Below are 57,450 nucleotides of genomic sequence, written 5' to 3'. Positions count from 1 at the left end.
CTACCGGTCCTCGTCGGACCAGACCAAGGAGTTCTTCCGCGGCATGGAGGGCAAGCAGAGCGGCGATCCGGCGAAGCTCGCCCGGACGCTCCTCGCCCTGACCGAGATGTCCGCACCACCGGTGCGCCTCGTCGCCGGTGCGGACAGCGTCGAGGGGGTCGTGCGGAAGGCGCAGCAGCTCATCGAGCAGGCGCGGGCGTTCCCGGAACTGACCACTTCGCTCGACCTGGACGACCAGTCGAGCTGAGGCGGCCGACCGGGTAGCACCCGGGACACAGCGCGCCGATCCGGCTCCGGCGTGCAGCACGCGGCAGCGAGACTGGGTCGGTGCGCTCTCGTCTCGTCATCGGACTCCTCGTCGCCCTCGCCTGCACCGTGCCGCTCACGGCGTGCTCGGCAGCCGAGGGACTGGCACGCGACGCCTTGCGGCCCGGTGGATCGGGCGGCTCCGAGACGGCGGCGTGTCCGAGTGATGAAGCGCCGGCACCGGCGGCAGCGAACCCGAACCCGACACCGGACCCGACCCCGGCGCCGACGCTCGACCCCGCCGTCGCGAGCCAGGTGCGCACCGCCCTCCGACAGGTCCGTGCGCTCCCGGCCGTCGCCGAGGCGACGCAGACGACCACGAACACCCCCAGTTCCGCCCCGGACCCGACCTGCTCGACCCGGTGGGTCACGTCGAACCACTTCGCATCGCGGTTCACGGTCACGATGGACCCCGACGCGACCCCGGCTCAGGCCGGAGCCGTCCCGACGACGATGGCCACCGAACTGGCGTGGACCGGCGTCTCCCTGACGCTGACCGTGCCGGCGGACGAGGGGCACATCGCCAGCACCGTCCACTACGACGGCACGTTCGACCAGCAGATCCCGCTCTCGACGTCCACTGCGGTGGCGCAGGGACTGGCGACCCTCGCCACGACCCCGCACGTGACCGGGCTCGAGGCCTCGATCCCGTACACGATGCGCGTCGACTACGGCTCGCTCGTCATCGGCGTGGACTCGGAGGACCAGGGCATCCTCGACCGCGTCCGCGCCGTGATCCACACGACGGCCTTCGCGGACACGACGCTGCACGGCGCGTTCGGTAACGGCGCGAAACCGTGACCCGCGGCGGCGGAGCGCGCCGGTAGCGTCGAACGGTGATCTCCACACCTCGCCCCGGTGTCCGCCCGTCCGTGTCCGACGACGGGCCACAGCGTCAGCTCACTGACCGCGCGACCCCGGAGCGGTGGGGACGACTCGTCGCGGACGCACTGGCACTACCGGACGTGGTCGAGGGGCACAGTCAGGTCTCGCCGGCGTCGTCGCGCGCACTGTTCCTCCGCGACCGTGCCGACCACGTCGTGCCGTGGACGTCGCTCGCTCCCGATGGGCGCCTCGAACCCGTGCACCTGCACGGTGTCGATGACACCTCGGTGCACCTGTGCCTGCCGGCGGCGCGCGGCGTCGAGCTCACCGCTCTCGGGTGGGCGACCCCGCACCAGTACGAGGACCACGGCACCGAGTTCCTCGTCTACGGGCCGCGCGACGACCACGAGGTGGACATCGTGCTCTCGATCATCGCGGAGAGCCTCGCCTTCGCCCGCGATCCCGGCGACGAACAGCCCGGACACGGCCCGGCCTGAAGCCCGCCGCCCGCCATACTGAACCGATGACCCGCGCGCTGCTCCTCGTCGACATCCAGCTGGACTACTTCCCGGGCGGGGCCTTCCCCCTCGTCGAACCCGAGGCCGCTGCCACCGCGGCCCGCACCGTGCTCGACTCCTTCCGCGCCGCCGGCGACCTCGTGGTGCACGTCTTCCACGTGTCCACCGACCCCGACGCCACGTTCTTCGTGCCGGGCACGCCGGGCCTCGACTTCCACCCGTCGGTCGCGCCCCTCGACGGCGAGCCGGTCCTCGAGAAGCACGAGCCGAACAGCTTCATCGGCACCGGACTCCAGGAACTGCTGACCGACGCCGGAGTCGACGAGGTCACCATCGTCGGGATGATGAGCAGCATGTGCATCGACTCGACGACTCGAGCCGCGCACGAACTCGGCTTCACCGCGACGGTCGTCGCCGACGCGTGCGCGGCGCCGGACCTGACCTCCGGGGGAGTCACCGTCCCGGGTGCGAGCGTCCACGCCGCCTTCATGGCGGCGCTCGACGGCAGCTTCGCGACCGTCACGACGAGCGACGCGCTGAGCCGCTGACGTCCGCAGGGCGCGTTCGGGGCACTGAGACCAGGGCGAAGCGGACGGGAGGCCCGTGGCGGCCCCGCCCCGCGCCTCCCGTCCGCCAGCCGGCTCAGTTGATGATCTCGCCGCGCTCGTCCGCGCGCAGTGCGGCCAGGCGGTCGTGCCAGAGGCGCAGCGCGTCGGGCGTGAGTCGGGGCCAGTCGGTGACCTCGCGGACGATCCGCACCGGTTCGGTGCTGCGGTAGGACCGGGTCGGGTTGCCGGGGAACTTCTTGTCGGTGACGTTGGGGTCGTCCTCGTACGGACCGGTCGGCGCGACCTCGTAGACCCGCGGTTCGGCGTCACCGGCGGCGAGCTCGGCCGCGAGCCCGGCGCCGTCGGAGACCGCCGTGAAGTAGACGTGGTTCATGACCACCTCGGGGCGGTAGTTCGACCGGAAGCCTGCGGTGAGCACGTCGCCCGGCTCGAGGTCGGCCTTGGTGCCGTGGAAGAACGGTCCGTCGTCCTGTGCCTGCTTCACGGCGACAGGCTACGCCGAGCGGGTCCGCCCCCAGGCACCTGACACATCCCCCTTCCGACGGACGCGCCGCCGGACACCGCTGCAATAGCGTGGCCGCCGTGATCGAAGTCAGCCACCTCACCAAACAGTACGGTCCGAAGACCGCCGTGGACGACGTCTCGTTCGTCGTCCGACCCGGCAGTGTGACCGGCTTCCTGGGGCCGAACGGCGCCGGGAAGTCCACCACGATGCGCATGATCATGGGCCTCGACCGGCCCACCGCGGGGAGCGCGACGGTGAACGGCCAGCCGTACACGACGTTCCGCGACCCGCTCCGACAGGTCGGTGCGTTGCTCGAGGCGAAGGCGGTCCACTCGGGCCGCAGCGCCTACAACCACCTGCTCTCGCTCGCGGCGACCCACGGCATCCCGAAGGCCCGTGTGCACGAGGTCATCGACATGACCGGCCTCGAGTCGGTCGCGAAGAAGCGCGTCGGTGGGTTCTCGCTCGGCATGGGGCAGCGCCTGGGAATCGCTGCCGCACTGCTCGGCGACCCGAAGACCCTGATCCTCGACGAGCCCGTCAACGGTCTCGACCCCGACGGCGTCCTGTGGGTCAGGCAGCTCGCCCGACGCATGGCCGCCGACGGTCGCACCGTGTTCCTGTCCAGCCACCTGATGAGCGAGATGGCGCAGACCGCCGACCGCGTGGTCGTGCTCGGCCGCGGCAAGGTCCTGGCCGACGCCCCGATCGCCGAGTTCGTCGCCGGTGGGGGAGTCGCACCGGGCGCCGCCGGTGGTGGCAGCCGGGTCATCGTCCGGACGCCGTCGCCCGACCAGCTGTTCCAGGCCATCGGCCCGAACGCGACCGTCACCCCGCGCGAGGACGGCACCTTCCTGGTCGTCGGTCCCGACGCACCGACGGTCGGCAACATCGCCGCCCAGGCCGGGGTCGCACTGCACGAACTCACCCCGACCGGCGCGAGCCTGGAGGAGGCCTACATGGCCCTCACCCGCGACGACGTCGAGTACCGATCGGAGGGCACCCGATGAGCGCCACCACCCCGCCCACCACGCCGTCGACCCGCATGCACGGCGCGACCCGTCTGTCGTTCCCGCACCTGGTGCGGAGCGAGTGGATCAAGCTGCGCAGCATCCGGTCCACGTTCTGGTGCTACGCGATCCTGGTGCTCGTGACGATCGGCATGGCCGCACTCGTCGGTGCGAACACCAACAGTGGTGGCGACCAGATGCCGACGGACATCGCCAACGGCACGCTCGTGAACGTCAACACCGTGGGCGTCCTGCTCTCGTCGCTCGTCGTGGGCGTGCTCGGCGTGCTCATCATCACCGGCGAGTACGGCACCGGTCAGGTCCGCTCGACGTTCACGGCCGACCCCCGGCGCACCGGTGTGATCCTCGCGAAGGCCGTTGTGCTGGCGGTCACGACGTTCGTCGTCAGTGCCGTCGCGACCTGGATCGGTGTGCTCATCTCGCTGCCGTTGCTGGCCGGCAACGGGGTGGAGCCGGAGATCGGCAACCCGTCGGTGTTCCTGCCGATCCTCGGGTCGTCCGTCTACCTGACGCTGCTCGCGCTGCTCGCGTACGGGATCGGCCTGCTGGTCCGGTCGAGCGCCGGCGGCATCGCGATCACGCTCGGGATCCTGCTGGTGCTGCCGGTGGTCCTGTCGCTGATGGCGGGGCTGATGAACCTCGAGTGGCCGGTCAACATCATGAAGTTCCTGCCCGACCAGGCCGGCAGCCAGCTCTTCGCGTACTCCTACGACGGACAGGACGCCAGCCAGGACGACATCGTCCTGAACGGCTGGGGCGGCTTCGGTGTCCTGTTGGGCGAGGTGCTCGTCGTGGGTGCACTCGCGCTGACGGTCGCACGTCGACGCGACGTCTGACCCGACGCACTTCGCACGCGTTCTGCGACGTCCCACCTGTCGATCGACGGGTGGGACGTCGCTCGTTGCACACGCATCGACTGACCCAGGCGTAGCTAAGCTCGCACCGTGCGACACCTCCCCGCCCTGGTCCTGCCGGCGCTCGCCGTCGTGGCCCTGCTCGCCGGCTGCACCTCGGCGCCGCCCGTCGACGAGCAAGCGCTCGCCAAGTGGAAGACGCAGCAGGAGGCGAGGACCGAGACCGAGGACGCGGTCCTCGGCGTGCTGAGCGCCGACACGACCCCCGGCGACGAGGACCCCGCCCATCTCGAGCCCGGCGTCCGCGTGCAGTTCCCGGACTCCCGGACGATCGACCACCTCGAGTTCTCCTGCTACGGCAACGGGCACATGCGTGGCATCGTGCGGACGGTGCTGCCGGGCGGATCGCAGAGCATCGAACTCGATCCGATGGACTGCCGCGACAGCCCGCACCAGATCGAACTGTCATCGAGCAAGGACGTCGACAGCGTCGCGTTCAACGACTTCGACAGTGACCGGCCGAGTGCCTGGCGGCTCGTCATCTTCGGTCCGGGCCCCTCGGGGGAGTGACTACCGCAGCACCTGGTAGCGGTGCAGCGTGACACCGTTGTGGTACTCCCGCTGCTCGAGCAGGTCCAGCAGCACCGGCGGTCGCACGCCCGTCGCCGGCGGGTCGAACAGCGGCCGACCGGCGCCGAGCACCGCGGGGTGCGTGTAGAGCAACAGCTCGTCGAGCAGCCCCGCGTCGAGCAACTGCGTCGCGAGGTTCGGGCCGCCGACACCGATGTCGCCCTCGGACTCCTCGCGCAGCACGGCGAGCTGCGCGATCGCGTCGTCGCCCCCGATGACCCGGGTGTTGTGGTCGGCGCTGGTCCGGGTGCGCGAGACCAGGACCTTCGGCTGGTCGGTCCAGACCTCGCCGTACTCGCGCATGAACGCCGGCATCGACTCGTCGGTGCGGGCGTCCGGCCAGAACGGGTCCATCATGTCGCGGACGACCCGCCCCTCGACGGACAGGGTCATCGCCGCGGCGCGGGCGTTGAACTCACGGTGCAGCGGCTCGTCGATCCGCATCCACTCGGGCCCCTCGACGTCGCCGAGTTCGCCCTCGTCACGCTCGACGAAGCCGTCGATCGACACGTTCATCCAGTACACGAACCTCGCGGGCATCGCTGACTCCTTCGTCGCGCGGAACCGGACGGAACCGGTCCGGTCCGCTGCCCGCGAGCGTACGCTCGCGCACGCAGCCCTTCCTCGACGATGAGAGCAGGACCCCGTGCGCCGAACAGTCGCAACCATCCTCGCCGTCGCGACGCTCACGGCGGTCGCGGCCACGGGCCTCCCGGTCGGCCCCGCCGCGGCGTCCACGCCCGTGGCGGACCGGACCACCGGACACAGCGGCTCGGGACACGCAGCGGCGGCGCCGACCCACCGGAACCCGGTCGCGCTCAGCCTGCCCGACGGCGAGACGGCGGCGAGCTGCGCCGACCCGACCGCGATCCGCGGCGTCGGGCGCGACCGCAACTGGTACCTGTACTGCACGACCGACGCGTTGACGGCGACGGAGCAGAACGCCGACGGGTCGCTCGTGCAGCACGGTGTGCCGACCTACCGGTCGACCGACCTGACGCACTGGACGTACGTGAACGACGCGTTCCCGACGCGACCGGCCTGGGTGGGGTCCGCCAACGGGATCTGGGCGCCGGACGTCGTGTACCGGGCCGGCGACCGCGGTCGTGCGGGCACCTGGTACCTGTACTACGCCGCGTCGGACACGCCCTCGGCATCGGCACCGACCGGCGGGGGATCCGCGGTCGGCGTCGCGACGAGCTCGAGCCCGACCGGTCCGTGGAAGGACTCCGGCGGCCCGGTCGTGGCACCGCAGACCGCCGCGAACGGCACCGGGGCGCGCTGGGCGTTCGACCCCGAGGTCATCACCGACAAGGGCACCACGTACCTGTACTTCGGCAGCTACTTCGGCGGCGTCAACGTCCGCACGCTCAGCGCCGACGGACTCCGCTCCGACCCCGCGAGCGAGCGGCAGATCGCGATCGACAACCGGTACGAGGGCGCGTACCTGATGCGCCACGACGGCTGGTGGTACTTCACGGGCTCCGCCACGAACTGCTGCAACGGCGCCCTGACCGGGTACAGCGTCTTCGTCGCCCGGTCGCGCAGCCCCCTCGGGCCCTTCACCGACAAGGACGGGGTGGCGATCACGAGCACCCGGGTCGGCGGGACACCCCTCCTCGCGCAGAACGGCAACCGCTGGGTCGGCACCGGGCACAACACCGTGGTCACCGACCTCGCCGGCCAGGACTGGATCATCTACCACGCGGTCGACCGCGGCGACCCGTACTACGCAGGGCAGCCGACGTACACGAAGCGGCCGGCGCTCATCGACCCGCTCGACTGGCGGCACGGCTGGCCCGTCGTGCGGGGCGGGGCGGGACCGTCCGACACGGTGCAGCCGGGGCCGGTCGCACAGCCGGGACAGCGTGCGACCTACCGGGCGACCACCGCACCCGTCGACGTGCCCGGACGCACCATCCGCGCGCTGTCGACGTCGTTCGACGGGACCACGCTCCCCACGGCGCTCCGCTGGACCCGCGAACCCGACCGCTCGACCTGGACCGTCGGCGGCGGCACGTTCCGCTGGCAGACGCAGGACGCCGACATCCACCCACCGGCGACGCCGCTCGCCTCGGTCCTGTCCGAACCGGCGCCGCGAGGCGACTACGTGCTGCAGACCACCGTCGCCGTGGACACCCCCGCCACCGGCGACGGGGTGAACTACGTGCAGGGAGGACTGATCGTGTGGGGCGACGACGGGAACTACGTCCGGCTGACGTCGAACTCGATCTTCAACACCCGGCAGACGGAGTTCGGCAAGCAGGTGTCCGGGCAACCGGCTGGGGCGCCGAGCTACGGCAACACGGTCGTCGGACCGGTCGGGGACACCACCACGCTCCGGATCGTGCACCGGGTGGTCGGCGGAGAGCACCGGTACACGGCGTCCACGAGCGTCGACGGGCGGCACTTCGTCCGAGGTGGGACCTGGACGGCGGACCTCGGGAGCGCGCCGAGGATCGGGCTCATCTCGCTCGGCGGTGCCGGGTTCACGAGCACGTTCGAGGACCTGCGGGTGAGCACGGTGGCGACGCACCGGCGGTGACGGTCTGACGTGCCGCGCACGCCGGCGCCGTCCATCCGGAGAACGCCGCGGGCCCCCACGATCCCCGTCGGGATGGGAGGATGCACCGACGCCTGCCCGCACCGAGAACGAGGTTCGATGAGTCCGACCGAGGACCCCCAGTCCGCGGCCCCACTGCTCGACGGGCGCTACCGACTCGAACACGCCATCGGCCAGGGCGGCATGTCCGTCGTGTACCGCGGCATCGACGAGGGCCTGCACCGCCCCGTCGCCGTCAAGGTGTTCCACGCCGGCACGGTCGACATCGCCCGGCAGGAGGCCGAACTCGGCGTGCTCGCCTCGCTCGAACACCACAACCTGGTCAGCCTGCTCGACACCGGCGTCGTCACCGGCCACGACGGCACCCACCAGCGGTACCTCGTGATGGCGCTGGTCGTCGGCCAGGACCTCGAGGAACGCCTCGCCGTCGGCCCGCTCGCCTCCCGCCACATCGCCGAGATCGGCTACGACATGGCCGAGGCGCTGCACTACATCCACAGCCACGGCGTCGTGCACCGCGACATCAAGCCGTCGAACATCCTGCTCGTCGACTACGGCCACGACTCCGACCGTGCCCGCGCGCGGCTCACCGACTTCGGCATCGCGCTCGCCGCGGGGGTCGAACGCATGACCGCCGACGGCGTCACCACCGGCACGGCCGCCTACCTGAGCCCCGAGCAGGCCCGCGGCGGCGACGTCGGGAGCCCGAGTGACGTCTACTCGCTCGGCCTCGTGCTGCTGCAGTGCTTCACCCGCCGCCGCGAGTTCCCCGGCTCGCTCGTCGAGTCGGCGGTCGCCCGGCTGTCCCGCGACCCGGTCGTGCCCGAGCCACTGCCCGAGCACTGGAAGCAGCTGCTCCGTGCGATGACCGCGCAGGACCCGGCCGCGCGCCCCGCCGGCGCCGAGCTGGTCACGATGCTGCGCGACGTCGTCATGACCGAGACCGTCGGCACCGACCACGTCGTGGACACCACGGCCGCGGCTCCGACCGCCGCTGCCGGTGCGCCGCGAGCCGACGCCGACACGGCCCGTCCGGCGACGCTCGACACCCTGCCCGACGAGGCCCTGCACCGCACCACCGCGATGGCCGCCCGGCTGTTCGACGCGCCCATCGCCCTGGTCGAGGTGCTCGACGAGGACCGCGCCTGGTCGCAGTCGTACATCGCCGAGGGCGTCGACGAAGCAGCGCGCAACATCAACTTCGGCAACGGCTTCGCGCCCGTCGCGGTCCCCGTCGTCATCCCGGACGGGTCGATCCACCCCGACATGCAGCACAGCCCGCTCGTCACCGGCGCGCTCGGCATCCGGTTCTACGTGAGCGTGCCGCTGGTGCGGCACGACGGTGTTCCGATCGGGACCCTCGCGGTGCTCGACACGAAGCCGCGGCAGGCGACCGAGGCCGACCTCGCCAACCTGCACGACCTGGCCGCGCTCGCCGTGACGCAGCTCGAGATCCGGCAGGAGTCGCTCCGCACGACGAGCGACTCGCTGCCGGTCGCGCAGGCGGTCCCGCAGGAGGGCGCGCGGCCCTAGACGGTCGCCGCTGACGGACGGGAGGCCCGATGCGGGCCCGCCCCGCGCCTCCCGTCCGCCCGGCGGTCACGCCTCGTGCGTCGGTCCCGCCCGCGGGCGGCTGCCTGCCCGCCCGCTCGCGCTGGCCTGCTCGCTCGCCCGGTCGGCGCGCGCTGGACGCCGAGCGGGCGAAATACCAGGGTTGCGCGCCCCGCGACCCGGGCATTTCGCCCGCTCGCGGTCGCATGCCGCAACTCGCATGCATCCGGTGGAATACGAGTGCCCGTTCGCGCGAGCGGGCGAAATGCCGGGGTGAGGAGCCCGCCGGCCGGGGTATTTCGCCCGTTCGCGGGTTCGGGGGCATTGCGGGTGCGGGAACGGTGGCGCGGTGACACCTGGACGGGAGGTGGCGTGGGCGGCGGCGTCGGCCCTACTGTCGGTTCGTTGCGCGGCAGCGGCCGCCACGGAGGGATCGCACTGTGTTCATGGACCTGTCCGAGTCGCACGTGTTCGTGCTCCTGCTGATGCTGGCCTTCGAGGTCCTCGCGCTCGTGCAGGTCTGGCGTGACCGTCGGCGCACGCTCGTGGTCAAGGTCCTCTGGACGCTCGTGATCCTCGCACTGCCGGTCATCGGCGTGCTGGGCTGGGCCGTCAACTGGCTGCTCGGCAAGGCTGCAGAAGCGCTGCAGCGACGGAACGCCTGACCGCCGATCCCGGCTGATCGGGCACTGCCCCTATCGGTCCAGGCCGCGCAGGCGCATGCTGTGCGAGGTAACGGAACCCGAATCCGCAAGTGGTCGAAGCACGATCGGCCCGTGGGGAGGGAGCGCCTCTCTGGGCCTCAGTCGAGCGTCGACGCTTCCGTCCTGTCCTGCCCCGCAGCTCGTCCCGCCGCGATTCGGGTGTCGCGACCGGACGGGAGGGACGTTCGCGTCCCCGCGAGCCGGGCAATCACCGTCGCCCGGCTCGTGCAGTTCACTCAGTGAGGGCAGCGGCGTAGGCGCGGACCGAGCGGTGGTAGCGGGGGAGTGTCGGTTCGACGGCCTCGATCGCGACACGGAGCGCCTCGTCGTGACGGCCCGCGCTGTGCAGGGCGAGCGCGAGGAACACCTTCGGCGCGGCACCGGTGGACGGGTGTTCCGGGGCGTCGCGGAGCATCGCGATGGCCTCGTCGACACGGTCGAGGTTCCGCAGGGTCGAGGCGTGCTGCACGACCATCTGCGCTGCACGGGCGGGATCGACGTCGGCGAGTCCCGCGGCGGTGGCGGCTGCGTAGTGGACGTCGGCCTCGGCCTCGTGGCCGCCGGAGTCGTTCGCGCCGCCGAGTTCGAACGCGCCGAGGGCCGGGTGCGGCGCAGCGTCGGCGAGTTCGCGCATGCGGTCGATGCGCTGCTGGTCGTCGATCGTGTCGTCGGCCCAAAGTGCGGCGATGCGGGCTTCCCAGTCTGCGGTGCTCATCCGTCCAGCGTATTGCCGCCCGGCGTCGCACCGTCGGTGATGGTCGCGCGGAAGGACCGGACGAGCGGGACGCCGGGGTGCACGAGCGCCGGCGCACGCCAGGCGAGGGCCGAACCGATCGCCGGGTACTCGGCGGCCCGGACGAACCAGGGATCGCGGTGGTCGAGCGCTTCGAGCCGGATCGTCGCAGGCGCTCCCTCGAACACCGCGGACCACTCCACCCAGGGCGCGACCGAGCCGTGCACCGCCGCCTCGCCCTGCGCGTCAGCGGTTCGGACGACCACGTCGGTGCAGTCGGCGAAGCGCCAGAAGAACCCGCCGTACCCGGCACCGACCCGGCCGTTGCTGCCCGGACCGCCGAGGTGCACGACGGCATCGCCGGGGGTTCGGAACGACGACGACCAGGTCAGTTCCCACCCGGAGTCGACGGCGCGCCAGGCGAGGGTGCGGTCCTCGTGCAGGACGACCGTGTGGTCGGGGCCGCGCCAGACGAGTTCCTGGACCGTGCCGCCGCCGTGCGGGGCTGGGTGCTGCTCGGCACGCACGACGTCGACGCGGCCGTGGTCGTCGCGCCACACGTAGCCCGGACCGTGCACGTAGGTGCGGCCGCCCCAGCAGTTCACGCCGTCGACGTCGGGGATCGCGACCCCGACGCCGCAGTGCCAGTCGTGGTCGGCCGGGTGGTCGGCGCTCAGGACGGTGCCGCCGAGGGTCCGCACCGGGTGCAGGTACGGACGCGGCGACGAGGTCGCGATGGTCCCGGAGCCGTCGAGTTCCGTGGCCACCGGGGCCCCGTCGACGCGCAGGACCTGCAGCACCTCGTCGCGGGCGGTGTGGGCCCAGGGCGCGCCGACCTCGGAGAACAACGCTCGTGCGTCGGCGGCGCGGTCGACGATCGCCTCGACGTCGGCGACGAGCGGACGACGGGCAGGCCCCTCGCCCTCCCACATCACCCAGGGGTGGTCGATGCGGACGGGCTCGGCGGCACGGACGGCCTCGAGCACCTCGACGAACGCACCCGTGGAGACCAGGGGGACGAGCAGATCGTCCCCGTGGGACCGGTGGGCGAGCAGGTTCTCGAGCAGGTTCGTCCGGCCGACGGTCCGAGTGGCGTCGCCGACGGTGACCTCGTCGGCCGTGTAGTGCAGCACGGCGCTCCCGGCGGTGCCGCGGACCCGAACGGTCGGCAGGACCTCGGACGGAGCGCAGAGGGTCAGAGCGGCGGTGGCTTCGAGCCCGGCGCTGGTCGTGACCCGGACGGCCGAGGTGTCGTCGCCCTCGATGTCGTTCGCCCGGAACAGCTCGACCTCGACGCGCCTGACGTCGGACGCCCGACGGCAGCCGACGAGCGCCAGAGCCGTCGCGACCGCGTGGGCGAGCGGGTTCGTCACCACGCCGTCGAGGACGTCGACGCCCTGGACCCGACGCCGTCCGGCCCACGCGGAGCGGACCCAGTACGCCTGGTTCCTCGTCCACGTGCCGACGGCCGCGGCGGAGCGGACCGGACCGACGAGCGACCCGTCACGGAACGCCGGCAGCGCCTCGGACCCGAGGCTCTGGAACCCGACCTGCACGACGCGGCCGGTGCGCTGCTCGGCGTCGAGCAGGGTTTCGAGCGCGTCGCGGGTGGTCACCGGGGGCTTCTCGAGCAGGACGTCAGCACCGGCCTCGAGGGCAGCGAGCGCCAGCGGCAGGTGCGCGGCGATCGGGGCAGCGATGACGACGACGTCGACCGGGCCGTGGTCGCGCGCTGCCACGACGTCGGCCACGACGACCGCGCCGTCGTCGGTGGTGGTGCCCAGCGTGGGGTCGACGACGGCGGTCAGCGTGCAGACCCCCGCGGCGACGAGCCGGTCGATGTTCGCCCGGTGGTGCAGGCCGTACCCACGCGCACCGACGAGCACCACGCCGGGGAGGGTCATCGAGCGGTGCCGATCGTGATGCGCGTCGTGCCGGGGGAGCGCCCGGTCACGTGGACGTGCTCGCCGTCCGGTCGGTCGGTGCCGCCGAGGAACGCGTAGTCCTGTCCGGGCGTGTAGAACGCTGGCTGGGTCGGGCCGCCGCCGTTGCCGGCCCCGAAGGACACGGCTTCGTCGCCGACACGGTAGGTGCCGGTCCCCTCGGTGAGGACGGTCTCCCCGGTCGCGGCGTCGGTGCTCACACCCGTGAACGTACCCCCGCCGCGGAACGTCAGCTGGAGCGACCACGGCACGTCGGCGCCCTCGGTCGTCACGTCGAGCGAGACCGCGTCCGGCGTGGTGGTGACGTCGACCGTCGTGGTGAGGGAGACGGTGTCGGCCGCGCGCGCGCCGAAGGACATCGACGCCGAGAACCGGCCCTCGTCACCGAGCGCGTAGGCGCCGTCGGTCCGTCGAGCCGCGGCGGGCAGGGGCTGGTGGTAGCCGGCGGACACGGTCTCGACGAGTCGGTACCGCCCGTCGCCGAGGGACTCCAGCGAGGTCGGACGGAACGGTCCGAGCCCGAAGAACTCCCGCGACAGCCGGACGTCGGACAGCACGACCGAGCCGGCGAACACCCGCAGGAACGTGGGGCTGTTCGCCAGGCCTGATCGGACGTGGCCCTGGGACGGCACGTCCGACCCGGCGAACAGCACGACGCTGCGGTCCTGTTCGCGGACGTGCACGAGCCGGGCGTCGGCGAAGGAGTGCACGGCCGGTTCGAGCGGCGCACCGACGGGCAACGGGCGGGCGAGCAGCGGATCCGTCATCGCGCGGGCCGCGACCGCACCGGGCTGCCACATGTCCGCGGCGGCGGCCCGGGCAGCGACGGCGGCGAGGTCGGCGCGGTCGTCGAGCACGGCCAGGTGCCAGAGCAGGGGAGCGAACGCGCCGATGCCGAACGCCTGCGACTGGTCCTGACGGCGGGACTGGACGGTCTCGACGGTGTCGTCGGGCAGCAGCAGCGCGAGGGTGGCGTCGAGGGACCGGCGGACGGGGTCGAGCAGTTCCGGCCGGTCGAGCACCGAGGCGAGGACGAGGAACGACGGGCACGAGACGGCCGCCGCGTAGTTCGGGCTGCGCTCCGACCACAGCCCGTCGGCGTCGATGTCCGCGCCCTCGGCGAGCCACTCCTCGATCCGCGCGACCAGCGCTGGTGCCGGGTGCAGTCGGTGGATCCGGGCGAGCGCGGCCGAGACCTCCCACCGGTGGTTCGGCGTGTGCACGCCACCCGTGAGCAGCGCCGGCGTCGCACGGTGCACGATCCGGTCGAGGTCGTCGGCGAGCACCGCGGCCGCCGGGACCGACGCCCGGTACGGCGCGAGCAGCTCGAGGGCGTCGCAGACGTCGTTCACCGTGAACGCCGAGTCCGGCGGCGACAGCACGTTGTCGCCGCCGACGAACGTGCCGCCGGGGGACTGCCGGGCCGCGAGGTGCCGGACCCAGCCGTGCGCGGTGGCGAGGTCGTCGTCGGGAAGGCAAACCGGGCCTCCCGTCCGCTCGTTCCGGACCCACGCCCCGACCAGGGTGAGGGCACGCGCCATCAGTTCCCGGTGCTGCAGCGCAGCCGGATCGTCGTCGGCGAGCCGGAGGCGCGCGACGGCGGCGTCCGCGGCCGGGCCGACCGCGTCGAGGAACCCCATCAGTCCTTGAGTCCCGCGTTGAGGTCTGCGCCGTTCACGTACTTCTGGAACACCAGGTAGATGAGCACGAGCGGGATGATCGAGATCACCGAGGCACCGAGCAGGACGGTCCAGTTGACGTTCTCGGCCCCGACGATGCTCTGCAGCGCGATCTGGATCGTGAACTGGTGCGGGTCGTTGAGCACCAGGAGCGGCCAGATGTAGTCGTTCCACCGCCACTGGAACGAGAAGATCGCGAGCGTCAGCATGATCGGCCGGGAGATCGGCAGCATGATCCGCCAGAAGATCCCGAACTCGCTCGCACCGTCGATGCGCGCGGCCTCGACCAGGTCGTCGGGCACCGTGATGAAGAACTGCCGGAACATGAAGATGCCGGTCGCGGTGATGACCGACGGCACGATGATGCCGGCCAACGAGTCGTACATGCCGAGGTCGCGGATGACGATGAACGTCGGCGCGAGGATGACCTCGGTCGGCAGCATCGTCGTCGCCAGGATGCAGACGAAGAAGACCTTGAGCCACTTGTTGTCGTACTTCGCCAGGGCGTAGCCGGTGGCGGCGCTCGCGAGCACGGTGAGCACGGTGGTGACCAGCGCGACGATGACGGTGTTGCCGAAGTAGCGGGCGAAGTCGTAACTCGCCCACGCCTCGGTGAAGCCGCTGACCGACCAGTTCTTCGGCAGCAGGGTCAGCGGGTACGAGAACAGCTCGCCGCCGGGCTTGAAGGCGCTCAGCACGAACCAGAGGACCGGGAAGCCGAAGGCGATGATGAAGACCCAGAGCAGGGCGGTGGCGGCGATGGCCTTGGGACGAGGCGGGCCGTCCAGGCGCTTGGCCTTGGTCGTGCGCGTGCTCTTGCTCTTGGTCGTGTTGTCGGTTGCGGGTGCGCCGGGGGCGCTGGGCAGGGTGGCGGTCATCGACGGGCCTCCGTCCGACGGTTCACGGCCAGCTGGATGAGCGCGATGGCCATGAGGATGAGCATGAGGACCATCGACGCCGCGCTCGCGTAGCCGATGTGGGCGTTCTGGAACCCGTTCGTGTAGATGTACTGCACGAGCAGGTTGTTGTCGGTGCCGGGTCCGCCGCCGTTGAGCGCCTGGATGGTGGCGAACTCCTTGAACGCCCCGAGCGACGACAACAGGATCACGATGAACGACGTCGGCGCGATGCTCGGCAGCGTGATGTACCGGAACTGGTGCCAGGCGCCGGCCCCGTCGAGGGACGCTGCCTCGTAGTAGGACTGCGGCACGTTCCGGATCGCGGCGACGAACAGCAGCATGTTGAAGGCGGCGCCGGCCCACGCGGTGGCGAACACCACCACGAGCAGCGACAGGTCGGCGTTCGACTGCCACGGCACGGCCTTGCCACCGAGGGACTCGATGACGAAGTTCGCCAGGCCGAAGTTCTCGCCGAACATCCACCGCCAGATCACACCGGTGACGATCGGGGAGATGAGCCACGGCACGAAGAACACGATGCGTGCGACGCTCCGGCCCTTCGCCGCCGGGCTCGTCAGCATCAGCGCCATCGACAGTGCGAGGACGAAGCCGAGCGGGACGGCGACGATCGCGTAGAGGAAGGTGCGCCCGAGGGCTGCGTAGAAGGTGTCGTCGGCGAACAGCTCGAAGTAGTTCGCCAACCCGATGAACTTCGGGTCGACGACGCCGTTGTAGTCGGTGAACGAGTAGCCGAGGCCGATGACGGCGGGCCACACGAAGAACACGACGAACAGGACGGCGTTGACGCTCACGAACAGGATCGGGGCGAGGACGGGCTTGCTGACGCCGGAGCGGCGGCGCTTCGTCGTCTTCGCGGCTCCGGGCCGGCGGGGCGGCACCGGGGTGGGGACGGCGGTCTGCACGTCACCGGCTGCGGTGGGGATGCTCACGATGATCCTCTTCGTTCGACGTGGTGCTGCTGTGGAAGGAGAGACAACGGGGCCGGACGCGTGCGCCCGACCCCGTTCCGTCAGCCGACGTGCTCCTCGTAGTACTTCGTGATCGTCTCGAGGGTCTTCTCGGCCGACTGCTGCCCGTTGATGAGCTTGCCGACCTCGGCGGTGGTGGGATCGGTGCCGAGTTCCTTGCCCTCGACCGCCCACTTCGCGCTCTCCTTGGCGTAGGAGCTCGAGATCGGGTCGGCTGCGTCGATCTCCTTCTGGTACAGCGCGAAGGAGTCCTTGGCCGCCTGCGACTCGAACGGGTACTGGATGTCCAGCCCGGTCTCGACCGGCAGGAAGCCGTTCGTCGTCACGAGCTTCGCGTAGTTCGTCGGGTCGTACATGTAGTCGATGAACTTCTTGGCCGCGGCACCGCGGGCGTCCGAGTTCTCGAAGCCGACGATGTTGCCGCCGTAGTTGATCTCGGTGGCGTGGGTCGGGTCGGCCGGGGTGGCGGCGCTCGCCCAGTCGAAGTCGGTGATGTTCGACGCGAAGTCCGACGACTGCCAGACACCCGAGAAGTACGCGACGACCTGACCGCTCTTGAACAGGGCGTTCGGGTCCTGACCGCTCGTCCACACCGACTTCGGCATGACCGAGTCGTCGTTCATGTCGGCGAAGTCCTGCAGTGCGTCGACGGTCTTCGCGTCGGTCGGGAAGGAGCCGTCCTTCTCCTGCTGCATGAAGTCAGTGCCCTTGGTGAACATGTAGGCACGCAGACGCGACGGCGACGAGTCGAACACCATGTCGTACTTCGCGCCGGTCTTCGCCTTCACCTTGTCGGCGGCCGTGAGGAACTCGTCCCAGGTCCACGCCTTCGCGGGGTCGGTCGGGTAGTCGACGCCGGCCTTCTCGAACAGCGACTTGTTCACGAACAGGCCGGCAGCGGTGACGTCGGACGGGATCGAGGTGACCTTGCCGTCGTCGTCCTTCGCGATGATGTCCTGGTCGATCTTGTTCGCGTCGTCGTCGACGATCGAGGCCAGGTCGACGGTCTTGCCGGTCCAGATCGGGTCGATGCCGGCGGCGCGCACGACGTCGGGCAGCGAGTTCGCCTGGGCGGACTCGCGGAGCTTGGTCTGCAGTCCGTCGTACGGCAGGTTCACGATCTTGACCGTGACGCCGGTCTTCTCCTCGTACGCGGTGGCGAGGTCCTGGTAGCCCTTCTCCTGCGCGGTGGAGGTGGAGAGCCAGAAGGTCAGCTGATCGACCTTGCCGCCGTCGCCGGAGCTGCCGGAGGCACAGCCGCTCAACAGGGCCAGTGCGGCGATGCCGCCGGCGAGCGCGAGCATTCTCTTGGATGACTTCATCGTCACTGCTTTCGTTCGGGACCACTGGCGTCTGCCGTGGGCGAGCGTTCGGGGTGTCTCGGCCGAGGACCCCAGGTCTACACGACGTGAGCGCTCATGGCAAGCGCTTTCCTGCGCGATGTTCTGACAATGTGACCAGCCGTCTCGGAAGGCCGCGCCGGCGGCGCGGACGCTGGTCGGGCCTCCCGGGAAATCGCTATCCTCACCACAGACCGCGCACGGCGCGGACCGGACTGGAGGCACGACATGCCCGAGCGAGGCACCGTCACCCTGGCCGACGTGGCCGAGCTCGCAGGCGTGTCGCTCGCGACCGCCTCGCGGGCGCTGAACGGCAGCACGCGGAAGGTCCGACCGGAGTCGGTGGACCGTGTGCAGGCCGCCGCCCACGAGCTCCGGTACACCGCCAACGTGCAGGCGCAGGCGGTCGCTCGCGGGACCACCACGACCCTGGCGCTCGTCGTCGGCGACATCGCCGACCCCTACTTCGCCGCGATCGCCGCCGGGGCGATCCGGGCTGCCGACGACGCCGGGCTCGTGGTGACGATCACCTCGACCGGCGGGGACCCCTCGCGCGAGGCCGCGGTGCTCGGGGTGGTCGCCGGACTCCGACCGCGGGCCGTGGTGCTCGCCGTGAGTCGTCGACTCGGTGCCGGGCAGACGTCGGGAGCGTCGGACTCCGCAGCTGCCGTCGGCGCACTCGTCGCCGCCGGTGCCGGGGTGTCCGCGCTCGTGTCCGACCTCGACGGTGCCGCCGCCGGGGTGCCCGGCGTGCACGGGGTCGTCATCCGGAACCTCAGCGGTGCCGCGGCCCTGGCGGGAGCACTCGTCGAACAGGGGCACGACTCCTTCGCCGTCCTGTCCGGCGACCCGGACCTGGCCACGGCGCACGCGCGAGTCGAGGGCTTCGTCGCCGGACTCGCCGCGCACGGCATCCGGGTGCCGGACGACTCGGTGGTGCCGTCGGCGTTCACGCGCGACGGCGGGTACCAGGCGATGGTGACCCTGCTCGACCGGGCGGCGGGCGGTGCGTGGGCGTTGCCGCGGTGCGTGTTCGCGGTCACCGACCTGATGGCGGTGGGGGCGGTCGCGGCGATCCGGGAGCGTGGGCTCGTCCCCGGGGTGGACGTCGGCGTCGCGGGGTTCGACGACGTGCAGATGCTCGCCGACGTCGTGCCGGCGCTCAGCACGGTGCGGCTCCCGCTCGAGGAGATCGGGGAGCGGGCGGTGCGGCGGGCGCTGGGTCTCGAGGCCGACGGTGCCATCGACGGCGAGGTCGTGCTGCGTGCGAGCACGGCGCGGTAGCGCGGCGGGGGCGGGGCGCTCGCGCTTGGTGAGCAGAAAAGGTCGGGTCCGGCGCCGCCACTCGACCTTTTCTGCTCACTGAGTGCGGCGCCGGCGGCCGGTCGGGCTCGAGGGCGCGCGACACGCCGACGCCCGGACGTCGAGGTTCCACAACACGCCGCGGGTTCGGCGCCGAGGTTCCACGGAGTGCCGCCTGGCGCTCCGAGGTTCCGAGATCTCGGAACCTCGGCTGGCGCGGTCGGGAGGGTCCCAGGCGGTCCCCATCGGCCAGCGGCGCATGCGGAGCGTCGCACGACACGCCGACGCCCGGGGCGCCGAGGTTCCACAACATGCCGCGGGTTCGGCGTCGAGGTTCCACGGAATGCCGCTCAGCGCCCCGAGACTCCAAGATTTCGGAACCTCGGGCGCGGGCCGCCGCAGCCGGAGCCCACGCCGGGCCCGGGCCGCGCGTGTGCGTTCGTGTTCGGGTACTACTGCAGCGCGCCGGGCGTGGTGTACGGTTCCGGGCAAGCGCTTTCCACCACGCGGAGAGCAGGCCACAGCGAGCAAGGGAGCACGCGTTGACCACCACGCGCACCATCGGCATCATCATGAACGGCGTCACCGGACGCATGGGCTACCGCCAGCACCTCGTCCGGTCGATCCTGGCCATCCGCGAGGACGGCGGACTCCGGCTGCCGGACGGCTCCCGCGTGCAGCTCGAACCGCTCTTGGTCGGCCGCAACGCCGCGAAGCTCGAGGAGATCGCCACCCGCCACGGCCTCGAGCACTGGACGACCGACCTCGACGCCGCCCTCGCCGACCCGCGCTGGGACGTCTTCGCCGACTTCGCCGTCACGAGCGCCCGTGCCGACGCCCTGCGCAAGGCGATCGCTGCCGGCAAGGCGGTCTACACCGAGAAGCCGACCGCCGAGACCTCCTCGGAAGCGCTCGAGCTCGCCCGCCTGGCCGCCGAGGCCGGGGTGCCGAATGGCGTCGTGCACGACAAGCTCTACCTGCCGGGCATCCGGAAACTGCGCCGCCTGATCGACTCCGGGTTCTTCGGGAAGGTCCTCAGCGTCCGCGGCGAGTTCGGCTACTGGGTGTTCGAGGGGGACTGGCAGACCGCACAGCGCCCGAGCTGGAACTACCGGCAGCAGGACGGCGGCGGGATCGTCGTCGACATGTTCCCGCACTGGAACTACGTGCTCGAGCAGCTGTTCGGCCGCGTCGAGTCCGTGTACGCCCGCGCCGTCACCCACATCGAGCAGCGCACCGACGAGCAGGGCCACGAGTACCCGGCGACCGCGGACGACGCCGCCTACGGGGTCTTCGACCTTGCCGGCGGCATCACGGCGCAGATCAACTCGAGCTGGGCGGTCCGGGTCGACCGCGACGAGCTCGTCGAGTTCCAGGTCGACGGCACCGACGGCAGCGCCGTCGCGGGACTGTTCGGCTGCCGCATCCAGCCCCGGACGGCGACGCCGAAGCCGGTGTGGAACCCCGACCTGAAGGACGACCGCGACTACAAGGCGCAGTGGCTCGAGGTCCCCGACAACGAGGTGTTCGGCAACGGGTTCCGCGCCCAGTGGGAGGACTTCCTGCAGGACCTGGTCGCCGGCCGCCCACACCCCTACGACCTGCTCTCCGGTGCCCGCGGCGTGGCGCTGGCGGAGGCCGGCCTGCGGTCCAGCGCCGAGGGTCGACGCGTGGACCTGCCGGAGCTGCACCTGCCCACGGGGGCCGAGCCGCGCCTCCAGGTCGAGACACCGGAGGTCGCCCAGCACACCGAAACGGTCGGCGCACGCGCATGACCGACCTCACCCTCCTCGCCGCCGACGGCTCGACCAGCCGGGCGACCCTGAACCCGCCGGCAGTCACGGCCGCCGCCAAGCCGACCGCGCCCCTGACCGAGCGCCTCGTCTACGCGGCCGCCCACGTCGTCCCGCGCGCCGCCGCCGACAACACCCCCGGCGCCCCGGCCGACCTCGACTGGGACGCCACCCTCGCGTTCCGCCACCACCTGTGGTCGTGGGGACTCGGCGTCGCCGACGCGATGGACACCGCGCAGCGGAACATGGGCCTCGACCCGGCCGCGACGCGCGAACTCATCACCCGCAGCGCCCGCGAGGCGCAGTCCGTCGGCGGCCGCATCGTCGTCGGCGTGAACACCGACGACCTGCCTGACGACGGGGACGACCTGCCCACCGAGCAGCAGGTCGTCGACGCCTACGCCGCCCAGCTCCACCACGCCGAGGACGCCGGCGCCGGCGTCGTCCTGATGGCCAGCCGCCACCTGGCCCGACTCGCGCAGCGCGCAGACCGCGACAGCCCCAGCAGCAACGCCGCCGCCAGCACCTACCGCCGCGTCTACGGCCGGGTCATCGAGCGGGCGAGCGCCCCCGTCGTCCTGCACTGGCTGGGGGAGGCCTTCGACCCCGCCCTCGCCGGCTACTTCGGCGGGCAGCAGGGGCCCGACACCGTGCTCGACATCATGCGCGACGCCGGGCCGAAGGTGTCCGGCATCAAGATGAGCCTGCTGAACGCCCGCGCCGAGGTCGCCCTCCGCTCCCAGCTCCCCGCGACCGCCCGGATGTTCACCGGCGACGACTTCCACTACGTGGACCTCGTAGCAGGTGACGGCCGTGCCCACTCCGACGCCCTCCTCGGCGCCTTCGCCGCCATCGCCCCCATCGCCTCCGCCGCCGTCCAGGCCCTGCCCAACGAGACCGCCTACCGCGCCCTCCTCGCCCCCACCGAGGCGCTCTCCCGCCACGTCTTCAGCGCCCCGACCTGGCACTACAAGACCGGCATCGCGTTCCTCGCCTGGCTGAACGGCCACCAGCCCGCCTTCCAGATGGTCGGCGGCCAGCACGCCGGCCGCTCCCTGCCGCACCTGTCCGAGACCATCCGGCTCGCGAACGCCTGCGGCGTCCTCGAACACCCGGACCTCGCCGCCTCGCGCTGGCACGCACTGCTCACGGTGGCCGGCGTGGAGACACGGCCGACCGGGAGGCCCGGATCACCCACCGTCGACCGCACCGTCGCCGAGGTGGTCGCGTGACGACCGCGGCGGACGCCGTCACGCCGGTCCGGTCCGCCGGTGCTGCGCCGCATCCGCGGCTGTCGGTCAACCAGGCGACGATCAAGTACGCGCCGCTCCGGCAGGCGCTCGACACCGTGGCGGGGGCCGGCGTCGGTGCGATCGGCACCTGGCGGGAGCCCGTGGCCGAGGTCGGTCTCGCCGAGGCCGTCCGGATGGTCGCGGACTCCGGGCTCCGGGTGTCGTCGCACTGCCGCGGAGGCTTCTTCACCCTCCCGCCAGGCACCGCGCGGCAGCGGGCGCTCGACGACAACCGCCGCGCGATCGACGAGGCAGCCGCCCTCGCCGCGGCCGGAGCACCCGGTTCGGCGCCCGTGCTCGTGCTCGTCGCCGGTGGACTGCCCGAGGGGTCGCGCGACCTGGTCGACGCCCGGGGCCGGGTGGCCGATGCGCTCGCCGACCTGGTGCCGCACGCCCTCGATGCCGGCGTCCAGCTCGCGGTCGAGCCGCTGCACCCGATGTACGCCGCGGACCGTGCCGTGGTTTCCACGCTCGCGCAGGCGATCGACCTGGCGGCGCCGTTCCCGGCCGCTGCCGTGGGGGTCGTGGTCGACACGTTCCACGTGTGGTGGGACCCAGCGCTCGCGGCGTCGATCGCCCGCGCCGGGGCTGCCGGGCGGATCGCGTCGTACCAGGTGTGCGACTGGACCACCCCGATCGCGGCGGACTCGCTGCTGTCCCGGGGCTACCCGGGCGACGGCCACGTCGACTTCGGGCCGGTGACGGACGCGGTGGTCGCTGCCGGGTACATCGGTGACGTCGAGGTCGAGCTCTTCAACCAGGCGATCTGGGACACTCCGCCCGCCCAGGTGGTGGCCCGCGTCGTGCAGGCGTTCGACGCCGCGGTCCCGCTCCCGCGCTGACTGCCGGGCGCTGCACCGTCCGGCGCTGCAGTCGTCGTCAGCGCGCGCGGCGGACCAGCACCACGCTGTCGAGGACCTCGTGCGGGTCGCCGTCGGGAGTCGTCGCGGTGCGCGGCCGGAGTTCGGCGGCGACGACGTCCCACGAGCCGTCGAGCTGCAGGGCCGTCAGGTCTTCGTCGGGCGTCGGGAACCGGTACTCCCGCATCTCGGCCGGCAGGTCGTCGTGCGGTGGGGCGGCATGCGCGGTGACGAGCAGGTGCCCACCGCCCGCGACGAACCCGGTCGCCCGGCGCAGGATCTCCGCGCGGGGGATCTCCACCGGCCACGACTGCAGGAACGACGCCGTCACCAGGCCGAAGCGCGCAGCCGTCTCCCACGTGGCGAGGTCGGCAGCGACGAACGCCGTCCGTTCCTCGACCCCGGCCGACACGGACGCCCGCGAACCGCGCTCGATCGCCGTCACCGACAGGTCGACCCCGAGTGCGTCCCAACCCTGCTCGGCGAGCCAGACGACGTCGCCGCCCTCACCGCAGCCGAGGTCGAGCGCGCGGCGCGCACCGCCGCCCGGCGCCGTCGGCAGCGCCCCGGCGACGTCGGCCAGCACCGCGTTCACCCGACCCGACCAGATCCCGTCGCGCTCGGCGTACCGCTGCTCCCACCAGTCGCGGGCCGAGCCGACGCCATCGGTCGTGGTCTCGTGTGCATGCATCCGCCCACTCCAGCGCACCCGCCGGGCCCGACCCAAGCCCTGTTGCCGCCCCGGCAACGTCGCACGGTGCGAGCCGGACCCGCACCGCGCCTCCCGGCCGCCCGATCGTGAGCAGAAGATGTCGGGTCGGCGCCACGGACCCGACCATTTCTGCTCACGAAGCGCACGCGCCCCGCTACTCGGCGGGAGGGATGGGCTCCGCGTTCTCGATGCGGGCGCTCGCCGTGGCCATGTGCTCGTCCATCGCACGCTGCACGGCGGGCACGTCGCCGGCCCGGAGCGCCTCGTAGATCGCGCGGTGTTCGTCGTAGGCGGCCTCCGTGGCCTGGCGGGTCTGCACGCGGCGGCCGACCCACACGCTGAGCATCGAGCGCAGGCTCTGCAGCAGGTCGCCGAGCACGTCGTTCCCCGCGGCCCGGGCGAGCAGGACGTGGAAGCGGACGTCGGCGTCGATGAAGGCCTCGGGGTCGTCGAGCGTGGCCTCTTGCCGGACGAGGTACTCGCCGAGCTCCGCGACCTGCTCGGGCGTGGCGCGCTGCGCGGCGAGGATCGCGACCGTGCGCTCGAGCGACGACCGGACCTCGAGCAGCTCGCGGGTGCGGTTCGACGCGAGCATGAGGCCCCACGACAGCGTCGTCGGCAGCAGGTCCGAGGTGCCGCCCTGCAGGTACGTGCCCGAGCCGGGCCGGATCTGCACGATCCCCAGGATCTCGAGGGCCGCCAGGGCCTCGCGCACGGCGGAGCGGCCGACACCGAGCCGCTCGGCCAGGATCCGCTCGGACGGCAGTCGCGAACCGGGGGCCAGCTCGCCCGCGGTGAGCAGGGACACGAGCTGTCGGGCGACCTCGGAGGCGGGCGACCCCGCGGGCACGGACTCGAGTTCGAGTCGGATGTTGAGGGGGTCGTCCGGGCTGAACGCGGGCATGCAGTGAGCGTACCGTTCGGTCAACCGGTTGGGCTTCGAGGCACTGGGAATGGTTTGGTCAACCGGTTGACAAGTCGGATTTGAATCCGCACACTGGACCAGGCGCACCGATGCGCCCGCTCCGTCCGGGCGCAGCAGCACGGGTCGGAGTCGTACCACCCCCACCGAGCAGGAGTCATCGTGGACATCCCCGCCACGCGAGGCATCCCCACCTCGGTCGTCGAGAAGACGGCCATCCGCAAGATCGCGATCCGCATCGTGCCGTTCGTGGCACTGATGTTCTTCATCAACTTCCTCGACCGCACCGCGATCTCCTTCGCGGCCCCGAACGGCATGGAGGCGGACCTCGGTCTGACCGCCGCCCAGTTCGGGTTCGCCTCCGGCGTGTTCTTCATCGGCTACCTCGTGCTCGAGGTGCCCTCCAACCTGGCGCTGCACAAGTTCGGCGCGCGCATCTGGCTCGCGCGCATCATGATCACGTGGGGCATCGTCTCGCTGCTCTTCACGTGGGTGCAGAACTACCCGCAGCTCGTCGGGCTGCGCTTCCTGCTCGGCATCGCCGAGGCCGGCTTCTTCCCCGGCGCGATCCTGTTCCTGTCGACGTGGGTGCCCGCCCGGCACCGCGGCAAGATGCTCGCGCTGTTCTACTTGGCCCAGCCCCTGACGAGCGTCATCGGCTCCCCGCTCGCCGGCTGGCTGATGACCCACGAGGGCATGCTCGGCGGCCTGGCCGGCTGGCGCTTCATGTTCCTGTGCGTCTCGATCCCGGCGATCATCGTCGGCGTCCTGTGCCTCTTCGTGCTCAAGGACAAGCCGTCGCAGGCGAAGTGGCTCGATGAGGACGAGAAGCTGTGGCTCGAGGGTGCCCTCGCAGCCGAGAACAAGGCCAAGGGCGGGGGAGGCGGGCACGCCAAGGGCGGTCTCCGTGCAGCCTTCGGTTCCGGCCGCGTCTGGATGCTCGCCGCGGTCTACTTCGGCTTCATCTACGGCCTCTACGCACTGAGCTTCTTCCTGCCGACGATCATCGACGGCTTCCAGGAGCAGTTCGGCACCACGTTCGACCTGTTCCAGAAGGGCATGATCACGGCGATCCCGTACGTCCCCGCCGCGGTCGTCCTCTACTTCTGGTCGCGTGACGCCTTCCGCCGTGGCGTCCGGGTCTGGCACATCGCAGTCCCCGCGCTCGTCGGTGGCCTGAGCATCCCGGTCGCGCTCTACATGAACAGCCCGGCCGCCACGATCGCCGTCATCGCGGTCACCGCGTGTGCGATCTTCGCCGCGCTGCCGAACTTCTGGACCGTGCCGACGCAGTTCCTGACCGGTGCCGCCGCTGCCGCGGGAGTCGCGCTCATCAACACGATCGGCAACCTCGGTGGGTTCGCCGCCCCGTACATCACGGGCGTCGTCAGCGGGTGGACCGGCGGCTACCAGGTCCCGATGTTCATCGTCGGCTTCTTCATGGTGCTGTCGAGCGTGCTGATGTTCGTGCTCGGTCGGAACACCAAGCGGAACGAACGACGGGACGCCGACGCTGCGGCGCAGGCCACGACGACCACGACCCAGGAGAGCCACGCATGACCCGCCTGTTCAACGACCCGGCCGACTTCGCCGACGAGATGGTCGACGGCTTCGTGGCCGCGAACCAGGCCCGGGTCCGCAAGGTCCACGGCGGCGTCGCCCGCTCGACCACCAGCCCCGAGGGGACCGTCGCGCTCGTCGTCGGCGGTGGCTCCGGCCACTACCCGGCCTTCGGCGGACTCGTCGGGCACGGTCTGGCAGCCGGTGCGGCGATGGGGAACCTCTTCGCCAGCCCGAGCGCCCAGCAGGTCACGGCGGTGGCGAAGGCGTCCGAGCACGGCGGCGGCGTGCTGCTGAGCTACGGCAACTACGCCGGCGACGTGCTCAACTTCGACGCCGCGGCGCGGGCACTGGCCGACAGCGGGATCGACGTCCGCACCGTGCGGGTGACCGACGACGTCGCCTCCGCCCCGAGCGCCGAAGCCCACAAGCGTCGTGGCATCGCCGGTGACCTCTGCGTCTTCAAGGTCGCCGGTGCCGCAGCGGAACGCGGGGACGACCTCGACGCGGTCACCGCGATCGCGACCCGCGCCAACGACCGCACCCGCAGCTTCGGCGTCGCCTTCTCCGGCTGCTCCCTGCCCGGTGCCGACGAACCACTCTTCACCGTCCCCGAGGGCCGGATGGCCATCGGCATGGGCATCCACGGCGAACGCGGCATCGCCGAGGCCGACGTCCCCACCGCGTCCGGACTGGCCGACCTGCTCGTCGACAAGCTGCTCACCGAGCTGCCATCCGGTGTCGTCGTCGACGGGGCACGCGTCGTCCCGATCCTCAACGGCCTGGGCAGCGTCAAGTACGAGGAGCTCTTCGTCGTCTTCGGCGCCGTGCAGCGCGGGCTCGCGGCGGCCGGTGCCGTCGTCGTCGAGCCCGAGGTCGGCGAACTGGTCACGAGCTTCGACATGGCCGGCGTCTCGCTGACGCTCTTCTGGCTCGACGACGAACTCGAGCAGCTCTGGGGCGCCCCAGCCGACAGCCCCGCGTTCCGCAAGGGCGGTGCCGTCCCGCAACAGCCGGTCGCACCCGAGGCCCTCGCCGCGGACGAGCAGGCACCGGTCACGCCCGGCACCGAGGCGTCGCAGGCGTCCGCCGCCCGGGTCGCCGAGGCGATCACGGCCATCCGCACCACCATCGACGACCACGCCGACGAGCTCGGTCGGATCGACGCCGTCGCCGGCGACGGCGACCACGGCATCGGCATGCAGCGCGGCTCCACCGCCGCGGACCGCGCCGCTTCGGACGCGCTGACGCGCGGCGCCGGCGCCGGGAGCGTCCTGGCGATCGCCGGAGACGCCTGGTCGGACAAGGCCGGTGGCACGTCCGGCGCGATCTGGGGAGCCGCCCTGGAGGCACTGGGTCGCGTCCTCGGCGACGCGTCACGTCCGACCGCCGCCACGGTCCAGAGCGCGGTGCACGCCGCCACCGAGGCGGTCCTCGCGTTCGGAGCCGTCCCCGGCGACAAGACCATGGTCGACGCGATCGTCCCGTTCGACCAGGTCCTCACCGACCGCGTCGAGGCCGGCGACGACCTGGTCCGTGCCTGGTCGGCCGCGTCCGTCGCGGCGACGGCCGCCGCCGACGCGACCGCTGACCTGCTGCCGAAGATGGGCCGCGCCCGCACCCACGGCGAGGACGCGGTCGGCACCCCCGACGCCGGCGCGATCTCGTTCGCCCTGATCACCGCCGCGGTCCTCGCGACGCTGGCCGAGAAGTAAGGAAGCCCCCATGACCGAGCAGCAGTTCCGCATCGTCGTCGGCTCGGACGACGCCGGGTTCGACTACAAGGAGATCATCAAGGCCGACCTCGCGAAGGACCCGCGCGTGGTCAGCGTCACCGACGTGGGCGTCGATGCGGACGGGCACACCGCGTACCCGCACGTGGCGGTCGACGCAGCACGACTGGTCGCGAACGGCGAGGCAGACCGGGCGATCCTGATCTGCGGCACCGGACTCGGCGTGGCGATCGCGGCGAACAAGGTCCCCGGCATCCGCGCCGTCACCGCGCACGACTCGTTCAGCGTCGAGCGTTCGGTCCTGTCGAACGACGCCCAGGTCCTCTGCATGGGCCAGCGGGTCGTCGGCGTCGAGGTCGCCCGCCGGATGGCGAAGGAGTGGTTGGGCTACACGTTCGACCCGTCCTCCGCCAGCGCGTCGAAGGTCGCCGCGATCTGTGCCTACGACGGCTCGGCCCCGGTCGGGACCGACGCCTGATGCCGGCGACCACGGCGGCGGCCCCGATCACGATCGGGGTGTCGCTCAAGATGTACTTCGGGCACGCCCGGACGCTCGAGTGGGCGGCCGCCGTGGCCGACATCGCCCGGACCCACCCGGCGGTGCAGTCCGGCGCCGTCGAACTCTTCGTCATCCCGACGTTCCCGTCGCTCGTGCCGGTGCACGCCGTGCTCGAGCGCACCCCGGTGCTCCTCGGCGCGCAGGACCTGGCGTGGGCCGACGAGGGTGCCTTCACGGGTGAGGTGTCCGGCCGCGAACTCCGCGAGGTCGGTGTTGACCTGGTCGAGATCGCGCACGCCGAGCGGCGCTCCCTGTTCCACGAGTCCGACCAGGACATCGCCGGCAAGGTGGACGCCGCCTTCCGCAACGGCCTGCGTCCCCTCATCTGCATCGGTGAGACCGACCGCGCGGCCGACGGCGACCCGTCCGCTGCCGTCGCCGAGGTCACCGCGCAGCTCGACCGCTTCGTCGCGACGGCGGTAGCCGACGGACTCGCCGGGCCGGTCATCGCCGCCTACGAGCCGGTCTGGGCCATCGGCGCACCGCAGCCCGCTCCCGACGAGCACATCATCGCGGTGCTCGCGGGCATCGAGCAGCACCTGGCGAACCGCCCGGAGCTCACCGGTTCGGTCGTCATCTACGGCGGCAGCGCCGGGCCGGGCCTGCTCACCCGGGGACAGGGCCGTATCGGCGGCCTGTTCCTCGGCCGCTTCGCCCACGACCCCGAGGCGATCCGCACGATCCTCGACGAAGCCGAGGCGCTGGGGGCGACCGCATGACCTCCCTGCTCGGCCTCTCCACCTACGCCTACTTCTGGCGCATGTCCGACCGTGTGCCGGCACCGCTGTCCCTCGACGACGCCCTGCGCGACGCTGCGGCCCACGACGGCGTCGACCTGTTCCAGATCTGCGACCACCTGCCGCTCGACACCGCGTCGGACGACCGGCTGGCCGCGATCCGGACGCTGGCCGACGATCTCGGGCTCACGCTCGAGGTCGGCACCCGCGGCACCGACCCGGCGCACCTCGCTCGGTACCTGCACATCGCGCAGGTGCTCGGCGCGACGCTCGTCCGGTCGATGTGGACGAGCGGCGACGACCAGCCGGACGCCGCCGAGACCGAACGCCGTCTGCGCCAGGCGCTCCCCGCCTACGAGGCGGCCGGGGTGACGCTCGCCCTCGAGACCTACGAGTTCGTGGCCACCGCCGACCTCGTGGCGGTCGTGCAGGCGATCGGCTCCGACCACCTCGGCATCTGCCTGGACCCGGCGAACACCGTCGCACGGCTCGAACACCCCGCCGACGTCGTCGCGATGACCGCCCCGCACGTCGTCAACTGGCACGTCAAGGACTCCGGGTTCACCCGGTCGCCGGGGTGGGTCGGGTTCCAGTACACCGGCGTCCCGATGGGCACCGGGGTCGTCGACCACGACAGCATCCGCGCCGCGATCGACCCCGACACCCGCGGGATCAACCGCGTCATCGAGTTCTGGCTGCCGTGGCAGGACGAGCACGCGGGCGCCGAACCACGACCGGGCGAGACGCCCGCACAGACCACCACCCGCATCGAGGCGGCGTGGACCGAACACACCATCGAGCACATCAGGAGCAAGGAATCATGACCGACACCGTCACCACCCCCCACACCGTCGCTGCCGGATCCGGTACGGCCGACGTCACCGTCGCCGTGATCGGTGCCGGCGGCAAGATGGGCACCCGCGTCTCGAACAACTTCGCGAAGAGCGAGTACACGACGCTCTACAGCGAGGCCTCGCCCGCCGGGCAGGAGCGCATCCATGCCCTCGGCCGGTCACTCACCGACAGCGTCGAGGCCGCCAAGGTCGCCGACGTGGTCATCCTCGCCGTGCCGGACGTCCTGCTCGGCACCATCTCGGAGCAGCTCGTCCCGGTCATGAAGTCGGGTGCCAGCATCCTGACGCTCGACCCGGCCGCCGCCTACGCCGGACTGCTCGCCAAGCGCGAGGACATCCACTACGCCGTGGCGCACCCGTGCCACCCGTCGGTGTTCCTCGAGCGCACCACCAAGGCCGAGTGGGACGACACCTTCGGGGGCATCGCCGCCCCGCAGGAGGTCATCGCGGCCTTCGACGCGTCGGAGTCCTTCGGTGACCAGGACGAGCGCGCCAAGGCGATCGCCGAGGCCGTCATCACCACCATGTACGCGCCCGTCATCCAGGTGCACTGGGTCACCGTGAAGCAGCTCGCCGTGCTCGAGCCGACCCTCGTCGAGACCATCGCCTGCATGATCGGCGACTTCCTCAACGACGCCCTCGAGGAGACCGTCACCGGTGTCGGCGTGCCCCGCGAGGCCGCCCGCGCCATGCTCTACGGCCACACCTGGATCGCGCTGACCAACGGCCTGCGTGGCTCGAACCCGTTCTCGGACGCGTGCCACATCGCCATGGGCTACGGCCGCGAGAAGCTCATCAAGGAGGACTGGAAGCAGGTCTTCGACGACAGCGAGCTCGACAGCGTCATCGCGAAGATGCTCAAGATCGACGCCGTCCGTCGCTGACGTTCGTCTGACCCGCCAGAGCGACAGATTCCCGCCGACCATCGGCGGGAATCTGTCGCTTTCGCGGTACTCACCGCCCGCTATCCCGGCAGCCGCCCGCCGCGGGGCCCCCAGGCCTCGGCGAGGGTGATCGAGGCGACCCCCGGCACCGTCAGCGCCTCCACCGACGCCGCGAACCACGCCCGCGCCGCCGCCGAGTGCTGCGCCGGATCCGTCGCGTCCGCCACGAACTGCGGCCCGTACCCGGCCTCGATCGTCGCGTCGGTCACGACGGGGCGCGCGGACGTCGCCACCGCGTTGAACCGTGGTCGCAGCGTCACCGGTCCGACGTGCAGCGCCCTGCCGGCGGCCAGCCTGGAGGCGCTCATCACCACCCAGCGCTGCATCCGGATCGACTCGGTCACCTGTTCGGGCGACCGGTCGTGCATCTGCGGCGTCACGCTGAAGGTCAGGGGCCCGTCCCAGTCGCGGAACAGGTCGACGGTCCGGTTCAGCTCCGTGAAGTGCGCGCGCGTGCCCGCCACGACCTCGAGGTCGCCGGCAGCAGCCGCGGCGTCGCGCAGGGCCTGCTGCAGCGCCGGGGTCGTCACGTGCGAGGTCGGGTCGAACGCGCCGATCCGCACGACCGCGCCGGAGTCGAGCACGTCGTCGATCGCGGCGCGCAGCCGATCCGGGTCGTCGGTGACGAACCGGACGTCGAGCGGCCCGCCACCCGCATCGCGTCGCGCCGAGGCCAGCACGGCCCCGACGTTCGGATCGCCGAGCACGGGTTCGACCAGGACGGGCACGCCGAGTGGGCGCGCGTCGGCAGGGCGCCCAGCCGCCGGGGCCGAGGCAGCGAGCAGCTGGAGCGTCGGGGGCGGGGCGACCACGGCGGTGGGAGCCGGCCCGTCCAGGAACGCGAGGTCCGGGGCGGGGGAGGCCGTGCCTCCCGGTCGACCGTCCGTCGTCGCGCGCAGCGTGAGCGACTGGTGGACCACGGAACCCGCGTCGAGCGCGACGGGGAACGGCTCGGACAGCGGCGTCGAGTAGGTCTTGAACGAGGCATCGGTCCAGTTGCGTTGGTCCTCCGTCTCGAACACGTCGCCGGCCAGGTCGAGCGACAGCGCGACCCGACCCGTGGACCAGTCCAGTCCCGACAGGTCGGCGGCCGGCTGGTGCGGCGCGATCCAGGTCGGGAACACGGCCTCGGTGACCGTGCCGGACGGGTGCCGCGCGGTGACGGGCACGCCGGCGAGGGTCGGCGGGTGGAGCACGACCAGGCCGATGCGGTTGCGGCGGAACGGCGTCGTGGTGGTGCCGACCGCGTCCACGTGCAGGGTGGGGCCGTCGACGGAGACCTCGAGGACGTACCGGAGCACCTCGGTGCCGTCGTAGCGCGCGCTGGCCTCGATGCGGAGCCGCCCGCTGCTGCCTGGGCCGGAGGACAGCGTCTGGGTGAGCACGGTGTCGTCGGCGGTGCGCCAGTCGTGGTCCCGCGTCACGAAGCGGATCGCCCGCAGCACCGGTTCGCCGTCGTACGCGAGGTCGGCGAGCTCGGCACCGCGCAGCGTGAACCGCCACGCGCCGATCGACACAACAGCGCCCATCGACGTCAGAGTCATGGCTCATGACTACCACCGGTCAACCGGTTGGGCAATGATGGGTCCGTGGAGCGACGACGCTCCCAGGACGGAGCTCCCGCATGACCGCTCGACTCGACCACAGGACCGCACTCGTCACCGGGGCGGGCTCCGGCATCGGCCGTGCGATCGCGGACCGGTTCGTCGCCGAGGGAGCGCGCGTCGTCTACGCCGACCGGGACGCGACGGCGGCGGGCACCGCAGCAGCGGCAGCCGGCGCGCTCGCGCTGCCGCTCACCATGGACATCGCCGACGAGACCAGCGTCGCGGCCGGGTTCGCCGCCCTCGCGGAGCGCGACCTGACGCCGAACGTGGTGGTCGCGAACGCCGGCGTGCAACTGTTCGGCCAGGACGCTGCGGTCGCGGACGTCTCGCTCGACACCTGGAACCGCACGGTCGCGGTGAACCTGACGGGCACGTTCCTGACCGTCAAGCACGCCGTCCGGGCGATGCTCGCGGCCGGCGGCGGCGGGTCGATCATCGCGACGGGCTCACCCACCGGGCTGAACGGCGAGGGTGCGGACTTCGCGGCCTACTCCTCGACCAAGGGCGGCATCCACTCGCTCGTCCGTGCGACCGCGATGGCCTACGCGCGGGACGGCATCCGGGTGAACACCGTCGTGCCGGGCTACACCGAGACCGGCCTCGTCTCGGCGATCTCCGGCGACCCCGAAGCGCGGGCCGCGATCGTCGCCCGCACGCCCCTCGGCCGCCCTGGCACCCCCGACGACGTCACCGGGATCATGGTCTACCTGGCCAGCGCGGAGTCGTCCTACGCGACGGGCGCTGAGTTCCGCGTCGACGGCGGCATGACGAGCCTCTGACCGCGGCGTTCCGCGAAAGCGACAGTGTGCCGCCAACGGTTCGCGGCACACTGTCGCTCTTGCGGACGTGACGGCGCGCGGCCGACGAGATCTGTCGCCTTCGCAGGACGCACCGCCACCCCGACCGGGAGGCCCGGCGCAGCCCCGTCAGGCCGGCGTGCGTGAGCCCGATCGTCGCGCTCTCCGGCCTTTGGCCACGGAACGCAGGCCCCCGTCCGGGGGTACGGCGTCCGGGTACTTTCGGCTCCAGCGAACCACTCGCTACTCAGGGAGAAACCACGATGACGAACTACGAATCCGCCGACGGGGTGGAGCCCGTCCAGGTCACCACCTACCGTCTCGTCCGCAAGGCCGCCCGACGTGGTTGGGCCGTGCCCACCGACGAGGCCGAACCGTCCCTCGCCGACCTCGTGAGCACCCGCGGCTCCGCGCGCCCCGAGGCCCGCTGACCCCGCCACCGACGCCGCACGGGGGCCAGCAGTATCGTCGGCCCATGCCCCCTTCGACCCGAGCGGTCACCCGTGGCGTCGAGGTCGGGACCCGAGGTTCCGACACCGGCGTCCCCGTACTGGTCCTGCACGGCAGCCCCGGCGGGATCGACGTCGCCGAGTTGATGGGGGCGTTCCTGCCGTCCGAGGACTTCCGCGTGGTCACGGTCTCGCGACCGGGCTACCTCGGCACCCGGCTCGACGCCGACCACTCCACGATCGACGACGAGGCCGACCAGCTCGCCGGGGTCCTCGACGACCTCGGCATCGACCGCGTCGGGGTGCTGGCCTGGTCCGGTGGCGCCCCGGCCGCGTACCGGCTGGCGGTCCGCCATCCGGACCGGATCAGCGCGCTCGCCGTCGCCTCCGGGGTGTCCGGTCGCTGGGTCCCCGGGCCGGCGGGACCCGCCGCACGACTCGTGACCGACACCGCGTTCGGCGCCGGTCTGGCGTCGGCCGCTGCGCGCATCGCCCCGGCTGCCGCGGCACGCGCTGCGGTGGCCGGCGTGAGCACCCTGCGTGGCGGTGCCCTGCGGGACCACGTCGCCGACGTCCTGGCCGCCCCGGAGCGGCGGGCGTTCCTGCTCGGCCTCGCCCGGACCGGTAACGCCTCCGGACCCCGACGCGCCGGCTGGGACAACGACGTGCGCCAGCTCGCGGCCGTCGAGTCGCTCGACCTCGGTGCCGTCCGGGCCCCGACGCTCCTGGTGCACGGCGACGCCGACACCGAGGTCCGACCGGACGACAGCACCCGTGCCGCCGCAGCGATCCCCGGCGCCGAGCTCGTCACGCTGCCGGGTGGCACGCACTTCGCACTCTGGGACCACCGCGACGCCGCCTCCGTGCAAGAACAGGTGCGCGCACACCTGCAGCAGCACTGACCACGAGCTCAGGCGGACTCGCGCACTACCAGGGTCGGCGGGAGCGCGACACGTGTTCCGGGTGCCCGCCCGTCGGTCGGGTCGCGGTCGAGCAGCCGCAGCACCTCCTCGGCCATCCGCTCGGTCGGCTGCCGCACGGTGGTGAGCGGCGGCGAGACGTACGGCGCGAACTCCAGGTCGTCGAGTCCGGTGACCGCGACGTCGGACGGGATCCCCACTCCCGCGGCGCGGAGTGCGTGCGACACGCCGATCGCGAGCAGGTCGTCGGCGCACACCACCGCCTCCGGGCGGTGTGCGCCGAGCCCGACGAAGCGGGAACCGGCGGCGATGCCGTCCGCGATCGTGAACGAGCCGGTGACGGTCCACCGGGGATCGGTGCGGATGCCCGCCCGCTCACAGGCGGCCGCGAAGCCCGCCGCGCGTTCCCGTGTGGACGAGTTCGCGACGGACGCCGTGACGAACCCGGCCGATCGCGTGCCACGTTCCGCGAGCCGTCCGACCACCAGGTCCATCGCCGCACGGTCGTCGAGTCCGACCCAGTCCGCGACGGGTTCGGGCACGTGCCGGTCGAGCTGCACGAGCGGCACCCGCGCCGCGGCCTCGACGACGGCCGCCGTGCTCCGGCCGTCGGCGCACGGGCTCACCACGATGCCGTCGACGCCGCGGGCGACGAGGGATCGCAGGTGCCGCGCCTCGACGTCGACGTCGTCGCGCGCGTCGCACAGGTACAGCACGCGGCCGGTCGACTGCAGCGTCCGTTCGACGGCGTCGACGAGCGCGGTGAAGAACGGGTTCCGGATGCTCGGCACGACCATGCCGACGGCGTCGGTCCGCTGGCGTCGGAGCGCCCGCGCGACACCGTTCCCGGCGTAGCCGAGCTCGGACGCCGCGCGCTCCACGGCGGCTTGCACGCCGGGTGAGACCGCTCGGGAACGCGCCAGCACACGGGACGCGGTCGTGATCGAGACGCCCGCGCGCGCAGCGACGTCGGCAAGGGTGACGGCCATGCGGTCTCCGGAGGTCTTCTGGCGAACGTTTGCCGAGCCTCCCGGCCCGGTGTAACGCAACCGTAACCCATGGCGCAACCACTCCGGATAGCGTTTCAGGGCAATCGATTGCCAAGTCCATCCGGACCTCCGACCGCCCCCGAACCACAGGACATTCCCATGGCCCGCATCCTCATCGCCGGCGAGAGCTGGATCACCACCACGACCCACGCGAAGGGCGTCGACGAGTTCACCGTCCACTCCTACGCCGAGGGCGTCACGCAGCTCCGGACCGCACTCACCGACACCGGCCACGACGTCGTCCACCTGCCGGGCCACCTCGTGCCGACCGACTTCCCGGAGACCCCGGAAGCGCTCGCTGAGTACGACGTCGTGGTGCTCTCCGACATCGGCGCGAACTCGCTGCAACTCGCGCCCGGCGTCTTCGAACGGTCGGTCGCCGGAGCCGACCGCATCGCCACGCTCGCTGACTGGGTGACCGGTGGCGGCGCGCTCATGATGATCGGCGGGTACCTGTCGTTCTCCGGGTGGCAGGCCCGCGGCGCCTACGCCGGTACCCGGATCGCCGACGTGCTGCCCGTCGACGTCGCACCCCACGACGACCGTGTCGAGCGTCCGGCCGGCTCGGTCGCGGTCGTGCACGACCCGACGCACGCCGTGCTGTCCGGTGTCACGGGAGAGTGGCCAGCGCTGCTCGGCTACAACCGCCTGGTGGCGAAGGCCGACGCGACAGTTCCCGTCACGATCGACGGAGACCCGCTCGTCGCGGTCCGCACCGAAGGTGCCGGGCGCACCGCCGTCTTCACGAGCGACTGCTCGCCACACTGGGCGCCGCCGGCGTTCTGCGAGGCCTGGGCCGGCTACCCGGCGCTCTTCGACGGGCTCGTGCGGTGGCTGACGGCGCGGTGACCCGCCGGAGCGACCGGGTCCTCGCGGCCTGTGCCGCGGCCCTCGGCCGCTCCGCCGGGGTGCGCTTCGTCCGCGAGGCCACTCACGGGACCATCGACGACGACGCCTTCGCCGCCTACCTCGCGATCGAGGAACGCTTCGTCCGCACAGCGACGCGCGTCACCGGCTACCTCGTGTGGTCGTCGACCGACTGGCCGGAGTCGGCGGCGCACGCCCGCACCGTCGGCGGGCTGGTCGGAGAGCAGTTGGACTGGTTCCGTCGGGTGCGCGTCCGTTGGCCGGGAGGCCCGGACCGACTCGCCGACGCCGTCGCGCGATCCGAAGTGCTCGCGTCCCACGTCCTCCGGCTCACCACCGAGCACGGTGCGCCCGCCGCAGTCACCGCGATGTTCGCCGCCGAGACGCTGTACGCCGGGTGGTGCGGACGGGCTTCCGCGCTGCCCGTCGAGCGGTTCTCGGACCTCCGGGACTGGATCGACCTGCACGCTGCACCACCCTTCACCGAGGGAGTCCGGGCGCTGGCAGCCTCGGTCGACGCCCTCCCAGAGTCGATTGACGACCGCACCGTGATCGGCTGGTTCCGGGACACACTCCTCGCCGAGGACGGTTTCCACGACTCCGTCTACCCGCTGCTGCCCGACCCCGTGACGACCATCCCGTGAGGACCGCATGACCACCGAAGCCCACGCCCTGTCCCAGCTCAAGGCCCTCGTCGCCCACGGACCGCGGTTCCACGGTACTGAGACGATGGCCGCAGCCGCGGCCTGGCTGGAGTCGGAACTCGTCGCGATGGGACACAGCGTCCGTCGCGAGCCGGTGTCGCTGCCCGGATGGCACCCCGGCACCGTCCGTCGTGTCCGAGTGACCGCACCGGTCGACCGCGTACTGCCGGCGTGGCCGATGCTGTGGAGCGCCGGGACCGGCGCCGCGAGCGTCGACGGTGTTGTGCGCGGTCGGCTCGAAGTACTCGGGCCGGAGGGCATCTGGGGAGACTCGATCGTGTGGCAGCGCTTCGGGGTGCGGGACGAGGCCGGTCGGATCGCCGCCGTCGTGCACGCGCGCGACGACGGCCCTGCCGCCCCGCAGCCGCTGCCGGCCGGATCGGACGACCGCATCGCGCACCTGGCGGTCGGCCACCTCGACGGCTTGCAGCTCGCCGAGTGGGTCGCAGACCACGACGACGTGCGGATCGAGGTGGAGCTCGACTCCGAGCCCCGCGAACGGTCGGTGTCGGACAACCTGATCGTCGAGGTCCCGGGCTCGGGTCCGGTGCAGGCCGGCACGGTCGTCGCCTGCGGGCACCTGGACAGCTTCTACAACACCCTCGGCGCGTACGACAACGGCAGCGGGTCGATCGCGCTGCTCGAACTCGCCCGGATCTGGGTGTCCGAACCGCCGACCCGCCCGGTCCGCATCGTGTGGTTCACCGCCGAGGAGTGGCACCTGCTCGGATCCCGACACCACGTCGAGCAGCTCACCGATGCCGACCGCGACGCCATCGACTTCGTGCTGAACATCGACGGCCTCGGTCGGGGCGACCTCCTCGAGACCTTCGTCGGTCCGGAGCGGTTCGGGTTCGCCGTCCGCGACGCGGTGCGGGCGCACGCCGCGGCGACCGCGCGGACGCTCACCACCGTCGACCGTTTCCCGCCGACACGCGGTACCGACGACGCGTCGTTCCACGCCGCCGGCATCCCGTCGGTGTTCCTCACGTTCAACGACCTGCACCGTCTGCACCAGCCGGAGGACCTGCCGGACCCCGGGATCGCCCGGAACATCGCGTGGACGGTGCCGCTCGCCCGCTCGATCGTCGAGACGATGCCCCGCCCCCGACGAACGGCCGCACCCGGGCTGCTCTGACCGTCAAGCGGTCGCGCGTCAGCGGGGGACGGCCGCCCAGTCGCCGTGCACCGTGACGTCCTCGGCCCCGTCGAGTGCTCGCGGCTCGCAGAGGAAGCCGAGGACGCTCGTCCCGTCGGCGAGCTCGACGACACCGATCGCCATCGGCGCGGCCAGCCCGGAGACGAAGTCGGCGAACCCCGCGCGGGGGAACGCCCACCGCTCGCCGACGATCGCGGCGCCGTCGGCGTCCGACCGCCAGACACCGGGCTTCGGCGGAACCGTCGGGAGCCTTGCCATCCGGTAGGCCGGGGCCGTCGACACCGTGCCGAGCAACCGGGCACCGCAGCGAGTGACCTCGTGGTGCAGGGGCTGCCCGGTCCGGTGCGCGCCGAACACGACGAGGTCGACGTGGTCGGCGCCCCAGAACGCGTCCACCGGCCCGGCGTCGGCGGCGAGGCCGGTGCGCACGGCGAGGTCGACGAGCGCGAGGTCGGCGAACGCCGGGCCGATCAGGCTCACGCCGACGGGGACCTCACGCGTGGAGCCCACGGCGGGTACGGCGAGGGCGCTGAGGTCGAGCAGGTTCACGAAGTTCGTGTAGGTCCCGACCCAGGCGTTCACGCCGACGGGGTCGGCTGCGAGCTCGGCGAGGGTGGGGTGGCCCGGCGCGGTGGGCAGGAGCAGGGCATCGACGTCGGACCACAGTGCCTCCGTCGTCGCGCGGACGGCCGCGAGCGTCTGCTGGTCGCGGACCAGGTCGACGGCGGCGAACTCCCGCGCGGGCAGCACGATCCGGGCGACCGTGGGGTCAGCACGATCACCGAGGTCGGCCAGCCGTCCGCCGAACGCCTGGGCGCGCTCGGCGAGCAGGGCGCCGCCGTACAACAGCACGGCGACGTCGACGAGCGGGGAGACGTCGAGTTCGACGAGTTCGGCGCCGGAGGCACGGACGGCGGCGACCGAGGCCTCGTACGCCGCACGCCAGGACGACGACATCGGCGCGAGGTCCGCAGCGCGAGCGACACCGACGCGCGGCACCGTTCCGGTCCGCGCAGCCAGCGGCGCATCGGCGGGCCAGGCCCGCGGCGATCCCGGGCCAGCGAGCACGTCGGCGGCGACGACCGCGGTGGCGAGGTCGGCTGCGAACACCGACACGGTGTCGTAGCTCGGCGATGCGGGGACGACGCCGTCGGCGGGGAACAGCCCGAGCGTCGGCTTGATGCCGACGATGTGGTTGAACGCCGCCGGCACCCGTCCGGACCCGGCGGTGTCGGTGCCGAGCGCGACGTCGACGATGCCGTGCGCGACCGCGAGTCCGGACCCGGCGCTCGACCCGCCGGACACCCGGCTCGCGTCACCGGCCGCGTGCGGGACGCCGTGGGGCGAACGAGCGCCGACGAGCCCGGTGGCGAACTGGTCGAGGTTCGTCTTGCCGACGACGACGGCACCGGCGGCCTCGAGCCGGGCGACCGTGGGCGCGCTGGCCTCGGGGGTGTACAGGACGTCGGGGGACCCGGCGGTGGTCGGGAGCCCGGCGACGTCGATGTTGTCCTTGACGGCGACGGTCCAGCCGGCGAGCGGCAGCTCCGCACCGCCGGCGACCCGGGCGTCGATGCCGGCGGCGAGTTCCCGGAGCGCGTCCGCGGTGCGGAGCACGATCCAGATCTCGGGCTGGTCGACCTCGGCGAGGCGGGCGAGCGCGTGCTCGACGGCAGCGGTCGCGGTTCCCGTGGCGCCGGAGGTCGGAGCAGCAGCAGCAGCGGTGGTGGCGGTCATCGGTGGTCCCATCGGGTGATCAGGTCGGAGTAGTCGGCGACGGCGCGGTGCAGGGCGTCGACCGAGACGGATTCGTCGCGCTTGTGCGCGAGGTCCGTCTGGCCGGGGCCGAGCAGCACCACGCGGTCGCAGCCGAGCGCGCCGGTCAGGACGGCGGCGTCGGTGAAGTAGCCGACGACACGGTCGTCGGGTTCGATGCCGAGCCGGGCGATCTCGGGGTCGTCCGGGTCGAGCAGCACGGCCGGAAGCGAGAGCTCGGACTCGACGGCGGCCAGGTCGGGTTGCTCTCGCCACCACGCAGCGGGGTCTGCGAGCGGGTCGGCGGTGCGGAGATCGACCTGTGCCCACGCCCGGTCCGGTACGACGTTGACGGCGGTACCGCCGCCGATCCTGCCGACGTTGAGCGTGTCCCAACCGGTGCCCTCGGCAGCTGCGCGGTCGAGCACCCTGGTCAGGCCGCCGATCGCGTTGCGTCCCAGGTGCGGTGCGCTGCCGTGCGCGGCGACGCCGTCGGCGACGACGCGCAACCAGGTGACCCCGCGGTGACCCCGCACCACGCGTCCGTCGGTGGGTTCCGCGACGACCAGGAGGCGCGCCTCCAGCCCGTCGAGCAGGGTCGCCGCTTCTGCGGCGCCTCGGCTGCCCGTCTCCTCCTCGACCGTGAACAGTGCGGCCACGGCGCTGCGGGCGGGGGCGACGTCGAGCGCCGCCACGATCGCGGCGACGCCGCCCTTCATGTCGGTGGTGCCGCGTCCCCAGACACGGCCGTCGACGAGGGCGCCGGCGAACGGTGGGTGCGCCCACAGTGACCCGTCGCCGGTCGGGACCACGTCGACGTGGCCGGTGAACACCAGGAGCGGCCCCATGGGGACCGCGGGCACGACGGCGACCGCACGCAGCGACCCGTCCGGTCCCGCCAGTGTCCGTACTGCGTACCGTTCGTCGAACAGGTCGACGAGCAGGTCGAGCACGGCGGACTCGCCGGGCGAACCGGAGACCGAGGGGATGCGGACGAGGCGGCGGGTGAGGTCGACGACGTCAGTCGACACGGTGCGTCTCCACCGCACGGATGACCTGGATGCCCCGGGACTCGAGGGCGTCCGCGGTCTCGTTCGGGCCGACGGCGTCGGTGACCACCGTCGTGACGCCGTCGAGGGGAGCCACGGGCGCGAACGAGACCTGCCCGAGGTGGCGCTCCTCACAGAGCACGATGACGTGATCGGCACTCGCCATCATGGTGGCCTTGAGCCGGGCGTCGGTCTCGTCGAAGTCCGTGACCGAGTCGCTCTCGGCGCTGATGCCGGCAACGCTCACGACGGCCACGTCCCAACGGTGTGCGCGGAAGAACTGCTCGGTCGCCGAACCGTGCAGGCTCAGCTCGCCGGGCTTCAGTTCGCCGCCGGGCACGAGGAGGTGGATGTCCTCTTCCTGCCCGAGCACCTCCATCACCTGCACGCTGGTCGGTGCGACGAGCGCCTGGAGGTGCCGGCCCCGCATCTCCATCGCCACGTGGTACGCCTTGGTCCCGAAGTCCATCGCGACGTTCGCCTTGCGGGGGATGAGGTCGACGACCGCACGGGCCATCGCCTGCTTCTCGGCGACGTTCGTCCGGACCCGCAGGCTGAACGGTGGTTCGAAACTCCGGCCGGCGGCGAGCACCGCTCCGCCGTACACGCGGCGTGCGATGCCCTGGGTGTCGAGGTGGTCGATGTCGCGGCGGATGGTGAGCTCGGTGACGCCGAGTTGCTGGCTGAGCGTGGCCGTCTCGACCTTGCCGCCCTCCTCCAGCATCTCGACGATGCGCAGCAGCCGCTGGTCGCGCTTGTCACCCACGTCGTTCCACCCCTTCGTCGCGGATCACTGTAGCGGCAGCCATCAGCCGAGCTCGGGGTGCACGTCGGACACGCCGAGGATGCGCTCGAGACGGTCGCCGAGCGCCAGCAGCTCATCGTCGGCGCCGTACCGACCGACCACCTGCACCCCCACGGGCAGGCCGGAGTCGGTGCCGAACCCGGCCGCCATCGCGAGCACCGGGTGCGCAGACGGTACGAGTCGGCAGGCGAGGCGCTGCCACAGGAAGTAGCGGTCGAACGACACTCCGTCGACCTCGGTGACCCACTTCTCGTCGGCGTCCGGCGCGACGACGGGAGCACCCGGGACGACGAAGGCGTCGAAGTCCTCGAGCAGAGACGCCATCTCGGTGTACGCACGGTAGCGACGGTCGAGGGCGGCGACGATCTGCCCGGACGGGTAGCCCGAAGCCTCGGTGACGTTCCGGACGAAGTCGGCGCGGTACGCGTCGGGGTGCTCGATCGGGTCGGTGCCGAGCAGTGCGAACCAGCCGAACAGCTCGATGGTCTGCCAGGTCTCGTCGAGGCCGTCGGTGTCGATCTCGACGTCGACGACCTCGACGCCGTCGGCCTCGAGGACTGCACGTGTGGCGGCGTGCGCGGCGCGGACCTCGGCGGAGATCGGCAGCCCGCCCAGGTCGGTGCTCCACGCGAGCCGGATCGGTGCCGATGCCGGAGCACCGAGCTCGGCGGCGACGGACCGACCGGCCGAGAGCGGTGCGAGCTGGTCGCTGCCGGACATGCCGGTCAGCAGGAGCGCGACGTCACGGCAGTTGCGGCCGACCGGCCCGTTCACCGAGTGTGGTTCCCATGACGTTGCGCCCTGGGCCGCCGGGACGAGCCCCGGCGTGGTCCGGAGACCGACGGCGTTGCAGAACGAAACTGGGTACCGCAGGCTCCCGCCGGAGTCCGAGCCGTCGGCGAAGGGCAGCATGCCGGCGGCGACGGCTGCGACACCGCCGGTCGATCCGCCCGCGTGCCGGGACAGGTCGAACGGGTTCCTGGTGATGCCGAACACGTCGTTCCAGGTGACGGTGCCGACGCCGAACTCGGGCGAGTTCGTCTTGCCGATGACGAGCGCTCCCGCAGCGCGGAGCTTCGCGACGTGCGGGGCGTCGGTCGGCATCGGGCCGCGGTCGGCGAACGCACGCGACCCGCGCGAGGTCGGCATGCCGGCGACGTCGACCAGGTCCTTGATGGCGATCGGCAGACCGTGCAGCGGACCGAGGGCGGCCCCCGAGGCGCGGAGGTCGTCGGCCGTGGCGGCGAGGGCGACGGCCTCGTCGCGTGGCAGTCGGTGGACGATCACGTTCACGGCGTCGTTCGTGGCGTCGATGCGGTCGTAGAACGCCGTCATCACCTCGACGGCGGTGAGCGAACCAGCAGCGATCTGGTCACGGAGGTCAGTCGCCGTCCGCCAGTGCAGCGGGGTGGTGGTGGCGGTCTGACCGGTGGCGGGGATGGTGGTCACGGGGTGCTCCTGATCGGTGAGGTGGGACGGAGTCCGGGGGCGGGGCGTCGGAAGGGGAGGTCGAGGACGTCGGCGGCGGCGACGAGGCCGTCCGGGCCGATGACGGTCAGCAGGGCGAGCACGCGGGTCGCGTGGTGGGTCCGGCGGGCCTCGGGACCGAGGTGGAACCGTGCGGCGGTGGTGCCGGACGTGGGGACACCGACCGACATCGACCCGACCTCGATCCACGCGGACGTCAGGCCGTGGCCACCGTCGACCGACGCGTGCACCTCGACCAGGACGCCGCCGTCGTCGGCGACCGTGGCGGTGCCGCGCAGGTGCGCGGTGATCGGACCCTGCACGGTGGTCGGACCGGCACCGGCGGAGCGCACCGCGCCCAGCGCCGCCACGTCGGGCAGGCGCGGGCGTGTGCGGGGGGCGAGCCGGGCCTCCAGGGCATCGGCCACGTCGACCAGGTGGGCGTCCGAGAAGGCCGGACCGCAGATGGTGGCGCCGACCGGCATGCCGGTGTCGGCCATGGTGCCCATCGGGATGGTGACGCTCGGGATCCCGACGCGGCGGAGGACGTGGTTCGTCGTGGAGAACACCGCACCGTCCGCCCACGCGGCGCGGGCCGACTCAGGGTCGACGTCGGCGTCGTGCGGGCCGATGTCCGAGTTCGCGGGGAACGCGACGACGTCGAGGCCCTCGCGGCGGAGCCAGTCCTCGAAGAGTTCGCGGCGTGCGCGGTCGAGGCCGGCGATCGCGGGTCCGGCGACCGCGGAGACCTGCTCGTCGGACAGGGGTGCGTCACGGGTGATCGCGGTGAAGTCGAACACGTCGCGGCCCGGGTGGACCCGGCCGTTCTCGACCGCGTCGAGGGCGTACGGCGGGTCGGGACGGATCGCGCCGGGCGTCAGGTCGGACAGGGAGACGGGTTCGGTGGCGTGGTCGTCGAGGAAGCGCTGCCACGAGACCGTCATGAGTTCGCGGAGCTCGAAGGCGGTCCATTCCGGCGCGAGGTGGCCGGTCTCCTCGAGCGAGGCTGCGGTGCCTCGGCCCTCGTACGACTCGACCAGTGGGAACCGGACCCGGACGACGCGCGCGCCGGCGGTGACGAGTTCGTGCTCGAGGGCGTCCCACCGGTCGCGGATGCTCGGGCGGAGCGGGATCGAGGGCGTGGCGGCGGTCGCGGAGGAGTCGGCGTCCTCGCTCGGCACGTACAGGGTGGGGACGCCGACCACGAGTCCGTCGAGCGGCGTCGGATCGGCACCCGGTCGTTTCGCACGGAACCGCGCGGCGACGGTCTCGGCCGCCGACACGTCCACCGTGTCCTGCTGTTGCCAGACGTCGCGGTCGTCGGCACCGGCGATCACCGCGAGCACCTCGCGCAGGTCGGACACGGTCCGGGTGTGCGGCACCACGACGTCGCGGTACGGGTGGAGCGGCCAGTTCCCGACGCTCGGCACGACGCCCCACGACGGTGTGTAGGCGACGAGCGCGTTGTTCGACGCGGGCGAGCGGCCGGACGAGACGGTCTCCTCGCCGAGTCCGAACGCGCACAGCGACGCGGCGACGGCCACCCCGCTGCCGATCGAGGAGCCGGAGTGCCACGCGGCGGCGAGCCACTCGGGTGAGTACGGGCTGCGGGTCCGGCCGTAGAGTCCTGCCTGGCCGCCGCCGATCGCCATCGGGGGCATGTTCGTCTTGCCGACCAGCAGGGCTCCGGCGGCGAGCAGCCGCTCGACGACGACGGCGTCGCGTCGCGCCACGGTGTTCGCGAAGGCGGGGGAGCCGGCTGCGGCGGTCAGACCCGCGACGGCGAAGCTGTCCTTCACCGTGAACGGGATGCCGTGCAACGGTCCGAGGGGCACGGCCTCGGGGGCGCCGGCCGCAGCAGCTGTGCGCTGTGCGTCGTTCGCGACGGCCCGTTCGAGCAGTCGCGGGTCGAGCACGGGCACCGCGCCGAGTCGTGGCCCGTCTCGGTCGATCCTGGCCACCCGACGGAGCGCGTGCTGGGCCAGCGCGAGGGCCGTGGTCTCGCCGCGCTCGAGCCGCTCACGCAGCGAGGCGATGTCGGAGTCGAGCATCGAGTGTCCTCCAGTGCCGGGGAAGAAAGTGGGGGGTGCGGAGCGGGCGGACCCGCCCCGCACCCCGGTGGGTCAGAGCGCCGAGCAGTCGGACGTGTAGAGGTACTTCTTCACGTCGTCGTCGTCCACGTTGTCCTGCGTGACGAGCTTCCACGGCGAGTACACCGTCTGCTTCTCGACGTCCTCGGCCTTCGTGTCGCCGTTGACGAGCTTCGCCATCAGCTCGGTGGCCTCGTAGCCCTCGGTGTACGGGTCCTGCGCGACGAGGGCGTCGTACTCGCCCTTCTTCAGCGAGGCGACCTGGTTCGACGCGGTGTCGTAGCCGACGTGCACGATGTCGTCGTTGCCCGAGGACGAGATGGCGTTCGCCGCACCGGTGCCGGCGCCGATGTTCGTCGAGAACACGAGCTTCACGTCCGAGTTCGCGGACAGCTGCGACGAGACGGTCTGCGAGGCCTTCGCCGAGTCGCCACCGACGTACTGGATGTCGAGCGCGGAGAGCTTGCTCTCCTTCTGGATGGCGTCCTTGAAGCCCTTCGCACGGTCGGACTGCACCTGGTTGCCGGGGGAGTCGGTGACGATGACGACCTTGCCGGACGTCAGGTCGAAGTCCTTGATCGCCTGTACCGCGGCGTCGTACGACGACTGGTAGTTGTCGGTGCGGATGGACTGCACGTACTCCTTGTTCGACAGGAACGAGTCGGGCATCACGAGCGGCTTGCCGCTGTCGGTGTACGACTTCAGGGTCGAGTTGAAGGCGGTGTTGTCCCACACGGTCAGGAGCAGACCGTCCGGGTTCGTCGCGAGCACCGACTGCAGGACCTGCATCTCGGCGTCGGTGGTCGTCTCCGGGGTGCCCTGGATCTTCAGGGTCACGCCCTCCTTCTTCGCGGCGGCCTTGGCGCCGCAGTACATGGTGCCGTAGAACTCGCCGGTCGACTCTGGGGTCACCATCGCGATGGTCTTCTGCCCGCCGGACGACGACGGGTCGTCTGCGGCGGCGGTGGAGCCGGTGGAGCAGCCGGCGAGGACGACGGCGATGCCGACGGCCGACGCGGCGGCGAGGACGGAGGTGGTGGTCTTGGAACGGAACACGGGGGTCTCCTACAGGGAGGGGATGGACAGGAGGTGGTGCCGTGGAGCGGGTTGGGTTCGGTGTGGGACGGGGTGGAGCGGTGGGTCTTGGACCGGACGACCGCTAGGTCGTCCGCCGGTTGCGGCTGCTGCGGTCCAAGCTGACGGCGACGAGGAGCATGGCTCCGATCGCGATGGTCTGGTAGAAGGGCGAGAGGTTGATGATCACGAGCCCGGACTGCAGGATGATCGCCAGGAACGCGCCGACGATCACGCCGAGGAAGTTGATCCGGCCGCCGGTCAGGGCGGTCCCGCCGATCAGGGCTGCGGCGATCGCGGCCATCGAGTCGTTCGTGTGCCCGGAGATGTTCGTCGTCGAGTAGCGCGCCAGGTCGATGAACCCGGCGAGCCCGGCGAGACCGGCGGACAGGACGAAGATGCCGATGGTGTTCGTGAGGGTCTTGATGCCGACCCGGCGGGACGCCAGGAAGTTGGAACCCATCGCGAGCGTGTGGGTGCCCCAGGCGGTGTACCGGTAGAGCGCCCAGATCACGGCGAGGATCACGAGTCCGAGGATCGTGGGGACGGGGAAGACACCGATCGTGGCCGATCCGAACGAACCGGCCAGCTCGGCCGGGATGCCGACCAGGTTGACGCCCTTCGTGGCGACCTGGGCGATGCCCGTGGCGAGCGAGAGCATGCCGAGCGTGGTCACGAGCGAGTTGATGCCGACCACCCCGACGAACAGGGCATTCACCGTGCCGAGCACCGCACCGGTGAGGATCGCGACGACCAGACCGACCAGGATCACCACGCCGACCGGCGACGAGGTCCCCATCGCGATCATCACCTGTCCGGACACGACCGACGACAGGATGAGGACTGCGCCCTGGGAGATGTCGATCTGGCCGGCGGACATCAGGACCGCCTGGCCCGCCGCCAGCAGGAGCACCTGCGACGCGGTGAGCAGGATGCCGCGGATGTTCGCCTCGCTGAGGAAGGCGCCACTCGGGGACAGCGCCTGGAAGACCGCGATGAGCACCACCTCGACTGCGATGATCTGGACGGCACGGTTGCTGAAGACGCGGGCGACGCCGTGCTTGAGAGCGGGCGCCGAACGCATCGACGTGTCGGGGGCTGCGCCGGCGTTGGGGGCTGCGGTGGTCATGCTGCTACCTCGTCTCCGACCATCACGGTCATGACGTCGGACACGGAGAGTCCTTCGGGCTTCAGGTCGGCGATGATCGTGCCGTGGCGGAGGACCACGATGCGGTCGGCCAGCTTCAGGACGTTGGGGATGTCGTGCGACACGAGGATGACGCCGAGGCCGTGGCTCGCGGCGACGCGGATCGAGTCGAGCACGATGCCGACCTGCTTCGGGCCGAGTGCGGCAGTCGGCTCGTCGAGCAGGATGAGGTCGGATGCCCACTTCATGGCGCGGGCGACGGCGAGGACCTGCCGCTGACCGCCGGAGAGGGAACCGACCGGCAGCCGCACGTCGCGGAGCGTCGAGATGCCGAGCTGCTCGATCGCGGCCCGGGCCGCGGCGTGCATGCGCTTCCGGTCGAGCCACGGCCCGCGACGGAGCTCGTTGCCGAGGAACAGGTTCTCGGTCAGGGACAGGTGCGGAGCGAGCGCGAGGTCCTGGTAGACCACGCCGACACCGAGGCGCTTGGCGTCGGCGAGGCCGGACATCGGCTGCCCGCTGACGCGGATCTCGCCCTCGTCGGGGGTGTTCGACCCGCAGATGATGTTCATCAGGGTCGACTTGCCGGCGCCGTTGTCGCCGAGCAACGCGACGATCTCGCCCGACTGCACGCTGAGGTCGATGTCGCGGAGGGCACGGACGGCGCCGAAGTTCTTGCCGACGCCGGAGATGCCGAGCACCTCGCGGGGTGTGGGTGCATCGCTCATGAGAGGGGTCCTTCCTGCTGGAGCGTGGAGAGCACGGAGTCGTAGACGTCGAGGAACGCGTCGGCGTCCTCGCGGGTGAAGACGAGCGGCGGACGGACCTTGAGGACACGCCCGTCGGAGCCGACCGCCGAGATGAGCACGTTCCGGGAACGGAGCGCGTTGACGACCCGGCCGGCGAGCTCACCGGCACCGGGCCCGGCCATCTCCACGCCGATGAACAGGCCAGCTCCGCGGACGTCCGCGACCAAACCGGTCGATGCCGACCGCTCGGCGATCCCGCGCATCAGGTACGCCCCGACCTCGCGGGCGTGCTCCACGAGGCCGCGATCCTGCACCTCGTCGAGCACAGCGGCGGCCGCCGCGATCGATGCGGGGTTGCCGCCGAACGTGTTGAAGTACCGGTGCTCCTCGGCGTAGCCGTCGCTGAGCGCCGACCCGAGCACCAGGGTGCCGATCGGCAGTCCGCCGGCGAGCGGCTTGCCGCAGGTCACCATGTCGACGTGGCCGTCCGGTCCCGGCCCGGCGGTCGTCCCGGACTGGAGGCTCGGCTCGGCTCCCGCGGGTCGTGGCGGCTCCGTCTGCGTGTGGCGTTGGAACCCCCACATCGCGTCCCCGGTGCGGCCGACGCCCGGCTGCACCTCGTCCGCAATGACGAGCCCACCGGCGGCGTGCGTCGCCCGGTACGCCGGCACGAGCATCCCGGGAGCCCCGGGGAAGATCCCGTCGGTCGACATGATCGAGTCGAGGAGGAGCGCCGCGAGTCCGAAGCCGTGCCGGTCGAGGTCGTCGGCGGCCTCGGTGATCGCCGCCGCGAACAGCTCGCCGGCGCGGTCGCCGTCGCGGTGCGTGTCCGGCGCCGGGACCGTCCGCACCCAGGGGTGCAACGGCATCGTCGCGCCGTTCTCCGGCGAGGCGCCCGCCAGCAGCTGCGTCGTACCGTGGTACGCGTTCTCGGTGACGATGAGGCCCTGGTTCCCGGTCCGCCACTGTGCGATCGTGATCGCGAGGTCGTTCGCCTCGGAACCCGAGTTCGAGAAGATCACTCGGTCCAGGTGCTCCGGGTACGTCTGCAGGAACCGCTCCGCGAACTCGACGATCCCGTCTTGCAGGTACCGCGTGTGCGTGTTCATCCGGATCAGCTGTTGGTACACGGCCGTCGCGATCCGGGGGTTCGCGTGACCGACTGCCGGCACGTTGTTGTACGCGTCGAGGTACTCGGCGCCGTCAGCGTCCCAGAGCCGGGCGCCCTCACCGCGGACCACGTGGATGGGTCGTGCGTAGAAGAGTGGGTAGATGTCACCGAGCACCTCCCGGCGCCGGGCGAGGAGCTGCTGGTCGCCGTCGGGCAGGGACGCGGCGTCGGCGGGGTCGAACCGGTTCACCATCGCGACGGCGGCGTTCGTGGCGCTGCCCGTCCGGACGGCGCTCGCCGCGGGGGCCGGCACCGCGGGGATGTCGATCTGCTGCACGTGGTCACGCGCCTTTCGAGGTCGAGTTGGTGGACGGAGTCGGCAGCGCACCGGTCCGGTCGAGCAGTGCGACGGCCGCGCGGTCGTAGCGCAGCACGTAGTCGGCTCGGGCGGGTTCGTGACGGGCGGTGTCGCGAGCGAGCACGACGGCCTGGACGAGCCGGCAGGCAGCCAGCGGCAGGACGAGTGCTGCCTCGGCGGGGGAGAGCCCGAGTGCAGCGGTGATCCGCGCGGTGTAGCGATCGACGAGCTGGTGCTCGAACGAACCGAGCGCGATCGCGAGGTAACAGGTGGTGACGGCCACGTCGAGCACACGGGGCGCCTCGATCGCGTCGCCGAAGTCGATGACACCGCTGACAGCACCGTCGGCGACGAGCACGTTCGACAGGTTCGCGTCGGCGTGCAGCACCTGCCGTGGCATGGCGGCGAGTGCCGGTGCGAGCTCGGCGCGGAACACCTCGACCACGGCGTGCATGGCCGGACGGTGCCGCTCGTCGGCCACCTGGTCGATGAGGGGTTCGTGGCGGGCGACGGTCTCGATCGACCAGTCGTTCTCCGCGGGGACGTGCGCCGCCGCGGCGTCGGTGTCGTGCAACGCGATCACGAGCGCGGCCTGCACGTCGACGAGGTCGTCGACGAGTGCGGGCCAGACGTCGACGTCCTCGAGCGGGACACCGGGCACGGCGGTCATCACGAACAGGTCGCCGTCGTCGGTCGGGGTGACCGCGACGCCGTGCTCGTCGTGCAGCACGCGGGGCACGGGCAGTGTCGGGGCACTCGCGGCGACGGCCTGGAGGAGTGCCGCCTGCATCCGGGAGCTCTCGGAGAGCTTGAGGACGACGGGTCCGGACCCCGCTGCGACGAGCACGGTGCGGTCGGTCTCGGACCCGGTGTCCCGCAGCGCGGTGACGTCGGAGACGCCGCGCGCGGCGAGGTGCGGCACGAGGTCATGCATGTGCGTCCACCGCGGTGCTCGGGTCGCTCGTCGCGTCGGCCGACGCGACACCGCACAGGTCGAGGATGATCAGCACCATCGCCTCGATGCAGGTACGGAACTCGTCGAGGTCCAGGTACTCGTCGGGCTGGTGCGCGACGCTCAACTGCCCGGGGCCGAAGGTGATCGTTGGGACGCCGGCCTTGATCGGCAGCCCCATGTCGGTGTGGCTGGTGACCCCCTGCACGACGGGCTCCAGGCCGAGGGCCCCGAGGGCGGTCTGCGGTGCGATGACCAGCGGGTGGGTGTCGTCGGTCTCGCCGCAGTCGGCGTCCACGAGCCACGTGACGACCGGCGGGTGCTCGGTGAGCCAGGGGTCGTCGCCAGCGAACGCGCGGAGCATCTCCTCGATCTGCGCACGGACGAGGCCCCCGCCGCCGTGCTGGTCGAGCTCGGCCGGCAGGTACTGGATGTCGAACCGGATGGTGAACGAACCGGCGTACGCGCTCGGGTAGGTGCCGGCGTCGATCTCGGCGACGTTGACCTGGCAGGGGAGCGGCATGTGCCGGTGGTTCTTCTCCGGCAGCTCGCGCCAGCGGGCGTTCAGGGCGTCGATGGCCTCGAGGAGCCGACGTCCGTACGCGATCGCGTCGACGGCTCCGCCGTCCTGCCAGTGCGGCTGCTCGATCTCGATGTGCCCGCTCTTGCCGGGGATCGTGATCTCGCCCCAGATGATGCCACGGCAGAGCGGAGCAACCTGCAGGCTCGTCGGCTCCGGGATGACGATGCCGAGCTCAGGGCGGTGGCCGCGGTGCACCAACGCGAGGGTGCCCATCCCGCCGGTCTCCTCCTCGGTCACGGAGCCGAAGGCCAGGTCTCCGGCGAGCTGCACACCGCTCGAGCGCACCGCGCGGATGGCAGCGAGGGCCGCAGCCATGCCGCCCTTCATGTCGCAGGCGCCGCGACCGATGACCCGTCCGTCCCGGAGGAGACTCGTGAACGGACCCTCGGTCCAACCGGGCCCGCCGGGGACGACGTCGCAGTGGCCGAGGAACATCAGTGCGGGAGAGTCGGACCCGTCGGCGGCCGAGCGGATGCGGCCGACGATGTTCGGACGACCGGTGAAGTCGCGGTCGGCGAAGTAGCCCGGGCCGTCGGCGTGGACGGCGAGCTCGTCGACCGACGGCTCCCACTCGTCGATCTCGGCGCCGAGGCCCTCGAGGTGCTCACGGAGGAAGGCCTGCACGGCGCCCTCGCCGCTGACGGCCGCGTCGTCGCCGAACCACGGACCGACGCTCGGGATGTCGATCAGGTCGCGGACGAGCTGCACCGCATCGTCGAACTGCGTGTCGACGAGGTCGAGGACCTCGCGCTGTTCGGGGGTGGTGGTCACCGTGTCTCCTGTCGCTGCGTCGAACGTTCACGAATCATGTTCGAGAAGTAACAAACAGCGCCAGTGAAATGATCGTTGCGTTACTTTTCTTCACGATCGCGAAACATCGCCGAAACCGAGCACGACAGGGTTTTCAAGTGGTTCAGGCCCGCTCGACCGCCCCGACCGCCCCGACCAGTGCGTCCAGTGCCCGGTCGAGCTCCGGCACCGTCACCGCCCCGTACCCCAGCACGATCCCGGCCGGCGTGCTGCCCGGAGCCATCCCGTACTCCTCGAGCGTCGAGACGAGCACGCCGGCACCGGCCATCCGCGCCGCGACCTCCCGCCCCGTCGCCGGACCCGACCACACGACCACGGCGTGCAGTCCGCCGTTCAGGGCACGGGCCTCCAGTCCGGTGACGCCGTCGAGCCGGGCCGCGATCCGGGCGCGGCGGTGCGTGTAGTCGCGCCGGACCCTGCCGAGGTGCCGGCGGAGCGCGCCGGTCCGGAGCAGGTGCGCGAGCGCGATCTGCACGGGCTCGGCGACGACCGCGCCGCGGGCACGACGGGCGGTGAGCACCGCGTCGGCGACCCCGGCCACGGATCCTGCCCCGACCGGCACTCCACCCGCCGCGGGCAGCACGACGTAGGAGCAGCGCAGCCGCGGGTCGAGCGTCTTCGAGAACCCGCCGACGTGCAGCACCACCCCCTCGGCGTCGAGCGCTGCGAGTGCGGGCACGGGGCTGCCGCGGTGTCGGAACTCCGAGTCGTAGTCGTCCTCGACCAGGAGCGTGCCCGTCGCCGCAGCCCAGGCGAGCAGCCGCTGCCGTCGCGCCACCGGCATCACCGAGCCGAGCGGGTACTGGTGCGTCGGTGTGACGAGCACGACGTCGACCGGCGGTGCGGCGGTCAGGGCGTCGAGGTCCATCCCGTCGTCGTCGAGCGGGATGCCGACGACGGTCCCGCCCGCGCTGAGCACCGCACGCTGACCGGTCCGGTACCCCGGGTCCTCGACCGCGAACACGGGTGCGCGACCGAGGTGCACGCGGAGCGCCTCGGTGACGAGCGACAACGCCTCGGAGGTCCCCGCGGTCAGCAGCACCCGGTCGACCGACGGCGCGAATCCGCGACTCAGGCCGAGCTGCGCCACCACCTGCGCGCGCAGCTCCACCGTGCCGAGGGGGTCCGCGACCGCGTTCCGCAGTGGGGCGTCGGCCGCCGCCCGCCAGGCCGCGCGCCAGTCCCGCTGCGCGATCGCGGTGACGGCGGGGACCCCGGGGCGGCAGTCGATGGTCCGGGCGGCGGCCGCGGCCGCCGCTGAGGCCGACGCTGCCGCGCCCCGGTCGGTCGCCGGCCGCGAGTTCCCGACGGCGGCGCCGCCCACCCCGCCCCGGCTGAACGCCCCGGCCGACGCGACGACCCGCGCCACCGCACCGTGCCGCGTCCGGATCCAGCCCTCGCCGTCGAGCTGGTCGTACGCGGCGACGACCGTTCCGCGTGCGACGCCGAGCTCGGCGGCCAACGCCCGGGTCGAGGGCAGCGGATCGCCCTCGCGCAGCGTGCCGTCGTGGACCATCCGTCGGATGCGGGCGACGACCCCTGCGGTCTTGCCGGACTGGTCCACCACGATCACCTCGATCTGGTCCACGCACTGGACCACTGTCGAACCTAGCGTGGCCAGCATGAGCACCCCCAACCCCGCCGACGGCCCCGACCTGCGGGTCCGCCGCATCCGCGAGCGCCAGTCCGACGACCCCGCCGTCCTCCGGGCGATCCTCGCCGAGGCCCACCTCGCCCACGTCGGGTTCGTCCGCGGCGGCCACCCGATCGTGCTGCCCTTCCTGTGCGGCGTCGGCGACCTCGGCGCCGGCCCGGTCCTGCTGCTGCACGGCTCGACCGGCGGCGGCCTCTTCCTCGAAGCAGGGGCCGCCGGCGTGCAGGTCGCAGCGACGGTCACGCACCTGGACGGGCTCGTGTTCGCCCGTTCGACCTTCGACAGCTCCGCGAACTACCGCAGTGCGATGATCGCGGGCACCGCGACGGTGGTGCCGCCCGAACTCCGCACCGAGGCGCTCTGGCAGGTCTCCGACCATCTCATGCCCGGCCGCCGCGACGAGGTCCGCGAGATGACCCCGAAGGAGGTCCGCGCCACCCAGGTCCTGCAGCTGCCCCTCGACCGCGCGAGCGTGAAGGTCCGGTTCCAGGGCAACGGCGAGGCCGCGGACGACGGTGAGGACCACGCCGTCTGGGCCGGCGTGCTGCCGCTCGCCGTCCGCGCCGGCGTCCCGGTGCCGGGGGACATCTCGGGGGACGCCCCGGTCGACGCGTCCGTCGTGGCGCTGGCGGCTCGCCTCGACCGGCTGTCGTCCGACCGGGAGGCCCGGATCGCCGCCGTCATGCGGGTCGCGTCCGTCTGAGGCCGGGTCTTCAGGCCCCTGGGTGCGGATCCGCCGCATCTGAGCGACCTGCGAGGACCGCCCGTTCCTGTGACGAGCCGCAGGAACACTCCGGGACTGCCCAGCCTCGATCCGCCCCGTGACCAATACGTTACTTTCCGGATCGCCCAGCGGTCCCGACCCGGAAGGACCCATGGGACGCCACGCCCTGCCTGCAGCAGCCGAAGACCGACAGCCCTCGCGAGGGACCCCGCACACCGCGGTGGAACCCGCTCCGGCGTCTCCGCAGCCGCAGCCGCAGCCGTCCCGTCCCCGTGGTCGTCGCTCGGCCCTCGGTCCCGCTGCTGCCCGGGCCACGTTCGTGGAGCACCCGAAGCCGACCCGCACCGTCCGGATGCAGCCGCGTCCGCTCCCAGTCGCTTCGAGCGCCGGTGCGGCCGTCCTGAGCCGGAAGGCCGTCCTGCGTGCCGAGCGGGCCGTCGACCCGCGGCACATCCGCCGCACCGCGAACGCCAAGCGTGCCGCGATCCTGCTCGCACCGGCGATCGCCGTGACCTCGAGCCTGACCCTGGCCGTGCCGGCGAACGCGGCGACCCCGGCCGAGACGCAGCAGGGCACGACGACCTCGCAGGCCGCGCAGACCTTCACCGTGGCGCACGACGTCAAGGTCCCCGTCGTCACGACCGACGGCATGACCACCACGACCACGGTCGTCTCCTACCCGACGCTCGACCTGCGCTTCGGGGTGACGACGGCCCAGGCGCAGTCGGCCCTTTCGGCGGCGCTGTCCGCCGGCGGCGACCGCGCCACCATCGTCGAGACCGCCCTGCAGTACATGGGGGACCCGTACGTCGAGGGTGGCGCGAGCCACGAGGGCATCGACTGCTCCGGCCTGACGATGGTCGCGTACGCGGCGGTCGGCATCCCGCTCGTGCACTACGTCCCGACGCAGGACGCCGCGGCGACGACGATCCCCGAGTCCGAGGCGCTGCCCGGCGACATGGTCGTGTACGACGACGAGGACCACGTCGGGCTGTACCTCGGCCAGGGGCTCGTGCTGCAGGCACCGCACCCGGGCGAGGTCGTCGACATCGTGCCGATGTACTCAGCCGCGCACCACTTCGCGCGCCTGCTGCCCGCCGGCAGCTGACCCGACGCAGGCGGGGCCGTCGACGGTGACCATCCCGGCCACCGGAGGGTCCGGCACCGACGTGTCACGGGCCTCCCGTATCCTGGCCTGATGGCTTCCGACACCCGTACCCCGTTCGAACAGCAGCAGTCTGCTCGTCCGCAGGTGCGCCCGCGCACCGAGGGCTGGAAGCAGGCGACCGACACCGACGGCCGTCCGCTGCTGCAGTTCGCGTCGCCGAAGCGCGGCAAGCCGCCCGTGCACCTGGCCGACCTGACGGCCGAGGAGCGTGAGGCCCGCGTCAAGGAACTCGGGCTGCCGGGCTTCCGCGCGAAGCAGCTCGCGACCCACTACTTCACGCACTACACGTCCGACCCGGACAAGATGACCGACCTGCCTGCCGCCCAGCGCGAGCAGCTCGTCGCCGGGATGCTGCCGCCCCTGCTGACCGAGACCCGGCGGCTGGCGACGGACAACGGCGACACGATCAAGTTCCTGTGGAAGCTGCACGACGGTGCCCTGGTCGAGTCGGTGCTCATGCGGTACCCGGGTCGCATCACGCTCTGCGTCTCGTCGCAGGCCGGGTGCGGCATGAACTGCCCGTTCTGCGCCACCGGCCAGGCGGGGCTGACCCGCAACATGTCCACCGCCGAGATCATCGAGCAGATCGTCCGGGCCAACGCGGCCATCGCCGCGGGGGAGCTTGGGGGCGATCCCCGCAAGGGCGGCAAGGACCGCGTCGACGCCGAGCGCGTGACGAACATCGTGTTCATGGGCATGGGGGAGCCGCTCGCCAACTACAAGCGGGTGATGGACGCCGTGCGGCTGATGGTCGCGCCGCAGCCGAACGGCCTCGGGATGAGTGCCCGTGGCATCACGATCTCGACGGTCGGGCTGGTCCCCGCGATCCTCAAGCTGGCGGACGAGAACATCCCGGTGACCTTCGCGCTGTCGCTGCACGCCCCTGATGACGAGCTCCGCGACGAGCTCATCCCGGTGAACTCGCGCTGGAAGGCCGACGAGGCGATCGACGCCGCGCACAACTACTACGTCAAGACGGGCCGCCGTGTCTCGATCGAGTACGCGCTCATCAAGGACATGAACGACCACGCCTGGCGTGCCGACCTGCTCGCCGAGAAGCTCAACAAGCGCGGCAAGGGCTGGGTGCACGTCAACCCGATCCCGCTCAACCCGACGCCGGGCTCCGTGTGGACCTCGTCCGAGGTGCACGTGCAGGACGAGTTCGTCCGCCGGCTCAACGCCGCGGGCATCCCGACGACCCTGCGCGACACCCGCGGCAAGGAGATCGACGGGGCCTGCGGGCAGCTCGCTGCAGCGGAGTAGCCCCGCCGCCGACGGGCACTCCCAGGCCGACACGCCCGGGAGGAACCACGGTTGGCGAGGCCCCCGGAGCCTGTGTAGTGTTACCTCTCGTTGCCACGGCGGCGGAGAACGGAACGGCTGAGACGGTCACTGGGTTCACCCGGGGATCTTGTCCGCCACGGTTCTTCCCCGGGCAGCGGATTCACCAGCCTCTCTGGCGGAGCATCTTCGGGTGTCGAGCGGGGGAGTGCGT

53 protein-coding genes (1 of these 53 only partly in view) are annotated in these 57,450 nt (G+C 72.1%); 29 read left to right on the top strand and 24 right to left on the bottom strand.

Going from position 1 to position 57,450, the window contains the following annotated elements; translation table 11 throughout:
- The 4 genes from EDF33_RS18785 to EDF33_RS18770 form a co-directional block, all read left to right on the top strand.
- On the top strand, positions 1-247 hold the 3' end of the coding sequence (locus EDF33_RS18785; protein ID WP_132100828.1) for an SDR family NAD(P)-dependent oxidoreductase. Its footprint begins 605 nt before the window's first position; the window shows 247 of its 852 coding nt (coding positions 606-852); the start codon falls outside the window, past its left edge; it ends in the stop codon at positions 245-247.
- An 80-nt stretch (positions 248-327) separates the two neighbouring features.
- Positions 328-1,107, top strand: a complete 780-nt coding sequence (locus tag EDF33_RS18780; protein ID WP_243692501.1) for a hypothetical protein — start codon at positions 328-330, stop codon at positions 1,105-1,107.
- 35 nt (positions 1,108-1,142) lie between these two features.
- Positions 1,143-1,628 (top strand): luciferase family protein, encoded by a 486-nt coding sequence (locus EDF33_RS18775; protein WP_243692500.1) that lies wholly within the window; start codon positions 1,143-1,145, stop codon positions 1,626-1,628.
- A 26-nt stretch (positions 1,629-1,654) separates the two neighbouring features.
- The gene (locus EDF33_RS18770) at positions 1,655-2,197 is read left to right on the top strand and encodes a cysteine hydrolase family protein (RefSeq protein ID WP_132100827.1); all 543 of its coding nucleotides are present in this window, start codon (positions 1,655-1,657) and stop codon (positions 2,195-2,197) included.
- A 94-nt stretch (positions 2,198-2,291) separates the two neighbouring features.
- On the opposite strand, the gene arr is transcribed toward EDF33_RS18770, so the two are convergent.
- Positions 2,292-2,702: an NAD(+)--rifampin ADP-ribosyltransferase gene (arr, locus tag EDF33_RS18765; protein WP_132100826.1), complete on the bottom strand. Its 411-nt coding sequence runs from the start codon at positions 2,700-2,702 to the stop codon at positions 2,292-2,294.
- A 98-nt stretch (positions 2,703-2,800) separates the two neighbouring features.
- On the opposite strand from arr, the gene EDF33_RS18760 reads away from it, so the two are divergent.
- The 3 genes from EDF33_RS18760 to EDF33_RS18750 all read left to right on the top strand — a co-directional run bounded on the left by EDF33_RS18760 (position 2,801) and on the right by EDF33_RS18750 (position 5,178).
- Positions 2,801-3,733 (top strand): ABC transporter ATP-binding protein, encoded by a 933-nt coding sequence (locus EDF33_RS18760; RefSeq protein WP_123294948.1) that lies wholly within the window; start codon positions 2,801-2,803, stop codon positions 3,731-3,733.
- On the top strand, positions 3,730-4,590 hold the full coding sequence (locus EDF33_RS18755; protein WP_132100825.1) for an ABC transporter permease subunit: 861 nt from the start codon (positions 3,730-3,732) through the stop codon (positions 4,588-4,590). The genes EDF33_RS18760 and EDF33_RS18755 overlap by 4 nt, the downstream gene beginning before the upstream one ends.
- A gap of 108 nt (positions 4,591-4,698) precedes the next feature.
- On the top strand, positions 4,699-5,178 hold the full coding sequence (locus tag EDF33_RS18750) for a hypothetical protein (protein WP_132100824.1): 480 nt from the start codon (positions 4,699-4,701) through the stop codon (positions 5,176-5,178).
- On the opposite strand, the gene EDF33_RS18745 is transcribed toward EDF33_RS18750, so the two are convergent.
- Positions 5,179-5,778, bottom strand: a complete 600-nt coding sequence (locus tag EDF33_RS18745) for a dihydrofolate reductase family protein (RefSeq protein ID WP_123294920.1) — start codon at positions 5,776-5,778, stop codon at positions 5,179-5,181.
- Positions 5,779-5,884: 106 nt separating this feature from the next.
- Between EDF33_RS18745 and EDF33_RS18740 the strand changes: the two genes are divergently transcribed.
- From EDF33_RS18740 to EDF33_RS18730, 3 genes are all read left to right on the top strand, one after another.
- Positions 5,885-7,783 carry a family 43 glycosylhydrolase gene (locus EDF33_RS18740; RefSeq protein ID WP_132100823.1) on the top strand — a complete coding sequence of 633 codons (1,899 nt, stop codon included), beginning with the start codon at positions 5,885-5,887 and terminating at the stop codon, positions 7,781-7,783.
- Between the two features lie 117 nt (positions 7,784-7,900).
- Complete coding sequence (locus EDF33_RS18735) at positions 7,901-9,334, top strand: GAF domain-containing serine/threonine-protein kinase (RefSeq protein ID WP_132100822.1); 1,434 nt, start codon at positions 7,901-7,903, stop codon at positions 9,332-9,334.
- Positions 9,335-9,798: 464 nt separating this feature from the next.
- On the top strand, positions 9,799-10,017 hold the full coding sequence (locus EDF33_RS18730; RefSeq protein WP_132100821.1) for a PLDc N-terminal domain-containing protein: 219 nt from the start codon (positions 9,799-9,801) through the stop codon (positions 10,015-10,017).
- 271 nt (positions 10,018-10,288) lie between these two features.
- On the opposite strand, the gene EDF33_RS18725 is transcribed toward EDF33_RS18730, so the two are convergent.
- The 6 genes from EDF33_RS18725 to EDF33_RS18700 all read right to left on the bottom strand — a co-directional run bounded on the left by EDF33_RS18725 (position 10,289) and on the right by EDF33_RS18700 (position 17,621).
- Entirely contained in the window at positions 10,289-10,771 is a 483-nt protein-coding gene (locus EDF33_RS18725; protein WP_132100820.1) for a tetratricopeptide repeat protein, read from the bottom strand.
- Positions 10,768-12,693, bottom strand: a complete 1,926-nt coding sequence (locus tag EDF33_RS18720) for a DUF6807 family protein (protein ID WP_132100819.1) — start codon at positions 12,691-12,693, stop codon at positions 10,768-10,770. Before EDF33_RS18720 ends, EDF33_RS18725 begins: the two co-directional genes overlap by 4 nt.
- On the bottom strand, positions 12,690-14,372 hold the full coding sequence (locus EDF33_RS18715) for a hypothetical protein (protein ID WP_132100818.1): 1,683 nt from the start codon (positions 14,370-14,372) through the stop codon (positions 12,690-12,692). Before EDF33_RS18715 ends, EDF33_RS18720 begins: the two co-directional genes overlap by 4 nt.
- A complete protein-coding gene (locus tag EDF33_RS18710; RefSeq protein ID WP_235035874.1) occupies positions 14,372-15,289 on the bottom strand; it encodes a carbohydrate ABC transporter permease in 918 nt (305 codons plus the stop codon). The genes EDF33_RS18715 and EDF33_RS18710 overlap by 1 nt, the downstream gene beginning before the upstream one ends.
- Positions 15,286-16,260, bottom strand: a complete 975-nt coding sequence (locus EDF33_RS18705) for a sugar ABC transporter permease (protein ID WP_207895555.1) — start codon at positions 16,258-16,260, stop codon at positions 15,286-15,288. The genes EDF33_RS18710 and EDF33_RS18705 overlap by 4 nt, the downstream gene beginning before the upstream one ends.
- 80 nt (positions 16,261-16,340) lie before the next feature.
- Positions 16,341-17,621 carry an extracellular solute-binding protein gene (locus tag EDF33_RS18700; RefSeq protein ID WP_165918881.1) on the bottom strand — a complete coding sequence of 427 codons (1,281 nt, stop codon included), beginning with the start codon at positions 17,619-17,621 and terminating at the stop codon, positions 16,341-16,343.
- Between the two features lie 246 nt (positions 17,622-17,867).
- Between EDF33_RS18700 and EDF33_RS18695 the strand changes: the two genes are divergently transcribed.
- From EDF33_RS18695 to EDF33_RS18680, 4 genes are all read left to right on the top strand, one after another.
- A complete protein-coding gene (locus EDF33_RS18695) occupies positions 17,868-18,923 on the top strand; it encodes a LacI family DNA-binding transcriptional regulator (RefSeq protein WP_131922696.1) in 1,056 nt (351 codons plus the stop codon).
- Between the two features lie 590 nt (positions 18,924-19,513).
- On the top strand, positions 19,514-20,716 hold the full coding sequence (locus EDF33_RS18690; RefSeq protein WP_243692503.1) for a Gfo/Idh/MocA family oxidoreductase: 1,203 nt from the start codon (positions 19,514-19,516) through the stop codon (positions 20,714-20,716).
- Complete coding sequence (locus tag EDF33_RS18685) at positions 20,713-21,966, top strand: DUF993 family protein (RefSeq protein ID WP_132100816.1); 1,254 nt, start codon at positions 20,713-20,715, stop codon at positions 21,964-21,966. Before EDF33_RS18690 ends, EDF33_RS18685 begins: the two co-directional genes overlap by 4 nt.
- Positions 21,963-22,868 (top strand): sugar phosphate isomerase/epimerase family protein, encoded by a 906-nt coding sequence (locus EDF33_RS18680; protein WP_132100815.1) that lies wholly within the window; start codon positions 21,963-21,965, stop codon positions 22,866-22,868. Before EDF33_RS18685 ends, EDF33_RS18680 begins: the two co-directional genes overlap by 4 nt.
- A gap of 37 nt (positions 22,869-22,905) precedes the next feature.
- Here EDF33_RS18680 and EDF33_RS18675 read toward each other — a convergent pair whose 3' ends face one another.
- Complete coding sequence (locus EDF33_RS18675; RefSeq protein WP_132100814.1) at positions 22,906-23,577, bottom strand: class I SAM-dependent methyltransferase; 672 nt, start codon at positions 23,575-23,577, stop codon at positions 22,906-22,908.
- Between the two features lie 175 nt (positions 23,578-23,752).
- Positions 23,753-24,502: a FadR/GntR family transcriptional regulator gene (locus EDF33_RS18670; RefSeq protein WP_111086527.1), complete on the bottom strand. Its 750-nt coding sequence runs from the start codon at positions 24,500-24,502 to the stop codon at positions 23,753-23,755.
- A gap of 180 nt (positions 24,503-24,682) precedes the next feature.
- Here EDF33_RS18670 and EDF33_RS18665 point away from each other — a divergent pair, with 180 nt between their 5' ends.
- From EDF33_RS18665 to EDF33_RS18640, 6 genes are read left to right on the top strand one after another with little or no spacing between them, the layout of a single operon-like run.
- The gene (locus EDF33_RS18665; RefSeq protein ID WP_131881665.1) at positions 24,683-26,080 is read left to right on the top strand and encodes an MFS transporter; all 1,398 of its coding nucleotides are present in this window, start codon (positions 24,683-24,685) and stop codon (positions 26,078-26,080) included.
- Entirely contained in the window at positions 26,077-27,795 is a 1,719-nt protein-coding gene (locus EDF33_RS18660; protein ID WP_131881667.1) for a dihydroxyacetone kinase family protein, read from the top strand. The genes EDF33_RS18665 and EDF33_RS18660 overlap by 4 nt, the downstream gene beginning before the upstream one ends.
- Positions 27,796-27,805: 10 nt before the next feature.
- The gene (locus EDF33_RS18655; RefSeq protein WP_131881669.1) at positions 27,806-28,291 is read left to right on the top strand and encodes a ribose-5-phosphate isomerase; all 486 of its coding nucleotides are present in this window, start codon (positions 27,806-27,808) and stop codon (positions 28,289-28,291) included.
- Entirely contained in the window at positions 28,291-29,091 is an 801-nt protein-coding gene (locus EDF33_RS18650) for a triose-phosphate isomerase family protein (RefSeq protein ID WP_132100813.1), read from the top strand. The genes EDF33_RS18655 and EDF33_RS18650 overlap by 1 nt, the downstream gene beginning before the upstream one ends.
- Positions 29,088-29,933, top strand: coding sequence for a sugar phosphate isomerase/epimerase family protein (locus tag EDF33_RS18645; RefSeq protein WP_131881673.1), 846 nt, complete (start codon positions 29,088-29,090; stop codon positions 29,931-29,933). Before EDF33_RS18650 ends, EDF33_RS18645 begins: the two co-directional genes overlap by 4 nt.
- Positions 29,930-30,847 carry a phosphogluconate dehydrogenase C-terminal domain-containing protein gene (locus EDF33_RS18640; RefSeq protein WP_131881675.1) on the top strand — a complete coding sequence of 306 codons (918 nt, stop codon included), beginning with the start codon at positions 29,930-29,932 and terminating at the stop codon, positions 30,845-30,847. Before EDF33_RS18645 ends, EDF33_RS18640 begins: the two co-directional genes overlap by 4 nt.
- 80 nt (positions 30,848-30,927) lie before the next feature.
- Here EDF33_RS18640 and EDF33_RS18635 read toward each other — a convergent pair whose 3' ends face one another.
- On the bottom strand, positions 30,928-32,451 hold the full coding sequence (locus tag EDF33_RS18635; protein WP_132100812.1) for a hypothetical protein: 1,524 nt from the start codon (positions 32,449-32,451) through the stop codon (positions 30,928-30,930).
- Positions 32,452-32,531: 80 nt separating this feature from the next.
- Here EDF33_RS18635 and EDF33_RS18630 point away from each other — a divergent pair, with 80 nt between their 5' ends.
- From EDF33_RS18630 to EDF33_RS18625, 3 genes are all read left to right on the top strand, one after another.
- Positions 32,532-33,293 (top strand): SDR family NAD(P)-dependent oxidoreductase, encoded by a 762-nt coding sequence (locus tag EDF33_RS18630; RefSeq protein WP_131881679.1) that lies wholly within the window; start codon positions 32,532-32,534, stop codon positions 33,291-33,293.
- 281 nt (positions 33,294-33,574) lie between these two features.
- On the top strand, positions 33,575-33,742 hold the full coding sequence (locus EDF33_RS20305; RefSeq protein WP_159572230.1) for a hypothetical protein: 168 nt from the start codon (positions 33,575-33,577) through the stop codon (positions 33,740-33,742).
- A 44-nt stretch (positions 33,743-33,786) separates the two neighbouring features.
- Positions 33,787-34,662: an alpha/beta hydrolase gene (locus EDF33_RS18625; protein ID WP_132100811.1), complete on the top strand. Its 876-nt coding sequence runs from the start codon at positions 33,787-33,789 to the stop codon at positions 34,660-34,662.
- 8 nt (positions 34,663-34,670) lie between these two features.
- Here the strand turns inward: EDF33_RS18625 and EDF33_RS18620 are convergent, their stop codons facing one another.
- Entirely contained in the window at positions 34,671-35,669 is a 999-nt protein-coding gene (locus tag EDF33_RS18620) for a LacI family DNA-binding transcriptional regulator (RefSeq protein ID WP_132100810.1), read from the bottom strand.
- Positions 35,670-35,828: 159 nt separating this feature from the next.
- Between EDF33_RS18620 and EDF33_RS18615 the strand changes: the two genes are divergently transcribed.
- Genes EDF33_RS18615 through EDF33_RS18605 form a run of 3 tightly spaced genes read left to right on the top strand, consistent with a single transcriptional unit; the run spans position 35,829 to position 38,438 of the window.
- Entirely contained in the window at positions 35,829-36,578 is a 750-nt protein-coding gene (locus tag EDF33_RS18615) for a glutamine amidotransferase (protein WP_132100809.1), read from the top strand.
- Positions 36,560-37,240, top strand: a complete 681-nt coding sequence (locus EDF33_RS18610; RefSeq protein WP_132100808.1) for a TenA family protein — start codon at positions 36,560-36,562, stop codon at positions 37,238-37,240. The genes EDF33_RS18615 and EDF33_RS18610 overlap by 19 nt, the downstream gene beginning before the upstream one ends.
- A 7-nt stretch (positions 37,241-37,247) precedes the next feature.
- A complete protein-coding gene (locus EDF33_RS18605; protein ID WP_132100807.1) occupies positions 37,248-38,438 on the top strand; it encodes a M20/M25/M40 family metallo-hydrolase in 1,191 nt (396 codons plus the stop codon).
- 18 nt (positions 38,439-38,456) lie between these two features.
- On the opposite strand, the gene atzF is transcribed toward EDF33_RS18605, so the two are convergent.
- From atzF to EDF33_RS18545, 12 genes are all read right to left on the bottom strand, one after another.
- Positions 38,457-40,196, bottom strand: coding sequence for an allophanate hydrolase (gene atzF, locus EDF33_RS18600; protein ID WP_132100806.1), 1,740 nt, complete (start codon positions 40,194-40,196; stop codon positions 38,457-38,459).
- Complete coding sequence (locus tag EDF33_RS18595) at positions 40,193-41,245, bottom strand: M20/M25/M40 family metallo-hydrolase (RefSeq protein ID WP_132100805.1); 1,053 nt, start codon at positions 41,243-41,245, stop codon at positions 40,193-40,195. The genes atzF and EDF33_RS18595 overlap by 4 nt, the downstream gene beginning before the upstream one ends.
- Positions 41,235-42,029 carry a DeoR/GlpR family DNA-binding transcription regulator gene (locus tag EDF33_RS18590; RefSeq protein ID WP_132100804.1) on the bottom strand — a complete coding sequence of 265 codons (795 nt, stop codon included), beginning with the start codon at positions 42,027-42,029 and terminating at the stop codon, positions 41,235-41,237. Before EDF33_RS18590 ends, EDF33_RS18595 begins: the two co-directional genes overlap by 11 nt.
- A 42-nt stretch (positions 42,030-42,071) precedes the next feature.
- Entirely contained in the window at positions 42,072-43,517 is a 1,446-nt protein-coding gene (locus EDF33_RS18585; protein WP_132100803.1) for an amidase family protein, read from the bottom strand.
- Complete coding sequence (locus EDF33_RS18580) at positions 43,514-45,586, bottom strand: amidase family protein (protein ID WP_132100802.1); 2,073 nt, start codon at positions 45,584-45,586, stop codon at positions 43,514-43,516. The genes EDF33_RS18585 and EDF33_RS18580 overlap by 4 nt, the downstream gene beginning before the upstream one ends.
- A gap of 72 nt (positions 45,587-45,658) precedes the next feature.
- Positions 45,659-46,681: a substrate-binding domain-containing protein gene (locus tag EDF33_RS18575; protein WP_132100801.1), complete on the bottom strand. Its 1,023-nt coding sequence runs from the start codon at positions 46,679-46,681 to the stop codon at positions 45,659-45,661.
- A 103-nt stretch (positions 46,682-46,784) separates the two neighbouring features.
- The gene (locus EDF33_RS18570) at positions 46,785-47,828 is read right to left on the bottom strand and encodes an ABC transporter permease (protein WP_132100800.1); all 1,044 of its coding nucleotides are present in this window, start codon (positions 47,826-47,828) and stop codon (positions 46,785-46,787) included.
- Positions 47,825-48,574, bottom strand: a complete 750-nt coding sequence (locus EDF33_RS18565; protein ID WP_132100799.1) for an ATP-binding cassette domain-containing protein — start codon at positions 48,572-48,574, stop codon at positions 47,825-47,827. Before EDF33_RS18565 ends, EDF33_RS18570 begins: the two co-directional genes overlap by 4 nt.
- Positions 48,571-50,043, bottom strand: coding sequence for an aminotransferase class III-fold pyridoxal phosphate-dependent enzyme (locus EDF33_RS18560; RefSeq protein ID WP_243692499.1), 1,473 nt, complete (start codon positions 50,041-50,043; stop codon positions 48,571-48,573). Before EDF33_RS18560 ends, EDF33_RS18565 begins: the two co-directional genes overlap by 4 nt.
- Positions 50,044-50,047: 4 nt before the next feature.
- Entirely contained in the window at positions 50,048-50,998 is a 951-nt protein-coding gene (locus tag EDF33_RS18555) for a phosphotransferase (RefSeq protein ID WP_132100798.1), read from the bottom strand.
- Positions 50,991-52,370 carry an ArgE/DapE family deacylase gene (locus EDF33_RS18550; RefSeq protein ID WP_132100797.1) on the bottom strand — a complete coding sequence of 460 codons (1,380 nt, stop codon included), beginning with the start codon at positions 52,368-52,370 and terminating at the stop codon, positions 50,991-50,993. The genes EDF33_RS18555 and EDF33_RS18550 overlap by 8 nt, the downstream gene beginning before the upstream one ends.
- 142 nt (positions 52,371-52,512) lie before the next feature.
- Positions 52,513-53,997 (bottom strand): PLP-dependent aminotransferase family protein, encoded by a 1,485-nt coding sequence (locus EDF33_RS18545; protein ID WP_165918880.1) that lies wholly within the window; start codon positions 53,995-53,997, stop codon positions 52,513-52,515.
- Between the two features lie 34 nt (positions 53,998-54,031).
- Between EDF33_RS18545 and EDF33_RS18540 the strand changes: the two genes are divergently transcribed.
- The 3 genes from EDF33_RS18540 (at position 54,032) to rlmN (ending at position 57,218) form a co-directional block, all read left to right on the top strand.
- Positions 54,032-54,766 carry a pyridoxamine 5'-phosphate oxidase family protein gene (locus EDF33_RS18540; RefSeq protein ID WP_132100795.1) on the top strand — a complete coding sequence of 245 codons (735 nt, stop codon included), beginning with the start codon at positions 54,032-54,034 and terminating at the stop codon, positions 54,764-54,766.
- Between the two features lie 340 nt (positions 54,767-55,106).
- On the top strand, positions 55,107-55,895 hold the full coding sequence (locus EDF33_RS18535) for a C40 family peptidase (RefSeq protein WP_132100794.1): 789 nt from the start codon (positions 55,107-55,109) through the stop codon (positions 55,893-55,895).
- A 90-nt stretch (positions 55,896-55,985) separates the two neighbouring features.
- A complete protein-coding gene (gene rlmN, locus EDF33_RS18530) occupies positions 55,986-57,218 on the top strand; it encodes a 23S rRNA (adenine(2503)-C(2))-methyltransferase RlmN (protein WP_111086542.1) in 1,233 nt (410 codons plus the stop codon).
- The last annotated feature ends 232 nt before the right edge of the window (positions 57,219-57,450 follow it).

The organism is Curtobacterium sp. PhB146, assembly GCF_004342995.1.
Classification (GTDB): domain Bacteria; phylum Actinomycetota; class Actinomycetes; order Actinomycetales; family Microbacteriaceae; genus Curtobacterium.
Note: the sequence above shows the minus strand (reverse complement) of the source record. Positions and strands in the feature narration are given on the sequence as shown.

Coding starts and splice junctions, on each gene's coding strand:
- EDF33_RS18770 (WP_132100827.1), top strand. CDS start 1,655: ATGACCCGCGCGCTGCTCCTCGTCGACATCCAGCTGGACTACTTCCCG.
- EDF33_RS18755 (WP_132100825.1), top strand. CDS start 3,730: ATGAGCGCCACCACCCCGCCCACCACGCCGTCGACCCGCATGCACGGC.
- EDF33_RS18745 (WP_123294920.1), bottom strand. CDS start 5,778: ATGCCCGCGAGGTTCGTGTACTGGATGAACGTGTCGATCGACGGCTTC.
- EDF33_RS18735 (WP_132100822.1), top strand. CDS start 7,901: ATGAGTCCGACCGAGGACCCCCAGTCCGCGGCCCCACTGCTCGACGGG.
- EDF33_RS18730 (WP_132100821.1), top strand. CDS start 9,799: ATGGACCTGTCCGAGTCGCACGTGTTCGTGCTCCTGCTGATGCTGGCC.
- EDF33_RS18725 (WP_132100820.1), bottom strand. CDS start 10,771: ATGAGCACCGCAGACTGGGAAGCCCGCATCGCCGCACTTTGGGCCGAC.
- EDF33_RS18720 (WP_132100819.1), bottom strand. CDS start 12,693: ATGACCCTCCCCGGCGTGGTGCTCGTCGGTGCGCGTGGGTACGGCCTG.
- EDF33_RS18715 (WP_132100818.1), bottom strand. CDS start 14,372: ATGGGGTTCCTCGACGCGGTCGGCCCGGCCGCGGACGCCGCCGTCGCG.
- EDF33_RS18710 (WP_235035874.1), bottom strand. CDS start 15,289: ATGACCGCCACCCTGCCCAGCGCCCCCGGCGCACCCGCAACCGACAAC.
- EDF33_RS18700 (WP_165918881.1), bottom strand. CDS start 17,621: ATGAAGTCATCCAAGAGAATGCTCGCGCTCGCCGGCGGCATCGCCGCA.
- EDF33_RS18695 (WP_131922696.1), top strand. CDS start 17,868: ATGCCCGAGCGAGGCACCGTCACCCTGGCCGACGTGGCCGAGCTCGCA.
- EDF33_RS18690 (WP_243692503.1), top strand. CDS start 19,514: ATGAACGGCGTCACCGGACGCATGGGCTACCGCCAGCACCTCGTCCGG.
- EDF33_RS18685 (WP_132100816.1), top strand. CDS start 20,713: ATGACCGACCTCACCCTCCTCGCCGCCGACGGCTCGACCAGCCGGGCG.
- EDF33_RS18675 (WP_132100814.1), bottom strand. CDS start 23,577: ATGCATGCACACGAGACCACGACCGATGGCGTCGGCTCGGCCCGCGAC.
- EDF33_RS18670 (WP_111086527.1), bottom strand. CDS start 24,502: ATGCCCGCGTTCAGCCCGGACGACCCCCTCAACATCCGACTCGAACTC.
- EDF33_RS18660 (WP_131881667.1), top strand. CDS start 26,077: ATGACCCGCCTGTTCAACGACCCGGCCGACTTCGCCGACGAGATGGTC.
- EDF33_RS18655 (WP_131881669.1), top strand. CDS start 27,806: ATGACCGAGCAGCAGTTCCGCATCGTCGTCGGCTCGGACGACGCCGGG.
- EDF33_RS18650 (WP_132100813.1), top strand. CDS start 28,291: ATGCCGGCGACCACGGCGGCGGCCCCGATCACGATCGGGGTGTCGCTC.
- EDF33_RS18645 (WP_131881673.1), top strand. CDS start 29,088: ATGACCTCCCTGCTCGGCCTCTCCACCTACGCCTACTTCTGGCGCATG.
- EDF33_RS18640 (WP_131881675.1), top strand. CDS start 29,930: ATGACCGACACCGTCACCACCCCCCACACCGTCGCTGCCGGATCCGGT.
- EDF33_RS18635 (WP_132100812.1), bottom strand. CDS start 32,451: ATGACTCTGACGTCGATGGGCGCTGTTGTGTCGATCGGCGCGTGGCGG.
- EDF33_RS18630 (WP_131881679.1), top strand. CDS start 32,532: ATGACCGCTCGACTCGACCACAGGACCGCACTCGTCACCGGGGCGGGC.
- EDF33_RS20305 (WP_159572230.1), top strand. CDS start 33,575: ATGACGAACTACGAATCCGCCGACGGGGTGGAGCCCGTCCAGGTCACC.
- EDF33_RS18625 (WP_132100811.1), top strand. CDS start 33,787: ATGCCCCCTTCGACCCGAGCGGTCACCCGTGGCGTCGAGGTCGGGACC.
- EDF33_RS18620 (WP_132100810.1), bottom strand. CDS start 35,669: ATGGCCGTCACCCTTGCCGACGTCGCTGCGCGCGCGGGCGTCTCGATC.
- EDF33_RS18615 (WP_132100809.1), top strand. CDS start 35,829: ATGGCCCGCATCCTCATCGCCGGCGAGAGCTGGATCACCACCACGACC.
- EDF33_RS18605 (WP_132100807.1), top strand. CDS start 37,248: ATGACCACCGAAGCCCACGCCCTGTCCCAGCTCAAGGCCCTCGTCGCC.
- atzF (WP_132100806.1), bottom strand. CDS start 40,196: ATGACCGCCACCACCGCTGCTGCTGCTGCTCCGACCTCCGGCGCCACG.
- EDF33_RS18580 (WP_132100802.1), bottom strand. CDS start 45,586: ATGCTCGACTCCGACATCGCCTCGCTGCGTGAGCGGCTCGAGCGCGGC.
- EDF33_RS18570 (WP_132100800.1), bottom strand. CDS start 47,828: ATGACCACCGCAGCCCCCAACGCCGGCGCAGCCCCCGACACGTCGATG.
- EDF33_RS18565 (WP_132100799.1), bottom strand. CDS start 48,574: ATGAGCGATGCACCCACACCCCGCGAGGTGCTCGGCATCTCCGGCGTC.
- EDF33_RS18555 (WP_132100798.1), bottom strand. CDS start 50,998: ATGCATGACCTCGTGCCGCACCTCGCCGCGCGCGGCGTCTCCGACGTC.
- EDF33_RS18540 (WP_132100795.1), top strand. CDS start 54,032: ATGAGCACCCCCAACCCCGCCGACGGCCCCGACCTGCGGGTCCGCCGC.
- rlmN (WP_111086542.1), top strand. CDS start 55,986: ATGGCTTCCGACACCCGTACCCCGTTCGAACAGCAGCAGTCTGCTCGT.